Annotated in this window: 48 protein-coding genes, 2 pseudogenes and 1 other annotated feature; of the genes and pseudogenes, 38 read left to right on the forward strand and 12 right to left on the reverse strand. The window is 30.7% G+C overall.

The window, feature by feature from the left end:
* Positions 1-73: 73 nt before the first annotated feature.
* Positions 74-460, forward strand: a complete 387-nt coding sequence (locus tag LJD34_RS06750) for a hypothetical protein (protein WP_032090201.1) — start codon at positions 74-76, stop codon at positions 458-460.
* 23 nt (positions 461-483) lie between these two features.
* On the opposite strand, the gene gdhA is transcribed toward LJD34_RS06750, so the two are convergent.
* Complete coding sequence (gene gdhA, locus LJD34_RS06755; protein WP_032090200.1) at positions 484-1,827, reverse strand: NADP-specific glutamate dehydrogenase; 1,344 nt, start codon at positions 1,825-1,827, stop codon at positions 484-486.
* Between the two features lie 446 nt (positions 1,828-2,273).
* On the opposite strand from gdhA, the gene LJD34_RS06760 reads away from it, so the two are divergent.
* The 26 genes and pseudogenes from LJD34_RS06760 (at position 2,274) to LJD34_RS06885 (ending at position 25,885) form a co-directional block, all read left to right on the forward strand.
* Positions 2,274-3,239 (forward strand): ATP phosphoribosyltransferase regulatory subunit, encoded by a 966-nt coding sequence (locus tag LJD34_RS06760; RefSeq protein WP_175301717.1) that lies wholly within the window; start codon positions 2,274-2,276, stop codon positions 3,237-3,239.
* 1 nt (position 3,240) lies between these two features.
* The gene (gene hisG / locus LJD34_RS06765) at positions 3,241-3,870 is read left to right on the forward strand and encodes an ATP phosphoribosyltransferase (RefSeq protein WP_032090198.1); all 630 of its coding nucleotides are present in this window, start codon (positions 3,241-3,243) and stop codon (positions 3,868-3,870) included.
* A 1-nt stretch (position 3,871) separates the two neighbouring features.
* The gene (gene hisD, locus LJD34_RS06770) at positions 3,872-5,170 is read left to right on the forward strand and encodes a histidinol dehydrogenase (protein WP_175301716.1); all 1,299 of its coding nucleotides are present in this window, start codon (positions 3,872-3,874) and stop codon (positions 5,168-5,170) included.
* Between the two features lie 2 nt (positions 5,171-5,172).
* Positions 5,173-5,760 carry an imidazoleglycerol-phosphate dehydratase HisB gene (gene hisB, locus LJD34_RS06775; protein ID WP_227359503.1) on the forward strand — a complete coding sequence of 196 codons (588 nt, stop codon included), beginning with the start codon at positions 5,173-5,175 and terminating at the stop codon, positions 5,758-5,760.
* Positions 5,761-6,369 carry an imidazole glycerol phosphate synthase subunit HisH gene (hisH, locus tag LJD34_RS06780; RefSeq protein WP_032090195.1) on the forward strand — a complete coding sequence of 203 codons (609 nt, stop codon included), beginning with the start codon at positions 5,761-5,763 and terminating at the stop codon, positions 6,367-6,369. It abuts the gene before it with no gap.
* Positions 6,363-7,088, forward strand: a complete 726-nt coding sequence (hisA, locus tag LJD34_RS06785; RefSeq protein WP_227359504.1) for a 1-(5-phosphoribosyl)-5-[(5-phosphoribosylamino)methylideneamino]imidazole-4-carboxamide isomerase — start codon at positions 6,363-6,365, stop codon at positions 7,086-7,088. The genes hisH and hisA overlap by 7 nt, the downstream gene beginning before the upstream one ends.
* Positions 7,070-7,837: an imidazole glycerol phosphate synthase subunit HisF gene (gene hisF / locus LJD34_RS06790; protein ID WP_032090193.1), complete on the forward strand. Its 768-nt coding sequence runs from the start codon at positions 7,070-7,072 to the stop codon at positions 7,835-7,837. The genes hisA and hisF overlap by 19 nt, the downstream gene beginning before the upstream one ends.
* On the forward strand, positions 7,837-8,475 hold the full coding sequence (gene hisIE, locus LJD34_RS06795) for a bifunctional phosphoribosyl-AMP cyclohydrolase/phosphoribosyl-ATP diphosphatase HisIE (protein ID WP_032090192.1): 639 nt from the start codon (positions 7,837-7,839) through the stop codon (positions 8,473-8,475). The genes hisF and hisIE overlap by 1 nt, the downstream gene beginning before the upstream one ends.
* Before the next feature lie 92 nt (positions 8,476-8,567).
* The gene (locus LJD34_RS06800; RefSeq protein WP_227359505.1) at positions 8,568-10,052 is read left to right on the forward strand and encodes a family 1 glycosylhydrolase; all 1,485 of its coding nucleotides are present in this window, start codon (positions 8,568-8,570) and stop codon (positions 10,050-10,052) included.
* An 81-nt stretch (positions 10,053-10,133) separates the two neighbouring features.
* Positions 10,134-10,919: a histidinol-phosphatase HisJ family protein gene (locus LJD34_RS06805; protein WP_227359506.1), complete on the forward strand. Its 786-nt coding sequence runs from the start codon at positions 10,134-10,136 to the stop codon at positions 10,917-10,919.
* Positions 10,920-10,977: 58 nt separating this feature from the next.
* The gene (locus tag LJD34_RS06810; RefSeq protein WP_032090190.1) at positions 10,978-11,319 is read left to right on the forward strand and encodes a hypothetical protein; all 342 of its coding nucleotides are present in this window, start codon (positions 10,978-10,980) and stop codon (positions 11,317-11,319) included.
* Positions 11,316-12,482: a cation diffusion facilitator family transporter gene (locus tag LJD34_RS06815; protein WP_032090189.1), complete on the forward strand. Its 1,167-nt coding sequence runs from the start codon at positions 11,316-11,318 to the stop codon at positions 12,480-12,482. The genes LJD34_RS06810 and LJD34_RS06815 overlap by 4 nt, the downstream gene beginning before the upstream one ends.
* A 76-nt stretch (positions 12,483-12,558) precedes the next feature.
* Positions 12,559-13,728 carry a MupG family TIM beta-alpha barrel fold protein gene (locus tag LJD34_RS06820; RefSeq protein WP_227359507.1) on the forward strand — a complete coding sequence of 390 codons (1,170 nt, stop codon included), beginning with the start codon at positions 12,559-12,561 and terminating at the stop codon, positions 13,726-13,728.
* Positions 13,729-14,172: 444 nt separating this feature from the next.
* Positions 14,173-14,928 (forward strand): hypothetical protein, encoded by a 756-nt coding sequence (locus tag LJD34_RS06825; protein WP_040015611.1) that lies wholly within the window; start codon positions 14,173-14,175, stop codon positions 14,926-14,928.
* Between the two features lie 357 nt (positions 14,929-15,285).
* A complete protein-coding gene (locus tag LJD34_RS06830) occupies positions 15,286-15,510 on the forward strand; it encodes a hypothetical protein (RefSeq protein WP_040015610.1) in 225 nt (74 codons plus the stop codon).
* A gap of 60 nt (positions 15,511-15,570) precedes the next feature.
* Positions 15,571-16,539, forward strand: a complete 969-nt coding sequence (locus LJD34_RS06835; protein WP_055065838.1) for a hypothetical protein — start codon at positions 15,571-15,573, stop codon at positions 16,537-16,539.
* A gap of 140 nt (positions 16,540-16,679) precedes the next feature.
* Entirely contained in the window at positions 16,680-16,730 is a 51-nt protein-coding gene (locus tag LJD34_RS16765) for an AgrD family cyclic lactone autoinducer peptide (protein ID WP_205505360.1), read from the forward strand.
* A pseudogene (locus tag LJD34_RS16770) lies at positions 16,708-17,037 on the forward strand (Cro/Cl family transcriptional regulator); the annotation flags it as partial. The gene LJD34_RS16765 and the pseudogene LJD34_RS16770, both read left to right, overlap by 23 nt.
* On the forward strand, positions 17,020-17,856 hold the full coding sequence (locus LJD34_RS16415) for a replication initiation factor domain-containing protein (RefSeq protein ID WP_369123548.1): 837 nt from the start codon (positions 17,020-17,022) through the stop codon (positions 17,854-17,856). The pseudogene LJD34_RS16770 and the gene LJD34_RS16415, both read left to right, overlap by 18 nt.
* A gap of 107 nt (positions 17,857-17,963) precedes the next feature.
* The gene (locus tag LJD34_RS06855) at positions 17,964-18,488 is read left to right on the forward strand and encodes a DUF5104 domain-containing protein (protein WP_055065934.1); all 525 of its coding nucleotides are present in this window, start codon (positions 17,964-17,966) and stop codon (positions 18,486-18,488) included.
* Positions 18,489-19,754: 1,266 nt separating this feature from the next.
* Positions 19,755-19,955, forward strand: a complete 201-nt coding sequence (locus LJD34_RS06860) for an excisionase (RefSeq protein ID WP_055065933.1) — start codon at positions 19,755-19,757, stop codon at positions 19,953-19,955.
* A gap of 78 nt (positions 19,956-20,033) precedes the next feature.
* Positions 20,034-21,221, forward strand: a complete 1,188-nt coding sequence (locus tag LJD34_RS06865) for a site-specific integrase (RefSeq protein WP_117865373.1) — start codon at positions 20,034-20,036, stop codon at positions 21,219-21,221.
* Positions 21,222-21,432: 211 nt separating this feature from the next.
* Positions 21,433-22,599 (forward strand): transcription termination factor Rho, encoded by a 1,167-nt coding sequence (rho, locus tag LJD34_RS06870; protein WP_119363481.1) that lies wholly within the window; start codon positions 21,433-21,435, stop codon positions 22,597-22,599.
* Positions 22,600-22,633: 34 nt separating this feature from the next.
* On the forward strand, positions 22,634-23,743 hold the full coding sequence (locus LJD34_RS06875) for a metallophosphoesterase (protein ID WP_147580420.1): 1,110 nt from the start codon (positions 22,634-22,636) through the stop codon (positions 23,741-23,743).
* Between the two features lie 74 nt (positions 23,744-23,817).
* Positions 23,818-24,720: a LysR family transcriptional regulator gene (locus LJD34_RS06880; protein ID WP_227359508.1), complete on the forward strand. Its 903-nt coding sequence runs from the start codon at positions 23,818-23,820 to the stop codon at positions 24,718-24,720.
* Positions 24,710-25,885, forward strand: a complete 1,176-nt coding sequence (locus LJD34_RS06885; RefSeq protein ID WP_227359509.1) for a polysaccharide deacetylase family protein — start codon at positions 24,710-24,712, stop codon at positions 25,883-25,885. The genes LJD34_RS06880 and LJD34_RS06885 overlap by 11 nt, the downstream gene beginning before the upstream one ends.
* Positions 25,886-25,897: 12 nt before the next feature.
* Here LJD34_RS06885 and LJD34_RS06890 read toward each other — a convergent pair whose 3' ends face one another.
* Complete coding sequence (locus tag LJD34_RS06890; protein WP_032090184.1) at positions 25,898-26,176, reverse strand: hypothetical protein; 279 nt, start codon at positions 26,174-26,176, stop codon at positions 25,898-25,900.
* A gap of 137 nt (positions 26,177-26,313) precedes the next feature.
* Positions 26,314-26,546, forward strand: a binding site (T-box leader).
* Positions 26,547-26,606: 60 nt separating this feature from the next.
* Here LJD34_RS06890 and LJD34_RS06895 point away from each other — a divergent pair.
* Complete coding sequence (locus LJD34_RS06895) at positions 26,607-28,307, forward strand: carbon starvation protein A (protein WP_227359510.1); 1,701 nt, start codon at positions 26,607-26,609, stop codon at positions 28,305-28,307.
* A 39-nt stretch (positions 28,308-28,346) separates the two neighbouring features.
* Here LJD34_RS06895 and LJD34_RS06900 read toward each other — a convergent pair whose 3' ends face one another.
* Positions 28,347-29,090 (reverse strand): SDR family NAD(P)-dependent oxidoreductase, encoded by a 744-nt coding sequence (locus tag LJD34_RS06900; protein WP_032090182.1) that lies wholly within the window; start codon positions 29,088-29,090, stop codon positions 28,347-28,349.
* Positions 29,091-29,264: 174 nt separating this feature from the next.
* Between LJD34_RS06900 and LJD34_RS06905 the strand changes: the two genes are divergently transcribed.
* On the forward strand, positions 29,265-30,461 hold the full coding sequence (locus tag LJD34_RS06905) for a pyridoxal phosphate-dependent aminotransferase (RefSeq protein ID WP_032090181.1): 1,197 nt from the start codon (positions 29,265-29,267) through the stop codon (positions 30,459-30,461).
* Here the strand turns inward: LJD34_RS06905 and LJD34_RS16775 are convergent.
* Positions 30,458-30,586, reverse strand: a pseudogene (locus LJD34_RS16775) (hypothetical protein); the annotation flags it as partial. The gene LJD34_RS06905 and the pseudogene LJD34_RS16775 overlap by 4 nt on opposite strands.
* Positions 30,587-30,846: 260 nt before the next feature.
* On the opposite strand from LJD34_RS16775, the gene LJD34_RS16780 reads away from it, so the two are divergent.
* Together LJD34_RS16780 and LJD34_RS06920 are read left to right on the forward strand one after the other, a co-directional pair.
* On the forward strand, positions 30,847-31,152 hold the full coding sequence (locus tag LJD34_RS16780; protein ID WP_412113425.1) for a transposase: 306 nt from the start codon (positions 30,847-30,849) through the stop codon (positions 31,150-31,152).
* Positions 31,143-31,721 carry a transposase gene (locus LJD34_RS06920; protein ID WP_175301702.1) on the forward strand — a complete coding sequence of 193 codons (579 nt, stop codon included), beginning with the start codon at positions 31,143-31,145 and terminating at the stop codon, positions 31,719-31,721. Before LJD34_RS16780 ends, LJD34_RS06920 begins: the two co-directional genes overlap by 10 nt.
* Before the next feature lie 43 nt (positions 31,722-31,764).
* Here the strand turns inward: LJD34_RS06920 and LJD34_RS06925 are convergent, their stop codons facing one another.
* From LJD34_RS06925 to LJD34_RS06935, 3 genes are all read right to left on the reverse strand, one after another.
* Positions 31,765-32,253: a hypothetical protein gene (locus LJD34_RS06925; protein WP_032090178.1), complete on the reverse strand. Its 489-nt coding sequence runs from the start codon at positions 32,251-32,253 to the stop codon at positions 31,765-31,767.
* Positions 32,254-32,377: 124 nt separating this feature from the next.
* Positions 32,378-32,731, reverse strand: a complete 354-nt coding sequence (locus LJD34_RS06930; protein ID WP_227359516.1) for a GGDEF domain-containing protein — start codon at positions 32,729-32,731, stop codon at positions 32,378-32,380.
* Complete coding sequence (locus LJD34_RS06935) at positions 32,724-33,848, reverse strand: LacI family transcriptional regulator (RefSeq protein WP_032090176.1); 1,125 nt, start codon at positions 33,846-33,848, stop codon at positions 32,724-32,726. The genes LJD34_RS06930 and LJD34_RS06935 overlap by 8 nt, the downstream gene beginning before the upstream one ends.
* 112 nt (positions 33,849-33,960) lie before the next feature.
* Here LJD34_RS06935 and LJD34_RS06940 point away from each other — a divergent pair, with 112 nt between their 5' ends.
* The 3 genes from LJD34_RS06940 (at position 33,961) to LJD34_RS06950 (ending at position 38,155) form a co-directional block, all read left to right on the forward strand.
* A complete protein-coding gene (locus LJD34_RS06940) occupies positions 33,961-34,566 on the forward strand; it encodes a TetR/AcrR family transcriptional regulator (protein ID WP_032090175.1) in 606 nt (201 codons plus the stop codon).
* A 68-nt stretch (positions 34,567-34,634) separates the two neighbouring features.
* The gene (locus tag LJD34_RS06945; protein WP_227359512.1) at positions 34,635-36,422 is read left to right on the forward strand and encodes an ABC transporter ATP-binding protein; all 1,788 of its coding nucleotides are present in this window, start codon (positions 34,635-34,637) and stop codon (positions 36,420-36,422) included.
* Positions 36,422-38,155 carry an ABC transporter ATP-binding protein gene (locus LJD34_RS06950; RefSeq protein WP_032090173.1) on the forward strand — a complete coding sequence of 578 codons (1,734 nt, stop codon included), beginning with the start codon at positions 36,422-36,424 and terminating at the stop codon, positions 38,153-38,155. The genes LJD34_RS06945 and LJD34_RS06950 overlap by 1 nt, the downstream gene beginning before the upstream one ends.
* A gap of 298 nt (positions 38,156-38,453) precedes the next feature.
* On the opposite strand, the gene LJD34_RS16420 is transcribed toward LJD34_RS06950, so the two are convergent.
* Positions 38,454-38,582, reverse strand: a complete 129-nt coding sequence (locus tag LJD34_RS16420; RefSeq protein WP_264474800.1) for a hypothetical protein — start codon at positions 38,580-38,582, stop codon at positions 38,454-38,456.
* A 125-nt stretch (positions 38,583-38,707) separates the two neighbouring features.
* Between LJD34_RS16420 and LJD34_RS06955 the strand changes: the two genes are divergently transcribed.
* The 3 genes from LJD34_RS06955 (at position 38,708) to LJD34_RS06965 (ending at position 42,128) form a co-directional block, all read left to right on the forward strand.
* Positions 38,708-39,514, forward strand: coding sequence for a hypothetical protein (locus LJD34_RS06955; RefSeq protein WP_052010872.1), 807 nt, complete (start codon positions 38,708-38,710; stop codon positions 39,512-39,514).
* 15 nt (positions 39,515-39,529) lie between these two features.
* Entirely contained in the window at positions 39,530-40,093 is a 564-nt protein-coding gene (locus tag LJD34_RS06960) for a TetR/AcrR family transcriptional regulator (RefSeq protein ID WP_032090171.1), read from the forward strand.
* 91 nt (positions 40,094-40,184) lie between these two features.
* Positions 40,185-42,128, forward strand: coding sequence for an oleate hydratase (locus LJD34_RS06965; RefSeq protein WP_227359513.1), 1,944 nt, complete (start codon positions 40,185-40,187; stop codon positions 42,126-42,128).
* Positions 42,129-42,136: 8 nt separating this feature from the next.
* Here LJD34_RS06965 and LJD34_RS06970 read toward each other — a convergent pair whose 3' ends face one another.
* The 4 genes from LJD34_RS06970 to LJD34_RS06985 form a co-directional block, all read right to left on the reverse strand.
* On the reverse strand, positions 42,137-42,655 hold the full coding sequence (locus LJD34_RS06970) for a TetR/AcrR family transcriptional regulator (RefSeq protein ID WP_227359514.1): 519 nt from the start codon (positions 42,653-42,655) through the stop codon (positions 42,137-42,139).
* Positions 42,656-42,909: 254 nt separating this feature from the next.
* Entirely contained in the window at positions 42,910-43,830 is a 921-nt protein-coding gene (locus tag LJD34_RS06975; protein WP_032090168.1) for an alpha/beta fold hydrolase, read from the reverse strand.
* A gap of 120 nt (positions 43,831-43,950) precedes the next feature.
* Entirely contained in the window at positions 43,951-44,949 is a 999-nt protein-coding gene (locus LJD34_RS06980; protein WP_022001700.1) for a GGGtGRT protein, read from the reverse strand.
* 17 nt (positions 44,950-44,966) lie between these two features.
* On the reverse strand, positions 44,967-45,659 hold the full coding sequence (locus LJD34_RS06985; RefSeq protein WP_022001699.1) for an iron-sulfur cluster assembly scaffold protein: 693 nt from the start codon (positions 45,657-45,659) through the stop codon (positions 44,967-44,969).
* A 396-nt stretch (positions 45,660-46,055) separates the two neighbouring features.
* On the opposite strand from LJD34_RS06985, the gene eno reads away from it, so the two are divergent.
* Entirely contained in the window at positions 46,056-47,345 is a 1,290-nt protein-coding gene (gene eno / locus LJD34_RS06990) for a phosphopyruvate hydratase (RefSeq protein WP_227359515.1), read from the forward strand.
* Positions 47,346-47,910 lie beyond the last annotated feature (565 nt).

Here is a 47,910-nt window from a genome sequence, read left to right on the forward strand (position 1 = left end):
ACTGAAAATCCTCGTGTCGGTGGTTCGATTCCGCCCGGAACCACCATTTTTTTATCTTTAAAGGAGAAAAGTTATGTTTAAATATAAAGATTTAAGAATGGTCGTTATTTCAATTATTTTGGTTATTTTATGTGCGTTTAGTGGAATTTATTTTCGTTATGATCGAATGAAATTAGTGGTTGTTTTATTACTAGCGTTAGGGGTACTTCCTACTTTATTAATACGTTTTAACGCTTCTGTTTTTGAAGATGGTTTATTAGTATATTTCTTTAAGGGAATCGGTTTTATGCCTCAAATGATTGAATTTAAGGATTTAACAGCATATTCACTTAATTCAAAACATCGAATTGAATTACAATTTAATAATCATACAAAAAATATTTATTTAGTAAACGCTACATCATTTTATGAAGAATTAGATAAAAAATTTAATCAATATAAAAATGGACAAGAGATTTAATCTCCTGTCCATTTTTTTGTTTATTAATAGATTCCTTGAGAAATCATAGCTTCTACTACTTTTTCAAAACCAGCAATATTAGCACCTTTGATTAAGTCAAATCCTAATCCATATTTTTCGGCAGCAGCAACAGAGTTGTTGAAAATTGATTTCATGATATTATGCAATTTTTCATCAACTTCTTCACTTGTCCAGTTATATCTCATAGAGTTTTGAGACATTTCTAATGCTGAAACAGCAACACCACCAGCGTTAGCAGCTTTTGCAGGTCCTAAAGTACCACCATTTGCTGTAAAGTAAGCAATTGCTTCAGGTGTACTTGGCATGTTAGCACCTTCGATGATGTATTTACATCCATTAGCGATCAATTGTTTAGCTTCTTCTTCACCAATTTCATTTTGAGTAGCGCAAGGGAAAGCCATATCTACTTTTAATCCCCATGGTTTTTCACCAGGATGGAATTCACATCCGAATTTTTCAGCATAGTCTTTTAATTTAACATCATTTGATGAACGAATTTTTAATAAGAAATCAATTTTTTCATCAGTATTGATTCCATCAGGATCATAAACGTATCCATCTCTACCAGAAATAGAAACAACTTTTGCTCCATATTCTTTAGCTTTGATACATACACCCCAAGCAACGTTACCATATCCAGAAACAGCAATTGTTTTTCCTTCATAAGTATCGTTGAAATGAGCTAATACTTCTTTACCATAGTATACAGCACCAAACCCAGTAGCTTCTGGTCTAATTAATGAACCACCGTAAGTCATACCTTTACCAGTTAAAACACCGTTTTCATAAGCATCTTTAATACGTTTGTATTGTCCAAATAAATATCCGATTTCTCTACCACCAACGCCGATATCTCCAGCAGGTACGTCAACGCTAGGTCCAATGTGACGATATAATTCAGTCATGAATGATTGACAGAATCTCATAACTTCAGCATCTGATTTACCTTGTGGGTCGAAATCAGAGCCACCTTTACCACCACCGATAGGAAGTGTTGTTAATGAGTTTTTGAAAATTTGTTCGAATCCTAAGAATTTAATAATTCCAAGGTTAACAGAAGGGTGGAATCTTAGACCACCTTTATAAGGTCCAATTGCACTAGAGAATTGAATACGATATCCTCTGTTTACTTGAACTTTACCTTGATCATCCATCCAAGGTACTTTAAACATTAAAGTTCTTTCTGGTTCAGTTAATCTTTCTAAAATAGCCATATCTTCATACTCAGGATGAGCTTTGATTACTGGTTCTAAGCTTTCTAATACTTCTTCAACAGCTTGGATAAATTCAGGTTGATCAGTATTTTTAGCTTTTAAGTTTGTTAATACTCTTTCAATATATTCCATTGTTATATCCTCCTAGGGCTATCATACATCTTTAATAATAATAAATGAATAAATTAAGAAAAAATTATCATATAAATAAGTTATCGTGATAATAAAAATACTACACAGCGTGTTTTATCACGATAAAAATTGTATACAATCAATTATCAAAAAATAAAAAATTACAACTTATGATTTGTATACAATAAAGTATTTAAAGTATAAAATATTTCATAAAAATACATAATTATCTTTTCTTTGTATACAATCTATGCTAGAATAAAGCACAACAAGAGGTGATTACTATGAAAATACTAAATAACACACAATTACATCACCATCATTGGAAAAAGTAGGGTTATATCATTTATGATACAGCCCATTTTGTCTATCACAATTAAGCTGTATCTAATGATGTTGAAACGAGTCATTAGATGACTCGTTTTTTTTAATAAAGGGGGATTTTTATGGAAGAGTTTAAATATTTGATACCTGAAGAAAGCATAGATGCAATTATTACAAATGTAGAAAAATTAAGGGAAATTGAAAATCATTTACGACATGTTTTTTCAAATCATGGGTACAATGAAGTATTGATGCCATCATTTGAATATGTTGATTTATATACAAAATTGGATTGTGGTTTTACGGTTGATAAGATGTTTCAATATATCAATCACGAAGGTAAAAACGTTGCCATGCGTTTAGATTTTACAATACCACTAGCTAGATTATATGCCAATAGTGCCAATACAGGTGAAGCACGCTATAGTTATTTTGGAAAAGTTTATCGTAAAGAAACAATGCATAAGGGAAGAAGTAGTGAGTTTTTTCAAGGTGGTGTAGAATTAATGAATAAGCCAGGACTTCAAGGAGATAAGGAAGTTATGACAATGATTCAAGAATCTTTACCAGGAATTTCATTAAAAAATATTCTTTTAGAATTGGGCTCTGCTAAATTCTATAATCGTTTATTAGAATTGGTGGGAAATCAAAGAAATGAATTAGAAGATATTTTAAGATTAAGAGATATTAGTGAAATGAAACGTTTTGTTTCTAAAAATGATTTTGAAGAAAGCTTGAATCAATTGCTGTTATCTTTACCAACATGTTTTGGAAATATTGATTTACTTCATCAAATGATGGATAAATGTCAAGATTCTGTTTTGTTAGGGGCATTACAAGAATTAAAAGATCTTTATGAATCATTAGATAGTAAAGAAGGAATTATTTTTGATTTAGGAATGGTTCCAACCATGAAATATTATACAGGCTTTATGATTAAAGGGTATAGTGATCAAAGTGCAAATCCAATTTTATCAGGAGGACGTTATGATGATTTGCTTCCTAGATTTAATGTTGATAAAACAGCTGTTGGGTTCTGCTTTCATATGAATCATATTTTAAAAGCCATTGAAAAAGAGGGAGAGTAACATGATTAAAATAGCTATTACTAAAGGAAGAATCGAAAAACAAGTATGTAAACTGCTTGCAGAAGCAGGTTTTGATATGGATCCTATTTTTAATAAAGATCGAGAATTATTAATTGAAACAAAAGATGGAATTTCAATGATTTTTGGTAAACCCAATGATGTTGTTACATTTTTGGAACATGGGATTGTTGATATTGGTTTTGTAGGAAAGGATACGTTGGATGATGTAGATTTTGAAGATTACTATGAACTTCTTGATCTGGAAATAGGAAAATGTTATTTCGCAGTAGCTGCTTATCCAGAATATCGAAATAAGGTATTTAATCGTCGTAAAAAGATTGCCAGCAAATATACAAATGTTGCGAAGAAATATTTTGCTTCTAAACAAGAAGATGTGGAAATTATTAAATTAGAAGGTTCTGTTGAACTAGGACCAGTGACAGGAATTTCTGATGCAATCGTTGATATTGTTGAAACAGGTTCAACTCTTAAAGCAAATGGTCTAGAAGTAATTGAAAAAGTAAGTGATATTTCAACAAGAATGATTGTTAATAAGGTAGCTTTTAAATTTAAGAAGGATGAAATTATGAATATTGTAAATCAATTAGAAAAAGTAATAGGGGGAAATTAAGATGCTTAAAGTAATTGAATATGATGGGAATTTAAAAGAAATTGCACAAAAATTAAATAATCGAAAAGAAGAAATTTCGATAGAAGTTAATAATGCTGTAAATGATATTATTAATGATATTAGAAAAAATGGAAATCAAGCCTTGATCAACTATTGTCGAAAATTTGATGGTTATCAAATTAAAGATGAAAATGATTTCGTTGTTTCAAATCAAGAAAAAGAAGAAGCTTTAAAACAAGTGGATCAAGATTACATAAGAATCCTCGAAAGAACAAAACAACAAATTACAGAATTCCATAAAAATCAAATTGATAAATCATGGTCATTATATAAAGATAACGGAGTGATCATGGGACAAATGGTAAGACCAATTGAAAGAGTTGCTTTATATGTTCCAGGTGGAACAGCTGCCTATCCTTCAACAGTTTTAATGAATGCCATTCCTGCAAAACTTGCTGGAGTTAAAGATTTAGTCATTATTACACCGGTTAAAGCAGATGGCAAAGTTAATCCTGTTATTGTTGCAGCTGCAAAAGTATCAGGTGTTGATACTATTTATAAATTTGGTGGAGCACAAGGAGTTGCTGCTATCGCTAATGGAACAGAAACAATTGAAAAAGTAGATAAAATCGTAGGACCAGGAAATATCTTTGTTGCGACAGCTAAAAAATTAAGCTATGGGGTTGTCGATATTGATATGGTGGCAGGTCCAAGCGAAGTTTTAGTTATTGCTGATGAAAATGCGAATCCTAAATATATTGCTGCTGATTTAATGTCACAAGCAGAACATGATAAACTTGCTAGTGCAATGCTTGTAACAACAAGTAAAGAACTTGTTGAAAAAGTCAATGTTGAACTCAAAAGACAAATGGCTTATTTATCACGTAAAGAAATTATTGAAGAATCTCTTCAAAATTATGGAGGAGCAATTCTTGTAAAAGACTTAAAAGAAGCTTTTGAAGTATCTAATTATTTAGCGCCAGAACATTTAGAAGTTTTAGTTGAAAACCCAGTCAATACACTTCCTTATATTAAAAATGCAGGTTCTATTTTCCTTGGAGAATACTCACCAGAACCTCTAGGTGATTATATGTCAGGAACAAACCATGTTTTACCAACAGGAGGAACAGCTAAATTCTATTCAGCGTTAGGTGTTTATGATTTCGTTAAATATTCATCTTATAGTTATTATCCAAAAGATGTTTTAGAAACATTTAAAGATGATGTTCAAACTTTCGCAAAAAGTGAAGGTTTAGATGCTCATGCAAATAGTATTGCTGTACGTTTTGAGGAGGAATAATCATGAGAGAAGCCAAACTAGAAAGAAATACAAATGAAACACAAATTAGTTTAGAAATTAATTTAGATGGTACAGGGAAAGCAGAGATTCAAACAGGGATTGGTTTTTTTGATCATATGTTGACCTTGCTTGCTTTCCATAGTGAAATGGATATCAAAATGATTTGTCATGGTGATTTAGAAGTAGATAGTCATCATAGCGTTGAAGATATGGGAATTGCTTTAGGTAAAACTATTTTAGAAGCTTTAGGTGATAAAAAGGGTATTACACGTTATGGGCATTTTACAATTCCTATGGATGAAGCACTAGTAACATGCAATTTAGACATTTCAGGAAGAAGTTTCCTTGTTTTTAATGTAGATATTCCTAAAGCTAATTTAGGAAATTATGAAAGTGAAATGACAGAAGAATTTTTTAGAGCGGTTGCTTACAATATGAATGCAACATTGCATTTAAATGAGGCTTATGGAAATAATGTTCATCATGTAATCGAAGCATGTTTTAAAGCTTTTGGAAGAGCTTTAAAAGAGGCGGTACGCATTGATGAAAAAAATAAAGATAAGATCGTTTCTTCAAAAGGAGTTTTATAAATGATTGTTATTATTGATTACAATGTAGGAAATTTAAAAAGTGTTGTCGGTGCTTTTAAAAGAATTGGACTTGAAGCTGTTGTTTCTAGAGATGAAAAAGTTATTAAAGAAGCTAAGGGAATTGTTTTACCTGGAGTAGGAACTTTTCCTACTGCGATGAAAAGTTTAGAAAAGTATCATTTAGTTGATATTTTAACAGAGCGAAAAGAGGCAGGAATTCCTATTCTTGGGATTTGTTTAGGAATGCAAATTTTATTTGAAAAAGGGTGTGAAGTAAAAGAAACAAAAGGACTAGGATTTATTCCAGGTTCAGTACGTTATATGGATATTGACGAAAAGATTCCTCATATGGGATGGAATCAATTACATATAACAAATCATCAACCAATTTTGAAATATGTACATGAAAATGATGATGTTTATTTTGTACATTCATATATGGCACATTGTAAAGATGAAAATCTTGTAGCGTATACAGATTATGGAACTACTAAAGTTACAGCTTTAGTGCAAAATAAAAATGTCATTGGGTGCCAATTCCATCCTGAAAAATCAGGAATGGTTGGACATAAAATATTACTTGCGTTTAAGGAGATGGTCGAATGTTAGTTATTCCAGCAATAGATTTAAAAGATGGACAAGCAGTACGTTTATTTAAAGGAGATTATAATCAAAAAACGGTTTATAGTGATCATCCAGAAGAACTTGCTCAAACTTTTGAAAAAGCAGGAGCTATTTATTTACATGTTGTAGATTTAGATGGCGCTAAAGATGGTTTTGCTAAAAATTTAGAAACGATTAAAAAAATTAGAAATAGCACAAAAATGAAAATAGAACTTGGTGGAGGAATCCGTGATTTAAAAACAGTTCAACTCTATTTAGATGAAGTAGGAATTGATCGTGTTATTTTAGGAACGGCAGCTTTAAAAGACCCCAAATTTTTAAAAGAAGTATTAAGACAATATGGTAGTGAGAAAATAGTTGTCGGTGTAGATGTTAAAAATGGTTTTGTTTCTACAGCAGGATGGTTAGAAACAAGTCAAATGCCTTATATTGAATTTATTCAATATTTGGAAGCTATTGGTGTTGGTTATATTGTAGCAACAGATATTTCTAAAGATGGAACTTTGACAGGACCTAATTTTGAAATGTATGATGAAATCGCTAAAAACAGTCAAATTCAATTTGTTGTTTCTGGAGGAATTAAAGATTTTGATAATATTCAAAAAGTTGCTCAAAAAGATTATTATGCATGTATCGTTGGAAAAGCTTATTATGAAAAGAAAATTGATTTAAAGGAGACAATCAAATGCTTACAAAACGTATAATTCCTTGTTTGGATATCAAAGATGGGAAAGTGGTTAAAGGAGTCAATTTTGTTGGATTAAAAGATGTTGGAGACCCTATTGAACTTGCTAAAAAATATGACGTACAATGTGCAGATGAAGTTGTCTTTTTGGATATTACAGCTTCTTATGAAGATAGAGGCATTATGAAAGATATTATTGAACGTGGGGCTTCAGAACTAACAATTCCTCTAGCAGTAGGAGGTGGAATTAGAACATTAGATGATTTTAGAATGATTCTTGCCTCAGGTGCTGATAAAGTTTCTATTAATTCTGCAGCAATTGCTAATCCTCAACTAATTAAAGAAGCAGCTGATGAATTTGGGGTTCAATGTGTAGTAATTGCTATTGATGCCAAAAAAAGAGAAGACCAAAGTGGATGGGATGTCTACGTTAAAGGTGGAAGAGAAAATACAGGTTTAGATTTAATTGAATGGGTAAAAAAATGCGAAAGTTTAGGTGCTGGAGAAGTATTGCTTACTTCGATGGATGCTGACGGAACTAAAGCGGGTTATGATATTGAAATGCTTAATGTTGTTTGTAAGGCTGTTGATATTCCAGTTATTGCTTCAGGTGGTTGTGGAAGTATTCAAGATATTGTTGATGTTTTTGAAAAAACAAATGTTGATGCAGCATTAGTGGCTTCACTTTTCCACTTTAATGAAGCAACTGTTGAAGATGTAAGAAATGAATGTAAAAAACATGGTATAAATGTAAGGAGAACAAGATAATGAGACCAGATTTTAATAAAATGGAATTAATTCCAGCAATTGTCCAAGATTATCAAACAAAAGAAGTATTAATGTTAGCTTATGTCAATGAAGAAGCTTATGATAAAATGTTAGAACTTAAACAAACTGTTTTTTATTCAAGAAGCAGACAAAAGTTATGGCATAAAGGAGAAGAATCAGGACATTTTCAAGATATTAAAGGAATGTATTTAGATTGTGATTTAGATACTTTATTGATTTATGTCAAACAAACAGGAGCGGCTTGTCATACTGGGGCTTATTCATGCTTCTTTAATGAAGTACAAGCTTATGATGCAAGAGATATTTTTAGAGAATTGGAAAAAACAATTGCTGATCGTAAGATTCATCCAGTTGAAAAATCTTATACAAATTACTTATTGAATGAAGGGGTTGATAAGATTTGTAAAAAAGTAGGTGAAGAGGCAAGCGAAACAATTATTGCAGCAAAAAATGATAATAAAGAAGAATTGGTTGGAGAAATATCTGATTTATTATTCCACACTTTTGTTTTAATGAATGATCGAGGTGTCAGTTTAGAAGATATTCAAAATAAACTTAAAGAAAGACATCAAGTAACTGGAAACAAAAAAGAATTTCATACAAGAGGAGATTATTAAATCTTCTCTTTTTATGTTTCATATTATGAAAAAATGTAAACGAATACATGAAAATGAATATAATAATAATCAATGATAAAGGAGGAATTCAAATGGGATTTAAAGAAGGATTTTTCTGGGGAGGAGCAACAGCTGCAAACCAATATGAAGGTGGATGGAATGAAGGTGGACGTGGTCCAGCCTTAACAGACTTTACAACAGGTGGAAGTGTTAAAGAGTCAAGAAAAGTAACTTGGATCGATAAAGATGGAAATGCACATGCAACACCACAAGTTCATTTTGATGATGCTTTACCAGAAGGTGGAGATCATTATGCTTGTTTAGATGGATACTTATATCCAAATCATGAAGGTACTGATTTCTATCATCATTATAAAGAAGATATTAAATTATTTGCGGATATGGGATTCAAGATGTTTAGAATGTCTATTTCTTGGTCAAGAATTTATCCTCGTGGAGATGAAGAAACACCTAATCAAGAAGGTATTGAATTTTATAGAGATGTTTTCAAAGAATTAAGAAAATATAATATTGAACCATTAGTTACGATTCATCATTTTGATACACCAATTTATTTAGTAGAAAAATATGGAGATTGGCAAGATCGTCAATACATTGAATTCTTTGTAAAATACTGTAAAACAGTCTTTACTGAATACAAAGGACTTGTTAAATACTGGCTAACATTTAATGAAATCAATAATACTTTAAATGTTATCAATATGTTTGGTGATGGGACAACTGATGAAGATTACAAAAAACGTTTAACACATTTACATTATCAATTTGTGGCAAGTGCAAAAGCCGTTAAATTAGGACATGAAATTGATCCTGAAAACAAAATTGGATGTATGCTTGCAGGAGCAATCACATATCCACATACATGTGATCCAAAAGACATGTTATTAAATCAACAAACAATGGAAGAAAACTTCTGGTATTGTGGAGATGTTCAATGCTTTGGTGCTTATCCTCCATTTGCAAAGAGAATTTGGAAAGAACATAACATTACAGATCTAGATATCACTGAAGAAGATTTAAAAGTCTTAAAAGAAGGTGTTGTTGATATGTTTACATATAGTTACTATATGACAAACAATGTGACAACTCATGAAACAGAAGATACAGTACAAGGTAACTTTGCGGCAGGTATTCGTAACCCATATTTAACTTATTCAGATTGGGGATGGGCTTTAGATCCATTAGGACTTCAATATTCATTAGAAAAAATCTATGACCGTTATAGAATTCCACTAATGGTCGTAGAAAATGGACTAGGTGCTTATGATACAGTAGAAGAAGATGGATCAATCCATGATGATTATCGTATTGATTACTATAGACCACATATTGAAGCAATGTCAGCTGCTTGTGATAATGGGGTTGATTTAATTGCTTATACAACATGGGGATGTATTGATTTAGTTTCTGCTGGAACTGGAGAAATGAGAAAACGTTATGGTTTCATTTATGTAGATAAACATGATGATGGAACTGGAGATTTATCAAGAAGACCAAAAGATTCATTCTATTGGTATAAAAAAGTAATAGAATCAAACGGAACTGATTTAGATTAATTTAACAGATAATTTATGAATAAGAGAAAATAGCAATATTTTCTCTTATTTGTTATAATAAGGAAAAATGGAGGATAAAATATGAGAGTTATAGATTATCATATACATACACATTTTTCAGGGGATAGTGAGGCAAATCCTAGAGAACATGTTTTAAAAGCAATAGAAATGAATTTAGATGAAATCTGTTTTACAGATCATCGTGATTTTGATTATCCAATAGATTCTTTTGAATTAGATGTTGAAAACTATTATCAAGAGATTCAAAGTTTAAAAGAGGAATTCAAAGATCAAATAAAAATTAAATGGGGTATTGAAATGGGATTGGATTTAGATCATCAAGAAGAAATTGAAAATTTAATTCAACAATATCCTTTTGATTTTGTTATTGGATCTATTCATGTGATTCATCATACAGAATTTTATTATGGTGAATTTTTTAAAGGAAAAACAAAGGAACAAGCACATCGTGAATTTTTTGAAGAAACATTAAAATGTGTAAAAGCTTTCGATTGTTTTAATGTTTTAGGCCATTTAGATTATATTGTAAGATATGGACCTTATGAGGATAAAACTGTTGATCATCAAAAATATCAAGATATTATAGATGAAATCTTTAAAACACTTATTCAAAAAGGAAAAGGTATTGAAGTCAATACATCGGGATATCGAGATTTAAAAACATGTGGATTTCCTAATTTCGAACAGGTACAACGTTACTATGATTTAGGAGGACGTATTATTACCATTGGTACTGATAGTCATACAAGTGAACGTGTTGGTGAAAATTGTTTAAATGTAGCAAAAAAATATCAGGAAATTGGTTTTGACGATGTCAGTACATTTACGCAAAGAAAAAGAGATTAACACAATGTTCTTTTTTTCTAGATATGGTATAATATAGAAACAAAAGGAGTGAAGAAGTATGGAATTATATACTAAAGAAAGTTTAAAAGAAGTTATTGAAAAATCAAAGGATGAATTTTATATGCCAAAGGTATTATTTGATCATTATAAAAGTTTAAGATTAGAAACAAAACTTGCTTATGTTTCAATTCTAGAAACAATGAAAAATAAAGCAGGTTATACAACTGAAAATACAGCTTATATTAAAGTGGATAATCCCCAAATTCAAGTAAATCTTGCAATACTTGCTAATAAAGAAGTTGATCAAGAAAAAGTAAATAAATATTTAAAAGAATTAGAAGAAGTTGAATTAATAAAGGTAGATAAACAAAATATTTTTGTTTATGATGTTTTATCATGATTCGTTTTTTAACACAAAGATTTATTGAAAATTATGATGATTATAAAAATCAAAAAGTAAGACAAGCTTATGGAACGTTATGTTCCATTTTGTCCATTATATGCAATATTGTTTTAGTTATTTTTAAAATAACAATTGGTTTAATTGTTCATTCAGTTGCTATTCAAGCAGATGGTTTAAATAACTTATCGGATGTAGGAAGTAATTTAGCCTCTTTATTTGGCTTTAAACTTGCTAATAAACATCCTGATAAAGATCATCCATATGGTCATGGACGTTATGAATATATTGCAGGAATGGTGATTGCTTTTTTAATTTTAGTAGTAGGTATTCAATCTTTAAAAGAATCAGTTGTTAAGATTTTTAATCCTGAAAAAGTTATGTTTTCATTTGTTGCAGTAGTGATTTTAATATTTTCTATTTTAGTGAAGCTATGGATGTATTATTTTAATAATCAAATTGGTAAAAAAATTGATTCATCATCTTTAAAAGCTGCAGGACAAGATAGTTTAAATGATGTTGTGACAACATTTGCAACACTTGTTTCTTTAATACTTACATTGATAACTGATTTACCAGTTGATGGAATTATTGGGACAATTGTTTCTTTAATTGTTATTTTTGCAGGAATTAATGTATTTAAAGATACAATCAATCCTTTATTAGGATTGGCACCTGATAAAGCCTTGATAGATGACATTGAAAATTTTATTATGTCATATGATAAACCTTTAGGTATTCATGATTTAATGATGCATGATTATGGACCAGGAAGAATGTTTATGACACTTCATGTGGAAGTAGATTGTCAAGAAGATGTTATGAAAATTCATGAAGAAATCGATGATATTGAAAGAGCAATTCAAGAAAAATATCATATTCATACGACCATTCATTATGATCCAGTGGATGTGCATAATCCAAGGTTATTAGCTTTAAAACAACAAGTTTTAGAAATTGTAAAAGGAATAGATGAACATTATTCGATTCATGATTTTAGAATGGTTCCAGGAAAGAATCATACAAATTTAATATTTGATGTTTTAATACCGGCTAATGATCAAATTAGTCATCAAATTTTAAAGAATAAAATAAGTGCAGAAGTCAAACAAATCAGTGACGAATATCATTGTGTCATTGAAATTGATCATGCTTTTGTTTAAAGAGGAGAAATCCTCTTTTTATTTATTGTGATACTTGTATATACATGATAAAATAATATTTATGAGGAGGATGTTTATGAAAAAAGTAATGTTAGGTGTTTCTTTATATCCAGAACAAGAAACATTAGAAGAAATTGATGCCTATTTAAAAAAAGCATCGACTTATGGTTTTAAAAAAGTATTTACAAGCATGTTTTCAGTACCAGGGACAAAAGAAGAAATTATTGCTTATTTTAAAGATTTTATAAAAATCGTTCATAAATATGGCATGATTGTTTCTGGTGACTGTAATAGTGAATTATTTCATAGATTAGAAGCAACAGAAACAGACCTTTCGGTTTTTAAAGATATTGGGGTAGATATTTTAAGAATGGATTTTAGTTTTAACGATGAAAGGGATGCCACTCTTATTAATAATAAAGAAGGCATTAAAATTGAAATGTCTACAAGTTTTATTGATATCATTGAAACAGCTATTAAAAATGGAGCTAAACCAGAAAATATTTCTACATGTCATAATTTCTATCCAGAAAGATATACGGCTCCAAGTTTAGAAACTATTAATGATATTAATAATTATTGGAAAGCTAAAAATATTCCGGTAGCTATCTTTATTTCAAGTTTAGTTAAAGGAAGTCATGGACCATGGCCAGTGAGTGATGGTCTTCCAACCATTGAAGAACATCGAGATATGCCGATAGAAATTCAATTAAAACACTGTTTAGCTTTAGACAATGTAGATGAAATAATCATTGGAAATGCCTATGCTAGTGATGAAGAATTTAAAGCAATCGATCAAGTAATGAAACAAGTGTATGTAGATATTCCTAAAAATGAATCTTTAGGTTTTTTAGCAGATTTTGTGCCCCATGGTTTAACTAAAAGAATACCTTTTAAGATTCATTTAGATAAGGGTATTACTGCTTTGGAAAAAGAAATTTTATTTAATTATCCAAGTCATAGTGATTTAGGTGATTGTATGAATTATATGTTACGTTCACGTTGGACAAGAATGATTTATAAAGGAAAAGAAATTCCATGTCGTCCTTGTGATAAAGCGTACTATACAAGGGGTGATGTTGTAATTGTCAATGACAATCTTGTACATTATCGAGGAGAAATTCAAATCGTTTTAAAAGAAATGAAGGTAGATGGTCAAAGAAATTTATTAGGACATATTGATGAAAATGAAATCTTTATTTTAGAACATATTAAAGCAAAAGATGTTTTTACCTTTGTTGAATAAAGTAGATAGGAATCTACTTTTTCTTTTGTTTTTGAAAAAAAAAAGAGTAAAAATCGAATTATCCGCATAAACACAGGGATTTTAAGCAATATGAAACAAAAAATAAAAGAATTTTACCACTAATTTACTACGAATGAAAGAACCTTGATACGACAGAGAAAACAGCATAAATAAAGGCAAAATTGGCATTTCATACAGAATATGAGATGTCTTTTTTGTTGCTGTAATACAGTATAACTATTCTTTTTCTGCTTGATTATTAATCATTTTTTAGGACATGAATTGTCAAGAGCTTGTTGCGTAGCAATGTTTACACTCTTGATAATTTATGGAATAAAAAATATTCTGACAGATACTAGAAAAGTGATGACTACTCAATTTTCTAATGATATAATATGATAAATAATAATAGATAAACTTGAAGTGATTAAGGAAGTGTATGCCATGAAAAAATTTTTGAAAATAATGTTAATCATAATTGGAGCGATTTCTTTGATTTTTGTAGCTCTGATAGGGATTGGGTTATTTGTTGATGTTGAATATGATGACCATATTGAAAATGGTCGTTATACTTATGTTCCGGAAGAAGAAAATAAAGATAATGAATACGTGGAATTTACGATAAATGATTATGATAAAAATAATGCCAAGCTTGTATATTATGACACGATTGAAGAAGCTATTCAACTTTCCACTTTGAATGCTGAAAATGAGGAACTTTCGGTTCCTGCTGATTTTCTTAATCATGTTGATGAAACCTTGCATATATGGCAAGGCAAAAAATATGATACGATTTTCTATCGGGCTGGAAATGATAACGATGATATTCAAGGCTTAGTAATGGCTCGTTGTAAAAAGCAGATACAGAATGGGCATACACAATACGCATTTATAAATGCTACACCGGTTACAACGAAACGAGATAGAATTTTGTTAGATGATATTACAGAGCTTATTCACTCTTCTTTGAAATTAAGTGATTTCCAACAAGACTTAAACCCCGATTATCCAAGCAAGCGTTTTGTTTACGGCTATGCACATGATAAAGAAATCTATTCATTGGAAGTAGAAGGACAAAAACCGGACGGTGTAATTGAAATCAATGTATATGACAGAGTCATGTATCTATGGTATTACAATGACTTACAAAGTAACAAAAGAGGTGACTGTTTAAGCTATTCGGTAGATGTACCTAAATAAAATGACATTTTTACATAATACTATATTATTAGTTAGGCAGACGGAGTGATCCAGACACGGTGGCAGGAAAATCTTTCAGATTTTTCTGCCATGTCTTGCAAGTGGCTGGTTTACTTCGTCTGTGAGCGAGCCTGTGGCGAGCGAAGATTAAGCCCCCGTTATCTAACAAGGGGGGCACAAAAAACAAAAGACACTATACACTAACAGGCGGAAAACGCTGTATTTACAAGGCAAAACCGCATTTTATAAGATGTGATATAAAAAGTATCTATTTCACAAAAGAAAAACAATAAATTTAAACATTATAATATTTTAATTTTTGTGGTAATGATATGCAAACTTTTTAGGAGGGAAGATATGGATTGTAAAATGACTGATATTATTGCTATTATTTCAAGTATCATTGCTATTGGTTATTCAATTTATTCCATAATTACTAAAAGTTATATTCGTCAATACAACCTTGAAAAATTTGAACATTTTTCTTTAAATCAGAAGAAAGTTTGTATTGTTTTCAATTTTATTATGACACTTATAATTGGGATAAGTGGGGTGTATATATTGCTATTATACTTATTCTAATGGGATTGAAAGCATTTATGTAGCAAATAGCAAAATTTTATAAGTGAAACGAGGTACTCTATGGAAAAAAAGGAACTTATCAAACTATATTTACAAAATGTGGATAAAATGTTTGGATATGCCAACATGAACGCATATATTGATGAGCGATTAAAGAAGTATACGAAATACTGTCAAAGTAAAAAGCCAGAAGAACAGATTATTATATGGCTGAAATTATTGCATGAAAATTTCGGAAAAAAGATTGTTTATTTAGGAAGTTACTTAGCATTACAAGAAAAGGATATGAGCTATTTAAATAATGCGTTCAATTCGGCAGTAACATGGGGACAACTCACAATAACAAACAGCGGTTGCGACCATTCCATTCACGCTTGGAATATTTTACCACATATATTCTGTGCAAACCGCTTTCGTGACATTGAAAAAATATTTCCAAAAGAAAACGGACTTAGTAAGAATGGGTTAAAGTCTGCATGCAGTATCACAAATTTAGTGATGTATCTGTATTATCAAGAACCTATGTGGAAACAATATGTGATTGATGAAAGTAAAGAATTTCTTCAAAATAAACATACAGCAGAAGAAAAAGCTGTGATAAACGGTTTCCTTGCACTAATAGAAAAAAATTGGGAAAAATTCTCATTGGAATTGGCTAATCTCTGTAAAGCACATAGAAAATCAAAAGATTATGGAGAAAATCCATTTACAAGAAAAATTTCCTTTTTTGCATTTGGATTGTATAACTTTGCAAGATACTTGTATAGAGAAGAAGTTAAAAATATTACACTTCCTCAAAATGAATTTTTATTTGAGGATTTTAGAATTTATCAAGAAAGCACTAGTTGTCAAATAGGACAACCGTTTTGCATTTTTGAAGAACCGTTATTATTGTTGAATGATTTTGAAAAAATTGATTTACCGATTATGTATTTAACAGCAGGTAAAAAAAGAGTTTTGGATATTGAAAATTATAGGCAAGAAGTGGTAAAGAAAATACAAGCACTTCATAGCAATCAGAGCAGTTAGTCTTAGGATTGACTGCTTTTTCTATACGGATTTTTAATGATAGGCAATTATCAGTAAATGGTAGTTGCCTTTTTTGATTGGAGGAATTAAAGAATGAATGATAAAAACTTTATTGAAGAATTAAGACAAAAGCGTGAGGAATACGGAGTAACACAAACAAGGCTTGCTGTTGCTTGTGGTATCAGCCGTGAATATTACAACCGCATTGAAAAAGGGAAACAGCCATTGAATGACGAATTAAAAGGAGTCATAGAAAAACAGATTGAGCGTTTCAATCCACAAGAACCACTATTCCTGTTGATTGATTACTTCCGTGTTCGCTTTCCTACTACGGACGCATTGGCGATTATCCGTGATGTATTACAACTAAAACCCGATTATATGCTTTATGAAGATTATGGAAAATACGGATATGAAAGCAAATATGTTTTAGGCGACATCAATGTCATGTGTTCCATGCAAGAGCATTTAGGTGTTTTATTGGAACTGAAAGGCAGAGGCTGTCGTCAAATGGAAAGTTATCTATTGGCACAGGAACGCTCATGGTATGACTTCATGCTTGATTGTTTAACGGCAGGTGGTAAGATGAAACGGCTTGACTTGGCAATCAATGATAAAGCAGGAATATTGGATATTCCAAAGTTAAAGGAAAAATACAAGGCTGGCGAATGTATCTCCTACTTTCGTATGCAGAAAGATTACAGCGGTACGGAAAAATGTGGTAGCGATTTACCAAAGAATACAGGAGAAACCTTATATCTCGGTTCAACAAGCAGTGAATTATATATGTGTGCTTATCAGAAAAATTATGAGCAGTATGTCAAGAATAGCATAGAAGTTGAAGATACGGAGATTAAGAACCGCTTTGAAATACGCATGAAGAATGAACGAGCCTATTATGCGGTTGTAGATTTACTGACTTATCGGGACGCTGAACGCACTGCTTTTTCTATCATCAATCATTATGTCCGCTTTGTTGACAGAGAGGACGACAAGCCAAAAAATCAATGGAAAACAAATGATGATTGGGCATGGTTTGTAGGGGAAAACAGAGAACCGATACGCTTAACTACAAAGCCAGAACCTTATACTTTACAAAAAGCGTTGCATTGGTTGCAAAGACAGGTTGCACCAACCATAAAAATGGTACAGGCATTAGACAGAGAAAATCATACAACGATACTAAAAGATATGATTGAACAGGCAGAACTTAAAGACAAGCATAAACACTTATTACAATTAGAAAAATCAACCATAGAAGAACGAATAGATACCGCTATTCCACAAGAGAATGACGATGTTTTAGAAAAGCAATAATTTATTTTATGGAGAAAGTTAAAGACAAGTTTAAAGCTAAATGCTACAATGTAAATATAGGTTATATAGATATAAAATATTTAAGTATTAAATGAGGTATAAATAATATGAAACAAATAATATTTATTTTTTGTATGATATTGATGTTAAGTTTCTGTGGGTGTACGAATGTTGGCTCAAATAGAAATGAGTATATGTCTAATTGGTTTAAATCGGAACAAGAAATATCAGATAATATGATGAAACAAATTATAGATTTATACAATGAAGGCAATGTAAAAGAATTTGAAAAATTGTTTTCACAAAACAGTAAAAAAGACATAGAGGATATAAATAAACAAATTTCTTCTTTCTTCGAATTTATTGATGGAGATATACAAGAATATTCTGGTGATTGTGCATCATCTAGTGAAAATAATAATGGAAATAAACGAATTGAATTAGACGGAATGTATCATATATCAACTTCTAAAAATGAATATTATTTGAATTTTTATATGGTCTATAAAGCTGATGATGTTCCCTCAGATATAGGACTATCCAAAATTGAAATTGCGACTGAACAAACTGTAAACAGGGAAAACTTTATGTGGGATACATCAGAAAACGGAATATTTGTCGTGCGGGAATAAACATAGAATGATATGTTTGAAAGATAAACCAAAACAAAGTTGTGACACATACTTCCTCCTACTTTTTGTTTTTTAGCCATTTAGTTTAATCTGTTTTAATGAGTTATAAATAGAGATACCGTTATTTAAAAGAAAGAATAACGGTATTTTTTAATGCAATGGAAATTTTCAGATTTAGTCAACAAAGAGCTTTTTTCATTCCCTATGTTTATTAAAAGAAGAAAAACAAATTTTTTACAGAAATCTGCAACAAAACAGCTACTTGCGTACAGATATGGTGCGAGAAAAGGAAATCTAACTATTTTTGAAATGGGGTCATAAAATTTTTACTCGGTGTACAGACACGAAGATTAAAAAGAAATTGAAATTATTTTGAAAAATCTGCAACAAAACAAGGTTTCTATTCCTTATATGGAGTGAAGTTGAGGAAATCTAAACTTTTTTTGAAAATAGGTCATTAAATTTTGGCTTGCTGTCCCTATATGAAGTGAAAGACGAAAAAAGTTTTGAAAAAAATGTCGGAAAATCGAGTTAAGCGGACAGTATTATGCAGAAAGAGGAAATCACACTTTATTTCTTGATTTGTATTCAAACAGGCATTAGCTGTTGAGTGTTGATGCGGAAAGAGAAAATTATTTTATCCTCAACTTAACAATTTAAGGTTTCCGTTCCCTATATGGCGTAGAAAGAAAAAAGTTTAAGAAATGTGATACAAATAACGCTATTCTGTCCTGATATGGAGTGAAGAAAATATTTCATTCTATTGTTGGCAGTAACAGTATGGTTTGGGTAGTTAGGGTGTGAAAAGAAAAATAATCTTTTTTCATCACCAGCTTAACAAATGGACGTTTGCTATACAGATAGTAGTGAAAAAAGAAAAAATGTTTGAATTTTGGTTACATTTCCTCTCTTTTCCAACGCGGTATATAGGAGAGATGATTTTCTTCTTTCGTGTTCTTTGACAACTGAATAAAGCAGTCTGATACATTAGACAGACAGCGAGCCGTTGGAGCTGATACGCCATGACCTTTTCCCTTTAAAGCGAGCGGAAACTGTCAGCGTCCATGTAAAAGATTTATCCTCTTTTATCGCCATGACCTGTCCTGTCTGATAATGATACTCCCGTACAGCCACAGCTTGAGCGTTCAGAGCGTCGCACGCAATGGGTACGGCTACATAAGAACTATGCAGAGGTGGAACTCCTGTGGGCTATGATAAAAGCCGTCAGACTGTTTAAAAATCAAAAAAGAAAGGAGGTGCAGTTTTATGTATGATTTAAATACACCATTATGGGAACGCTACCTTATGACGATTGAGGAAGCGTCCAGTTATTTCCGTATCGGAGAGAACAAACTCCGCCGTATTGCAAGTGAATATAAAGACGAGTGTGTTGTGATGAACGGAAACCGTATGCTGATTAAGAAAAAGAAATTTGAACATATGATTGATAAATTGGAAGAAATCTAATGCAAAAGAGCTTTGTGCATGATATGATACTTATATGTCGTAACAAGGCTCTTTCAGTTTTGAAAGGAGTTTTGAAAGATGTCAGAAAAAAGACGGGATAACAAAGGTCGCATTTTAAGGACTGGAGAGAGCCAAAGGGCAGACGGCAGATATATGTATAAATATGTTAATCGTGCAGGCGAAACAAAGGTTGTGTATTCATGGAAACTGGTGGCTACGGACAGAGTACCGAAAGGAAAGCGTGATGATTTATCTCTTAGGGAAAAGGAACGGGAGATACAGCGTGATTTAGAGGACGGAATAGACACCAAAGGAAAGAAAATGACATTGTGTGAACTATATGCCAAAAAGACGGCACAGAGAATCAATGTCAAGAAGAATACACTAGCAGGGCGAAAATATCTCATGGACGCATTGAAACAGGACAAGCTGGGTTCACGAAGCATAGACAGCATTAAACCGTCAGACGCAAAAGAATGGGCGGTCAGAATGAAAGAAAAGGGCTACGGCTTCAAAACCATTAGTAACTATAAGCGTTCCTTAAAGGCTTCTTTCTATATGGCAATCGAGGACGATTATGTAAGGAAGAACCCTTTTGATTTTCAGTTAAGCGAGGTTATTGATGATGACAGCGAAAGCAGACAGGCATTGAGTGAGGAACAGGAAGAAAAACTGCTGTCCTTTCTCCAGTATGATACGGTGTATCAGAAATATTATGATGATGTGCTGATACTGTTAAAAACAGGCTTACGAATATCTGAATTGTGTGGACTTACTGTACAGGACTTAGATTTTGAAAATCATACACTCAATATCAACCACCAGTTATTACGCAATCAAGAGGGATATTATATAGAAACGCCAAAAACAAAGTGTGGCATACGAAAAGTTCCTATGAGCGAAGAAGCAGGAAAAGCATTTCAAAGAGTGTTGAAACGCAAAAAAACTGGAAAAGGGATTGTAATTGACGGTTACCGCAATTTCCTGTTTCTTAATCAGAAAGGTATGCCTATGACAGCTTGTTACTATACTTCTACATTGAGAAATATAGTAAAGAAATACAATAAGTACCATGATGAACCCTTACCGAAGATAACCCCGCATATATTAAGACATACGTTTTGTACACGATTAGCACAGAAAAACATGAACCCAAAGAACCTGCAATACATTATGGGACATTCCAGCATAATGATAACGCTGAACCTGTACGCCCATGCTTCACAGACAGGAGCAAACATGGAAATGCGAAGTCTGATAGCCTAGTAATTTACTACGAAATTTACTACGATAAAAAGACAAGATATGCAGATTTATGAGTGGTTATAAGAAGTATCTGCCAAAAAGAAAACACCGATAAAGCCTGTAAAATAGGGATATATCGGTGTTATAAGAACTTATGAAAAGATAATTAGAAATTTATTTTATGTTTATAGCTAAAAAGAAGAAAATATGACATAATGGTTGAGGTGATATTATGGAAAATACAAAAAAAGAAAAGAAAGAATATACAAAAGATTCATTAGATGATGGAATCATTACAACAGGTTTTTTAGAAGTATTGCCTGATGGATTTGGTTTTATTAGAAATGCAAACTATTTATCAGATCCTCATGATGTCTATGTCTCTCAATCACAAATTTATAAATTTAAATTAAAAACAGGTGATTTTATTACAGGTGTTGTTAGGGAACCAAAAGCATCTGAAAAGTTTAGATCTCTTTTACATATTCAAAAAATCAATCATTATGATTTAGAAACAGCAATGAAAAGAAAATCCTTTGAAAGCTTAACACCAATTTTTCCAAATGAAAAAATTAGTGTTGGCAAAAGTGGAAAAATAGCAATGAGAATGATAGATTTACTTGCTCCTATTGGTAAAGGTCAAAGAGGAATTATTGTTTCTCCTCCAAAAGCAGGAAAAACAACGCTTTTAAAAGATATAGCTTTAGCTGTTAAAGAAAATAATAAAGATATACATATTTTAATTTTATTAATTGATGAAAGACCAGAAGAAGTAACGGATATTAAAGAAGCTGTTGAAGGAGATAATGTGGAAGTTCTTTATTCAACGTTTGATGAAACACCAGATCGACATAAAAAAGTATCAGAAATGGTCATTGAAAGAGCAAAACGTCTTGTTGAACATGGTCAAGATGTAATGATTTTATTAGATAGTATAACACGTTTAACACGTTCTTATAATTTGATTTGTTCGCCATCAGGAAGAACACTTTCAGGGGGATTAGATCCAAACTGTCTTTATATGCCAAAGAGATTTTTTGGTGCGGCCAGAAATATGAGAGAAGGGGGAAGTTTGACGATTCTTGCAACTGCTCTTGTAGATACAGGAAGTCGTATGGATGATGTTATTTATGAAGAGTTTAAAGGAACAGGAAACATGGAACTTGTATTATCTCGTGCAATGCAAGAAAAACGCATTTTTCCAGCAATCGACATAGCTAAATCTGGAACAAGAAGAGAAGATTTATTATTAAGTGAAAAAGAACTACAAGTGAACCATATGATTCATTATTCATTAAATGGGACACGTGCGAGTCAAAATTTAGATGATGCGCTTTTATTATTTAGAAATACTAAAAATAATGATGAACTTATTGAAACAATGTTAAAAAGAAAGTAGGATAGAATTTCTATCCTTTTTAAATAGGTGATATATGATAGAAATAAGACATGAAAAACTAAATATAGAAAAACCTTATAGATGTATTGTTGTTTCTGATATTCATAGTCATTTAGATCGTTTCAAACAGCTTTTAAAAGAAGCACGATATACTACACAAGACTATTTGATCATTGATGGAGATTTTGTAGAAAAGGGAACACAAGCCATAGAAACAGTACACTATCTTCAATATTTACAACAAAAAAGCCAAAGGGTATATGTTTTACTAGGTAATTGTGAATATGCTTTAGATGCATTGATTAATGATGATGATCTTTGTCAAGAAATGTTACATTACTTACGTAAAATTGGTAAAAGTGGAATGATTGATCAAATTGTTTCTCGAAAACATTTAGATTTGAAGAAAGAAAAACCACAAATCTTACAAAAAATTGTAAGAGAGTCTTTACAAGAAGAACTTAATTATATAGCGAGTTTGCCTACTTCAATAGAAACCGATGATTTTTTATGTATTCATGCTGGGATTGAAAACAAAAATGATTGGCAAAATGCACCGCTTTCTTCATTTATCGAAAAAAGAGATTTTCAAAAAGTAGGTCATTGTTTAAAAAAATATGTCATAGTAGGTCATTTGCCAACGTCAAATTTTTATCAAAATCAAATTAAAAATGATGTTTTGATGGATTTTGATAAAAAAATAATTAGTATTGATGGCGGAACAGGGGTTAAATTTATCAGTCAATTGAATGCACTTATTATTGAAAATGATGGTAAGAATTTAACTTTTAAGAATCATTTTGTACAACCTTTACCAATCTATAGAATAAAACAAGACAAATTTGTAGAAAATAAGGAAAATCATAAGGTTTCCTGGCCAAATTTTGAAATAGAAATTTTAGAAAAAAGAGAAGAATTTTCATTTTGTAAAGTTATTCATACAAACCAAATGTTATGGATCAAAAATGAATTTATTTATTTGAAAAATAAACACTTTTATTGTTTAGATGATTATATTGATCATTTTATAACGGTTCATGAAAATGAAGATGTTAAAGTAATAGGATTATATGGAAAATTTGCCTATATTATCAAAAATAAAGAAATAGGCTGGATAGAAAGCGGATATTTAGAAAAAATATAATCTTTAGAAATCTTTAGAATAATTTAGATTTTTTTTAAGAAATATGGGTTAAAATAAAAAGGAAGGTAAAAATCATGGAACTTAGAATACTTTGGTATTTTTTAATGGTTGCGCGTGAGAAAAATATTACGCGTGCAGCTAAGCAACTACATATGACACAACCTACATTATCAAGACAATTAATGCAGTTGGAAGATGAATTAGGGAAGCCTTTATTTATTCGAGGAAAAAGAAAAATAGAACTCACAGATGAGGGTGTTTTACTTAGAAGAAGAGCAGAAGAAATTTTATCACTTGTTAATAAAACAGAACAAGAGATTACTCAAAGTGAAGAAGAAATGGTTGGTCAAATTATGATTGGAACGGGTATTTTTTCATCTTCACAAACGGTTCTTTCGCAAGTGATTGAAGAGTTTCATGATGAATACCCTCTTGTAAAATTTGATATCTATGTAGGAAATGCGGATTTGATTAAAGAAAGAGTTGATCAAGGATTAGTAGATATTGGGATTTTGTTAGAGCCAGTAGATATTTCAAAATATAATCATTTACGTATACCGCTTCAAGAAAAATGGGGAATCATTGTTTCAAAAACTAATTCTTTGGCTAATAAGCCCTATGTTAAAAAAGAGGATTTAAAAGAATTACCATTGTTTTTAACAAATAGAGAAATTGTTCAAAGTGAAATTTCTAATTGGTTAAAAGGGGATGTTTCGTTGCACAGCATGTTTTCTTATAATTTTGCTTCAGCAATTCTTCCTTTTATTCAAGATGATCAAGGAGCAGCGATCACAGTAGAAGGAGCCTATCAGGTGTTAAATCAAAAGAATATTTGTTTCATTCCTTTTTATCCAGAACTATCAACAAATACTGTTTTTATATGGAAGAAATATACACGTCTTTCACCAGTTATTGATAGGTTTATTAAAAAAGTACAAGAATATTTAGAAAAGAGTAGGAGTCTATATGAAAAATAGAAAAAAATTAGTGATTACTTTGATTGGAGTAATCGTCTTAGGAATAGGTTTATTTGTTTATCAAACATTTATAAAAAAACAACTGCATTTTAAAGAAAATCTGACAGTAGAAATTAATGGGAAGTTTAATCCCAATAGCTATATTAGTGAAGTTGAACATGGAAGTGTTAAAGATGTAGCATGTCAAAGCAAAAATTTAAATATTAAAAAGCTAGGAAAATATGAAGTGACATATACATATAAAAATAGAGAATATACAACAACGATTCAAGTTGTAGATACACAAAAACCTGTATTTAAGGGATTGGATGATTTGACAGTTTCTTTAAATACAACACCTGATTTAAAAGCTGGTGTGGAAGTAAGTGATAATAGTTTAGAAGATATCCAATATAAAATTGATGATAAAAATTTAGATACTTCTAAAGAAGGAACGTATGAAGTTACTTATGTGGCAAAAGATAGTTCTGGAAACAAAATAACTGTTAAAAGAAAAGTAAATGTAATTAAAAAAATTGGTAGTGATAAACAATCTAATGAAAAAGTTGTTTATTTAACATTTGATGATGGTCCATCAGAAAATACTAAAAAAATCATGGATATACTTGCAAAATATGATGCTAAAGCAACATTTTTTGTAACAGGAAGAAATCAAGATTATAATTATTTGATTAAAGATGCTTATAATGCAGGACATACGATTGCTCTTCATACGTATAGTCATGAATATTCAACTGTCTATGCTTCAGTTGATGCTTATTTTGATGATTTAAATAAAGTAGGGCAAATGGTAAAAAAAGAAATCGGTTTTGTACCACATTATATTCGTTTCCCAGGTGGAAGTTCAAATACAGTGTCAAGAACATATTGTCAAGGAATTATGTCAACTCTTACAAAAGAAGTTGTTGAAAAAGGATATCAATATTATGATTGGAATGGAGATTCAACAGATGCTTCAGGAAATCATGTAGCTGTAGATAAGTTGATTAGAAACGGGACATCATGTCATGATAATAATGTCATGATTTTATGCCACGATACACAAGCTAAGGATACCACTGTTCAAGCCTTACCTGCTATTATTGAACACTATAAAAATTTAGGCTATACTTTTAAAGGAATTGATGATGCGACATATGCCCCACATCAAAGTGTTAATAATTAATAAAAGTAATGTTCATTTTTGGACATTACTTTTCATTTTATTAAGTTCTACTTTTATTTTTTCAATACTTTTTTCTAATAAATCATAATCATTTTGATTTTGTTTAGAAAGGGAATTTTGATCTTGTAAATAAGAGATATAAGCACTATTTAAAGAGAGCATATCTCCTAGAGTTGTTAAAAAAGCGCCAATAATGGCCTGTTCATCATTTGAAAAACATTCATTAAATGATTGTGAAATGATAACAATCATCTGATTAAGTAAAACAGTATTCATGTAAGGTAGAGACATATAATCACCAATATATTATATGTATCAAAAGATGAGTTGACTGAACGAAATAAATATTTATTGATAAAAAATATAATTATTAAAATAAAAAACTATTGACAAACAAAAAAAGAGGTATAATATATAGACATACATATAAATGAGCGATGAACAAGATACGATTTTACATCCGCTTCCTATAGAGAACATTCGGTTGGTGGAAAGAATGTAGGTAATGATATAAGACCATCACTTGTGAGCTATTATCTTGAAATAAAAGTAGGGAAATCGTAATTTCTGCGTTAAAGAAATAGCATTATAAAAAGATGTGAAGGGGCGATTAAATATCGCAATCTAAGTGGTACCGCGGAACAAGGTTTTCGTCTTAGCGTAAAGTTAAGCGAAAACCTTTTTATATGTGATGATTGATTTAAAAGAGGGGGATTCATTTATGAATGGTTTACTATTACTTGGATTAAGTGCTTTAATTTTAGTAGTGGCTTATTTATTCTATGGTCGTTACTTAGTTAAAATATGGGGAATTGATCCAAAAGCAACAACACCTGCTGTTGCAAAAGAAGATGGGACAGACTTTGTACCTACAAACAAATGGTCAGTCTTTGCTCATCAATTCTCATCAATTGCAGGAGCTGGACCTGTAACTGGACCAGTTATGGCAATGATGTTTGGTTGGCTACCAGCCTTTTTATGGGTTATCGTTGGTGGTGTATTCTTTGGTGCTGTACAAGATTTTGGAGCACTTTATGCTTCTGTTAAAACAGAAGGAAAATCAATGGGACAAATCATTGAAAAATATATTGGACGTAAAGGTAAAAAATTATTTTTCTTATTTTGTTGGATTTTTACATTAATTGTTATTGCAGCTTTCGCTGATATGGTTGCTGGAACATTTAATGGAATTAGTGCTGATGGAGCTAAACTTGCACCAAATGCGAGTGCTGCTTCAATTTCAATTTTATATGTTTTCGTAGCAATGGCCTTTGGTTTATTCTTGAAAAAAGTTAAACTAGAAGGTTTACCAAAAGTGATTCTTGGTATTGCTTTAATTATTGCTATGTTAGCACTTGGAATTATGTTCCCAGTATATGCTACTAAAACAACTTGGATTTATGTTGTCTTTGTATATATTTTCTTTGCTTCAGTTACACCTATGTGGTTACTTAAAACACCACGTGATTATTTAACAACATTCTTATTCATTGGAATGATCGTTGCTGCTGTTATTGGTGTATTTGTAAGCAATCCAACAATTACAACACCTGCTTTTGTAGGATTTAAATCTGCTTCAGGAAGTTATATCTTCCCAACATTATTTGTTACAATTGCTTGTGGTGCCGTTTCTGGTTTCCATTCACTTGTCTCATCTGAAACAAGTTCAAAATTAGTAGAAAACGAAAAAGATATGTTACAAGTTGGTTATGGTTCTATGTTACTTGAATCATTACTTGCTATCTTAGTTATCGTTATTGTTGGTGCTTTACCAAACTTAAAAGCATCTGGTGTCTTAGATAGTACACTTGCTAATATGGCTTTAGCTGATACAGCAACACCATTTACTAAATTCTCAGCTGGTGTTACTGGTTTAGTTGCTCAACTTGGTTTACCTCAGTCATGGGGATTATGCATTATGACAATGTTTGTTTCAGCTCTTGCTTTAACTTCATTAGATGCTGTTGCAAGAATTTCAAGAATGTCTTTCCAAGAATTCTTTGAAGTAGAAGAAGAACAAGAACCAAGTGGTTTAGTTAAAGTTTTAACTAATAAATACGTTTCAACAATTATTTCTTTAGTTTGTGGATATTTATTAAGTTTAGGTGGATATGTTAATATTTGGCCATTATTCGGATCAGCTAACCAATTATTAGCTGCAATGGTTTTAATTTCATTAGCTGTTTTCTTAAAAGTTACTGGAAGAAAAGGATTTATGTTATATATCCCAATGGTATTAATGTTTATCGTTACAATGACAGCATTAGTACAAGCTATCTATGGAATCGTTATGAAATTATTTGTAACAGGTGGATTTGTTTTAATGGTTGATGGTTTACAATTAGTAGTCGCAATCTTACTTGTTGCATTAGGATTAATGATTGGTTTCAACTCAGGAAGTAAACTTGTTAAAGAAAAATAAAGATAATAAAAAAGCTTCATGATGAAGCTTTTTTGTGTTTTAGTTCATATAAGAACCACCATTTATATCTATACCTTGACCAGTAATATATTTAGAGGCATCACTTGCTAGAAAGGCAATAACTTCTGCAACATCCTCTGTTTCACCTAAACGTCCAAGTGGGATACCAGCAGCACTGTAATTTGTATTAGCTGTCATATTTGTGTTGATGACACTAGGACAAACAGCGTTAACATTAATATTATAAGTTCCTAAAACTTTTGCATAACTTTTTGTAGCAGATAAAAGACCACCTTTACTTGCAGCATAACTTACAGAAGAAGCGATACCTCCAATTCGTGCAGCCACAGAAGAAATGTTTACGATTTTTCCATATTTTTGTTTTTTCATAGTTTTGATGGCTTCTCTCATACATAAATGAGCACCTCTTAAATTAATATTCATGCACCAATCCCATTTATCAGCATCCAAATCTTCAATAGGGGTTGTTGGACAAACACCAGCTCCATTAACTAAAATATGAAATGTTGGCATTTTTTCTAATGCAAATTCAAATAGATGTTCAATATCTTCAGGATTAGAAACATCTACTTTGCATGGATAACAGTGACATCCTGTTCCTTCTTCTAGTTTTTTAGCACTTTCTGTTGCTTGCTCAATATTTAAATCAGCTAAAACAACACCAGATAATCCTTTTTTTGCAAGTGCTTTTGCAGCTTCGTAACTGATTCCGCCAGCTCCTCCAGTAACAACAGCATATTTTCCTTCAAATTCTTTATTCATAAATATAATCCTCCTTATCTTTATTATAAAAACAAAAAATAGATAAATCTAATAGATATTAAGAAGAAAATTTATAGATATATTTTATAGAAATTAGGTATTTTTATTTAAGATGTTTTGTTGTGTATTTGACGATAATTAGTATATAATAGTTATCAAAAAGGAAGTGTCAAAATGGAAAAAGAAAATATATACGCTAAAAGAATAGATCAAGTACAAATGTCATCTATTCGTGTTGTTATGGAAAAGGTTGAAAAATTAAAAAGTCAAGGGAAAAGTGTTGTATCTTTATGTGCAGGAGAACCTGATTTTAATACACCAGAAGGCATCAAAAAAGCAACAATTGAGGCTTTAAATGATAACCAAACACATTATAGTTCTAATCGAGGATATTTAGGTTTAAGACAAAAAGTATCACAACTTTTAAAACAACAAACAACCATTGATTATGATAGCGACCAAGAAATTATTATGACATGTGGTTGTAGTGAAGCCATCAATAATACGTGTCAGGCTTTTATTGATGAAGGGGACGAAGTTATTATTTTTACACCAGCCTTTGTTTCTTATCAAAATACAGTTTTATTATGTAAAGGAATTCCTGTAGAAATTCCTTTAAAGCCAAGCAATGGATTTCAAATAGATCTAGATGAAGTTAAAAATAAAATAACAGACAAAACAAAAATGATTATTATTAATAATCCAAATAATCCAACTGGAGCTGTTTATCAAAAGGAAACATTAGAAAAGGTATGCCAACTAGCTCGAGAAAACAATATTTTAATATTAGCTGATGAAATTTATAATCAACTCGATTATGAAAAGCAATATGTTTCTATTGCCTCATTTGAAAACATGAAAGATTATACAATTATTGTTAATGGTTTTTCTAAAGCGTATGCTATGACAGGGTGGCGAATGGGATATATTGCTTCTAGTCAAGAAAATATAGAGCCTATTTTAAAAGTACATCAATATACAACAACATCACAAATGACATTTGCGCAAATAGGAATGGCAAAAGCAATTGATCAAGAAGATGTAAAAGAAGAAGTTCAACATATGGTAGATACTTTCCATGAAAGAAGAACATTTATTATGGAACAATTAGATCAATGTGAAAGTCTTTCATACATTAAACCTCATGGGGCTTTCTATATTATGGTTGATGTTTCTAAAACGGGGCTTAATGGGCAAGAATTTGCGGATAAGTTACTTGATTATGGCGTAGCTGTTGTACCAGCAAGTGGTTTTGGTAAGGACTTTATTGATTTTGTTAGAATTTCTTTTGCTTCATCTAAAGAAAATATTGAAGAAGCATTTGTTAGAATTAAAAAACTTTTATCAGATGTAAAAAAAGCTCAAGATTAATTTCTTTGAGCTTTTTTGTCTTTCTTTATCTGATACATTAAAGCATCCGCTTGATTAATAGCTGTTTCAAAATCATCATTTTGATGTGCTAAATAATATCCAATACTTGTTGAAAGTGAAAAAGGATATTTTTTTGTTTTATTAAAAGAAAATTTGAATACCTACAGGTTAGTGAAAATTAAATTCTATAAGCACCGATTGGACGGCGTTCATGAAGCTGAATTGAATACATGGATTTTCCATCCGTTCTATAATTAGATTAGAAATCAGATGGAGGTATAACCACATGTCAAATAAAGTATTAAAGCCAAAGAAAGCTTCTCTTTATCAGTTCACTCAAAATTATTCAAACAATATTGGTAACTGTATTGAATTCTTCAAATCCATGAAATGGCCTGGGGGATTTTCATGTGACCGTTGCGGATGTCATAAGTATTACCTAGTCAAGCGTGTAGGAAAGACCAAGACTTCATATGTTCTTGAATGTAGCTCATGCCATAAGCAACATTCTCTGCTTTCAGGCACTATTTTTCAGAGCTGCAAACTTGATCTATACAAACTTCTGTTAGGTGTTTTCCTTTTCCTTAATGAAAATAAAGGAATCAGTGCAATAAATTTATGTTCAATACTAGATGTTAACCACAAGACTGCACTTCTTCTAGAGAACAAGTGTAGAATCTTATGTCACTAAGCAATTCAGAGAAGCTGCTCAACAGCCTTTTCTATGAGGCGGATGTCTTTAATATTGGTGCAAAATCCAAGAATAATGCGGGTCGTGCAAGTGAGCAACAGCCTATTCTTGGTATTCTATCTACAGATAAAGGGAATAACTATCCCCGATTTATTAAGTTAAGACGCATCAATGATTATACTGGTCTGTCACTTAAGAAAAATATAGAACAATGTTGTATATTAACACATGCTGCATTGCTTAATACAGATGGCGAGAAAGGCTTTAATACATTAAATGAAGAGATTCAGGTAAAGAACGAGAAGATCAGCTACGAAGAAAAGAATCATAGACTACTCTGGTTAAATATAATAATCGGTAATATTAAAAATAATATTACTGGTATATATCATGGAATAACTAAAAGAGAGATGCCTTTATTCCTGAATGAACAGGAGTATAGATTTAACCACAGAAATATGCGAAAGACTGTTATGGATAAAATCAAGAAATACCTACAGAAATCATTTCCTATCAGTCATAGACAGATAGTATATATCCTGAATATTTCTGCTCCACATTTCTCTTAAATCGTCACCTGTTGATTATGGGGATTCAAAAAACATTATCATTTTATAATTTATAACTGTCAATCCGCCTTACAAAAAATGCGTTTTCGATTTGATACACATCTACATGGTGACTATCCTCTAACCAAACTACATTTTCAACATATATTTTATCACTTCTAAAATCTATACTTACACTATCAATGTTAAATGATGATTTATTAAAGAAAGAGTAAACAAAAATAACCGTAAAAGATAACAGTCCTATACCAATTCCTGATAAAATAATTTGAAAAAATTTTATAATAGAATTTTTTTGTGCTTTTAATATATCAATTGCTATAAAAGTAATAGGTATAAAAAATAAATCTATTAAGAGAACTATATTTATTACTATACTAATGAACGGATGAAAGTAGACAAATTTGTCTAGTCTAGAGTTAATAAGATATTCTATCAAAACAATACTCAATGATATAATATACCACACTAAAGTTCTTCTTTTATTATTCATATGACTAAAATAAGCAATTATTTCTTTAAAAACTTTCATCAAAAATTTCCTCCATATATATCATATTCAAAATTAGATCTTTTTAAGAAAAACGTAATTAATATAATTAATTTTGATTAAATTACCCATAATCAACAGGTCAATCCAATTATTGAAACCATTTTTACACATAAAAGCCAAAAAAATTTAAACTATCATTTCTTATTTTGATAATCACCTGTGGAATGTGGGTATTCAAAAAAGAAAACACTTCATCAGTTATTTTTGTAGAAAGATCTTTCGATGAATAATTGGTAATGATAACAAATTCATCACCACCATAACGAATCGCAATATCTTCTTTAGAAATGACTTTTAAAATAATAGAAGCAATTTCTTTAATAGCACTATCACCCGTATCATGTCCATAAAGATCGTTTGTTTTTTTCATAAAATCTATATCAATAAAATAAATCAATGCTTGTTGATCTTTTTCAATGAGTTGATAATAAAGTTTTTTTCTAGTTGATTCATAAATTAAATCCTTTCGTTTGCCATAGGCGGAAACCCACTACCTTCAGATGGGTTAATGAATCTTTAACATAAAGATTTTCTAATTCCTTGTTTAATAAACTTAAAACATGTTTTTTTCGTATACTTTTAATAGTAAGACCTAATAGCTTTAAGATAATTGTCATATAATTAATAGAAATATTTTTTGAGTAATTATCAAAAGCTAAATAACCAATAGCGACACCATTATTACTTAAAGAAGTATAAATCATATAACGTGATTTATATTCTTGAGGAAGAACTTCTTTTTTAGAAAATTCTTGATAGATATGTTTTTCATCAGGTGAATTTTTGTGATAAGTCATACCCATTAAATACATTTTATCAGAAAAATGAATAATATTTTCAGACATTTCATCAATATATTTTGAATTCATAACCAGATAAATTTGTTTATATCCAAAATTTTGTGATTCTTTTTCAAAAACATCAAATAAATCATAAAAATGAGATGTCTGAGATAAGAGTGTTTCTAAACGTTCTGTTGATTCAAAAAAACAATTACTATGATAAGTATAAGATAAATATTCTTTTTTTAATTCAGAATCATCTTTTTCATTTGTTGGATAACCACAACTCGCACCTTCAATGATTTGAATATCTTCTAAATCTTTAGTTGCTTGTAAAAAGTCTGCTTTTCTAAGTCGTGCTTCTCTTGAAGACATAGGTCCAGAAACATAAGCTACTTTTTGACAATTTCTTTCAGCTGAAATTGTTTGAGTAAGTTTATAAATGGCTTGTTGATTGTCTGTTCCTATATAAACGCAATCTTTAATAGGATCGTTAATAGAAACAACAGGAATATGATATTTATGAGCTTCATCAATCATTTGTTGGCGATAATCTTTATAAAAATTGGAGTTTGTTTGAAAAATCAAAACGTCATAATCTTTAATATCGGGAAGCTTATAGAGTTCTAATAAGCTATCCATAGGGTGAACAAGACCGTAATTTCCAAAGATTTCAAACATATCAATGGATATATCTTGATAATCATTTAAAAATTGATTGATCGCATTTTGTTTTTCTTGGGCAATTTCAAAAAGCCAATCAGATGAAAAAAAAGCAATTTTATAAGTCATAGAAATGCCTCCTTATCTATAATTATATCATCTTTTTGGTAGCGAAAGAATATTGACGGTTTTAAAATAATAGTGTTATAATAACAGTGTTATTTAATGATGGGGGCAATCTATGAGGCAAGAAACCGTAGGTGTTACAGAAAACCTATTAAAAAGTGCAACAGAAGAATTTTTAGAAAAAGGATTTATGAAAGCAAGTCTAAGAAATATATCTGCCAAAAGCGGAGTTAGTACAAATTCTATTTATACTCGTTTTAAAGATAAAGAAGGTTTGTTTTCAGCAATCGTCAAAGAAACAGCGGATGGGTTGATGGATATTTATCTCGAGAGTATTCAAAAAGCAACTTATAGTCCTGATCTTAATCAAGCTAATTATGAAGGAGAGGAAGGCACAGATTTTGTTTTAGATTATATTTATCAACATTTTACAGAGTTTAAATTGATTTTTTGTTGTTCTACCGGTTCTCAATATGAACATTTTTTAGATGAACTTGGAAAAATCGAAGAATCCTATTACCAAGAGCTTGTTGATAAATATGGTAAAGAAGGTTTTACAGTAGATCCATTCTTTATTCATGTATTTTGCCGGGCAGGATGGCAAACGATGTATGAACTTGTTGCACATGATTGTTCCTATAAAGAAGCTCAATCATTTATGAATAGCACAAAGTTATTTAATGTTGCTGGCTGGAAAGCAGTTATGGGAATTGATGAGTAAATAGACAGGGAAACCTGTCTAAAGTTAACATCGATAGTTAGCAAAAACTAACCAATAGGAGGGATTTTATGAAAGAAAAGAAAGAGAGTACATTATCGAAGTTAATGCACTTTGCAGGAAATCATAAGTATTATGTTTATGCTTCATGTATTTTAGCTGCAATCAGTGCCTTTATTGCTTTGGTTCCTTTTTATGATATGTGGCGTATCATCAAAGAGGTATTAGAAGTAAGACCAAACTTTAATGAAGCAATCCATATCAAAAGTTATGGATGGCATGCAGTTTTATTTGCGTTATTAGCTATGTTTTTTTATATCGCAGCCTTAATGTGTTCGCATAAAGCAGCCTTTAGAGTACAAGCGACAATGAGAACGAAAATGATGGAACACATTATGAAACTTCCTCTTGGCTATGTTGAAAGTCAAGGAAGTGGAAAAATTAGAAAAATCGTAATGGAATCAAGTGCCACAACAGAAACCTTTTTAGCACATAATGTGCCAGATAAAGTTGTTTCTAAAGCAACACCAATTGGTTTACTTATTATGATGGCAATCTTTGATTGGCGACTAGGTTTAATGAGTCTTATTCCAGCAATTATTGCTTTTGTCTTAATGTTTACAGCGATGATGGGACCAAAGATGGCAGAAGATATGAAACAATATCAAAATGCTTTGGAAACGATGTCATCAGAAGCTGTTGAATATGTAAGAGGGGTACCTGTTGTTAAAACATTTGGACAAACAATTTTCTCTTTTAAAAGATTTAAAGAAGCAATTGATGAATATGAAAAATGGACGTTAGATTATACAAAGAGTATGATGAAACCAATGGTATGTTTTACAACTTTTGCTAATGGAATCTTTGCGGCATTAATTATTGCTGCTTATTTATTTGCAGGAAATACTATTACAGATCAATTTATTTTGAATCTCTTTTTCTATATTTTAATTACATCTATTTTAACAACGACTTTAATGAAAGTAGCTTATGCCGGTGAATCGCAAATGCTTGTAGAAGATGCTTTAAATCGTATGAATTCAATTATGAATGTACAACCTTTACCTGAAAGTAAACAAATACAAGTACCAAGTGATGCTTCTATTGATTTAGAAAATGTCAGCTTTACGTATCAAGATGCTTCTACTAAAGCCATTGACAACTTAAGTATGCATATTAAAGCAGGAGAACATATTGCTTTAGTTGGACTAAGTGGTGGTGGTAAAACAACTGTAGCTTCTCTTATTTCTCGTTTTTGGGATGTAAATGAAGGAAGTATTAAAATAGGACATGTTGATGTTAAAGATATTGAACAAAAAGAATTAATGAATCAAGTATCTTATGTTTTCCAAGATAGTCGTTTACTTAAAATGAGTATTTTAGAAAATATTCGTATGTCAAGACCAGAGGCAAGTGATGAAGAAGTTATCCAAGCTTTAAAAGATGCCCAATGTCAAGATATTATTGATAAATTCCCTGATGGAGTTCATACCGTTATAGGTTCAAAAGGAGTTTATGTTTCCGGTGGGGAAAGTCAAAGATTATCGATTGCTAGAGCCTTTTTAAAGAATGCGCCAATTCTTATTTTAGATGAAGCATCAGCCTTTGCTGATCCTGATAATGAAGTGCTTGTTCAAAAAGCTTTTGAAAAACTTGCAAAAGATAAAACGGTTGTTATGATTGCTCATCGTTTATCAACGATTACAAATGCAGATTGTATTTATGTATTAGAAAATGGACATATTGTTGAAAGTGGTAAACATGAAGAATTATTAGAAACAAAAGGTGTTTATGAACATATGTGGCATCAATATAATCAATCTGTAAAATGGAAAGTACAAAAGGGGGATGAAGAATAATGATTGAAAAATTAAAACATAAATATGCTTTATCTTCTAAAGGAGCCAATGACATGGCAAGAGCTTTTGTGGCAGTGACACTTTCTAACCTTGTTTTAATGCTTCCTGTGGGATTACTTTATATATTATCATCTTATTTATTAAATCAACAATTACCTAAAGAAAAATTAACGTTCTTTATTGTAGCAATTATTGTAATCTTGATTTGTATTGCTTTAACTACAATTTTTCAATATCGTGCTACTTTTTTATCAACATATATTGAAAGTGGTGTTAGACGTCGTACACTTGCAGAAAAGTTAAGAAAACTTCCTTTATCTTATTTTGGTAAAAAAGATTTAGCGGATCTTACAAATACGATTATGTCTGACTGTGCTCTTTTAGAAACAGCAAGTTCTCATTGGATTCCTGAATTAATAGGAGCCATGATTTCAACGACAATTATTGTCATTAGTTTATTTTTCTTTGATTTTCGTATGGCACTTGCTGCTGTTTGGGTGATGCCTATTGCTTTTGCGATTGTTCTTTATTCAAGAAAAGCATTACGAAAAACACATGAAAAAACCAATGAATATCGTATTAATTGTTTAGATAGTATTCAAGAAGGTTTAGAAACATTAAGAGATTTAAGATCGAATAATATGTGTGATACGTATATGGAATCTCTTAATAAAAAAATCAAAGCTGTAGAAAATCATGATATCTTTGCGGAATTTACCAATGCGGCTTTTGTTTGCAGTGCTCAAATGATTTTAAAACTTGGCATGGGAACAGTTGCACTCGTAGGAAGTTATTTATTAGTCAAAGGTGAAATCACAGTTCTTACATTCTTTATGTTTTTACTTGTTGTAACACGTATGTATGAACCTTTACAAATTTCTTTACAAAACTTATCTGCAATGATTAGTCTTGATACTAATTGTAAACGTATGGATGAGATTTTATCCCATGAAGAACAAACAGGAGTTGATACACTTACAAATGAAGGTTATGATATTGTATTTGATCATGTGGCTTTCTCTTATAATCAAAAAGAAAAAGTATTATCAGATGTATCATTTGTCGCAAAACAAGGAGAAGTCACAGCATTAATTGGGCCAAGTGGTGGTGGTAAAACAACCATTTCACGACTTGCTGCACGTTTTTATGATATTAACCAAGGAAAGATTACCGTTGGGGGAATGGATGTTTCAAAGGTTGAACCTGAAAAATTATTAGAACTTTATTCAATTGTTTTTCAAGATGTCACATTATTTAATAACACAGTTATGGAAAATATTCGTATTGGTAAAAAGGATGCAACCGATGAAGAAGTGATTGCTGCAGCAAAATTAGCGCATTGTGATGAATTTGTTGAAAAAATGCCTGATCAATGGAATACAATGATTGGTGAAAATGGTTCTGAATTATCAGGAGGACAACGACAAAGAATTTCTATTGCTAGAGCCTTCTTAAAAGATGCTCCAATTATCTTAATGGATGAAGCAACAGCTTCATTAGATGTAGATAATGAATCATTGATTCAAGAATCTATTTCTAAATTAATTGAAAATAAAACAGTTTTAGTTATTGCACATCGAATGAGAACAGTAGATGGTGTTGATAAAATTGTTGTTTTAAAAGAGGGTGTTGTTGCTGAACAAGGGAAGCCACAAGAATTAAAACAACAAAAGGGGATTTATAAACATATGGTTGATATGCAAATGCAATCAAATGCATGGAAATATCAATAAATTTAAAAGGAAAACTTGAGTATTTTTGCTCAAGTTTTTTCTTTATAAGAATATATTTCAGTAATAAAATACTTGCACGATAATAAATAATCATTTATACTGTATAACAAATTCATGAAATAGGGGGAATTGACATGATTGATACAGGGAATACAGGGAAAGAGGCAATAAATTAAAATAGAGTTCAAAATGGACTCTATTTTAATTTACTATTTACTATCGTAATTTACAAATGAATGATTTGCTAAAAATTCATCAGCTTCTTTTATAAGTTGATTTAATTTTTCATCTTCTACTTCTAAGCTTGAACCATACAACTATTATAAGTTTCTAAAAGAGAAGCTAAAGAAATACCATGAGGTTTAATATCTTTATATTGATCAAAATCAATATTTGTTGGATCTTCAGAGAGTTGAGATAATCTCATCCAGCCAAACCTAAATTCTTTTTCATTGTGTTCTATGACTTTTAAAATAAATTATTCTCTATTGATTGGAATAACCGTATAAGATACAATTTATTTACTAAAAGTAAAAACTGAGGAGAATTATTATGAAAAGTACTAAGACACAAAAAATGTATATTACACTAATCAGTTTGATGAAACAAATAAATGCTTTAGAAGAACATCTCTACATAAAATTAGTCAATCGTACCTATCGTGGCATTAAACTGACAGTACAGGGACAAAAAATTTATGATGAAGCTAAAATACTTATCGAAAATTCAGATAATTATTTGAATAAAATCCAAGAGAAAACATCTTCTATGATTCATATTGGTTCTTCGTTTTTAAATTCGGCAAAAGAATTTATTGATTTATGGCATAGTATACAAACCTTAATACAACGTTATAAATTACGTGGTGTTCCTTATGAAGGCGATCATGATAAAATCATGGAAGTTTATCAATCGTTAGGAATAAAATTTGATTTTTTAATTGGTGCGTTTAATTCAAATCCAATTCTTTCTTTTGCTTCTTGCAAACAATTAGGAACTTATAATGTTTGTGTAGCTCTGCCTAGAAGTCATCCACTAGCAAAAAAGAAAAAACTTTCAATTACGGATTTATATAATGAAAAACTTTTATGTGTCAGTAGTGGGGATTGTTTAAATATTGATGATTTTAGAAAGAATATGCAAATGTTTTATCCTCAAATTATTTTAGAGGATGTCGGTTACTTTTATGATTTAGATACATTCAATCGTTGTGAAGAAGAAGGTTGTCTTTTATTAACACTTGATGCTTGGGATCTTATTCATCCTTCATTAATTACTTTACCAGTTGATTGGTCTTATCAAATGCCATATGGCTTGCTTTGTCAAAAAATTCCTCAAAACAAGTTGAGGAATGCTTAAAGGAAATTAATAAATATGTCAAATAGAACAAAATTACAATTAGAAGATGCATTTAAAGAACTTTTATTAGAGAAAACATTTCATAAAATAACGATTAAAGATCTTACGGATAAATGCCATATAAGTCGCATGGCTTTTTACTATCATTTTCAAGATTTGTATGATTTAACAGAATGGATTTTAATAGAAGATGCTCGAAAAGCTTTGAATGAAAAGAAAAATTATGCGCATTGGAAAGAAGGACTTTCTAATATTTTTGAAGCGGTTTATATTAATAAACCATTTATTCTAAATGTCTATCATGATATTTCTCGAGATAAAATTGAAAAGATATTATTCAAACTTGTTCATGAATTGATAGAATCTGTTGTTGAAGAAAGAAGTAAAGATATTTTTATTTTAAATCAACAAAAGGATTTTATTGCTCATTTTTATAAATATGGGTTTGTTGGTGTAATGTTGGATTGGATTGATTCGGGAATGGATGAAGATTATCAAATGATTCTAGATGATTTAGAAATGACGGTATTAGGAACAATCGATTTATCGATACAAAACTTTACAAATAGGAAGAAATGATAAAAAAATTATCATTTCTTTTTTATTGTAAATTTTATCTAAAATAAGGGAATGCTATGATTGAAGTGTAAAAAGAAAGGTGGAGTTGTTTATGAATCGTAAAAGTTTAACGATTGCTGCAACAACAGCGACGGCCGTTTCATCAGCAATCCTTGTTGCTAAAAAAGTAAAGAATAATAAAAAGGATGAAAAGATAAATACGTATCGAAATACAGAATTAGGAAAGTATGATAAAAATGATAAAGGAATTTATTATACAAATGGAAATTATGAAGCTTTTGCCAGACCTAAAAAACCAGAAGGTGTTGAAAATAAAAATGCGTATTTAATAGGAAGTGGTCTAGCAAGTTTAGCGGCAGCTTGTTTCTTGGTAAGAGATGGACAAATGCCTGGAAAAAATATTCATATTTTAGAAGCAATGGATCTTGCTGGTGGTGCCTGTGATGGTATTTTTGATCCTTCTAGAGGTTATATCATGCGTGGTGGTCGTGAAATGGAAAATCATTTTGAATGTTTATGGGATCTATTTAGAAGTATTCCTTCACTAGAAATCAAAGATGCCAGTGTATTAGATGAATTTTATTGGTTAAATAAAGAAGATCCTAACTATTCTTTATGTCGAGCAACTATTAATAGAGGACAAGACGCTAAAACCAATGGACAATTTAATTTAAGTCAAAAAGGTTGCATGGAAATCATGAAACTGTTTATGACAAAAGATGAAGATCTTTATGATAAAACGATTGAAGATGTTTTTGATGAAGAAGTTTTTAATTCAACATTTTGGATGTATTGGCGTACCATGTTTGCCTTTGAAAATTGGCATAGTGCTTTAGAAATGAAACTTTATTTTCAACGTTTTATTCACCATATTTCGGGCTTACCTGATTTTAGCGCTTTAAAATTTACGCGTTATAATCAATATGAATCACTTATTTTACCAATGCAAAAGTATCTTGAAAAACATGGGGTTGATTTTCAATTTAACACAGAGGTAACGAATGTTTTATTTGATATTAAACCTGATAAAAAAGTTGCTAAAACGATTGAATGTAACGTAAAAGGAAAAGAAAAAAGAATTTCCCTTAGCGAAAATGATTTGGTTTTAATTACCAATGGAAGCTGTACAGAGGGTACAATTTATGGAGATCAAAATCATGCTCCTAATGGAAATGCAGAAATGCGAACAAGTGGATGTTGGAATTTATGGAAAAATATTGCTAAACAAGATAAATCTTTTGGCCATCCTGAAAAATTCTGTAGTGATATTCAAAAAACAAATTGGGAATCGGCAACAGTTACAACATTAGATGATAAGATTATTCCCTATATTACGAATATTTGTAAAAGAGATCCTAAAACAGGACATGTTGTTACAGGAGGTATTGTCAGTTGTCAAGATTCATCATGGCTTTTAAGTTGGACCATTAATCGTCAAGGTCAATTTAAACAACAAGATAAAGATAAAGTCTGTGTGTGGGTTTATGGATTGTTTACTGATACAATAGGAGATTATGTTAAAAAGCCAATAAAAGATTGTACAGGAAAAGAAATTACCATGGAATGGTTGTATCACCTTGGTGTTCCAGAAGAATTAATAGAAGACTATGCAACCAACAGTGCTATCTGTATACCAACTATGATGCCTTATATTACAGCTTTCTTTATGCCAAGAAGAAAAGAAGATCGTCCGGATGTTATTGTTAAAGATGCAACTAATTTTGCCTTTTTAGGACAATTTGCACATACACCAAGAGATACTGTATTTACTACAGAATATTCGGTAAGAACAGCGATGGAAGCTGTTTATGGTTTATTAGGTGTTGATCGAGGTGTTCCAGAAGTATGGGGCAGTGTTTACGATATTCGAGAACTTTTAGATAGTTCTGTAAAATTAATGGATGGGAAATCACCCTTAGAGATGAATTTAGGTCCTTTAAATATAATCAAAAAGCCTTTAATAAGAAGTATTAAAGGAACGGTTATTGAAAAATTATTAAAAGAGCATCAAATTTTAAAAGAAAATGAAAAGTAATTGATTTTTTACCATGAAATTTTAAAAACGTCAGGAAACATTTGATAAAGTATTTTACCAGCTTGTTGAGGAGACAAATCAAACTTACCAAGAATATAATGTTGGTACATGATAGAAGCGCCACCACAAAAAACATCTAATAAAAGAAGATCTTTATCTTCAAATTGGATGTTTTTTATTTTACACATCTCAATAAAGGTATTATAGGAATATTGGTAGATAAAATCTCCTAAAGAATTAATACCGGTATAATCAAAAGCATTTTTTAAATAATGAAGCTCTTTACTCATATTAAATAAATTAACGAAGACATCTTCATAATTGTGATTTTGACTACTATGCATATATTGGTCTAGGATCCTTTTATAATTATCATTCATCACGTCATATTTATCTTTATAGTGACGATAAAAAGAGGATGTTGAAACATGAGCTTCTTTATCTTCTCCTAAAACATATTTATCAATATGTTTTTTTATTTCTTCTTCAAAAGGAAGAACATCTTTAGGAAATTCTTCATCGTTCATGTTTGAATTTTTATAACGATAAATGGTAATACTTTTTGTTTGTCAATCAACTGTATAAATTTTGCTGAAGTTATTTCCCAAAGTGTTAAAGATATCAATTATATTAAGAGGGAGATTATTCTTTATTTCTTTGTTCATCTTAATCACTACTTTCAAGTCATTTTTATTTAACTTATTATATCACGGTATGATTTTAATGGATACGAAAATGAAAAATAATCTAAATGATTAATAAGTATTTCAAATTACAATTTTTATATATTTGTTTGCCATGCGTTTAAATTATCTAATATATATTGATATACAAGCTGATTTTGCTTTTCGTTTAAAATTTCATGACGCATATTTTCAAAAAGATAGGAATCTACACACATATAACCTTTAGATTTTATGTTGGAAACAGCTTTGTTGAATTTTACTTCATTTGTAATGCAAGGATCATCTTTACCAGCAATAAATAAAATAGGTAAAGAGGGATTAGACATTGTCCAGTTTTCATTATGATATGTATTTATTACAAGATTAAAGAGAGATTCAAAGCCATTTGCGGTAAAAGTAAAATAACATAAAGGATTTTTGTTATAAGAATCTACAATATTTTCATCACTACAAATCCAACTGTTAGGAATATCTGTATGAAACCTTTTATTAAAAGCTTGAAAACTTAAATTTTGAATTAATTGAGGACGATAATGATCATCTTTGACTTTTGAATAGATACGAGCTATTTTTATTCCTATAGGAGCAAGAGGATTATCACTAGGACTTCCACAAACAATTAAACCATCAATATCTTGATCATACTTTTGGCAAAAACAGCGCACGACTAAAGACCCCATACTATGTCCTAAAAGATAGAGTGGGAGATAAGGATATTGTTGTTTAATCATCAAAGTAATTTGATGGAGATCTTCAACAATTGCTAGATGACCATTATCATAAAAATACCCCAAATCATTTTTGTCTTTTATACTTTTTCCATGTCCACGATGGTCATGAATAATACATAAATAACCTTGATTTGATAAGAAATTCATAAAGTCGATGTATCTCTCTTTATGCTCACACATACCATGAGAAATTTGTACAATTCCTTTTGGGCTTTCACAAGAAATAATAATGCCATCTAATTTTAGTTGATCATAATTTGATTTTATTTGAAAACTTTTGTACATATTTATCACCTAACTATATTATAACTAAAAAACAAATATTTTGATATGATAAAGAATTAATATAACAAAAAAAGTCTTGATAAAATCAAGACTTTTTAGCTTTTTTTAGGAAAACCCTAATTATTTACAAGCTTCTTCAATTGCAACAGCAACAGCTACAGTAGCTCCAACCATTGGGTTGTTACCCATACCGATTAATCCCATCATTTCTACGTGAGCAGGAACTGATGAAGAACCAGCAAATTGAGCATCACTGTGCATACGTCCCATAGTATCAGTCATACCATAAGAAGCAGGACCAGCAGCCATGTTATCAGGATGTAAAGTACGTCCAGTTCCACCACCAGATGCAACTGAGAAGTATTTTTTACCTTGTTCAATACATTCTTTTTTGTATGTTCCAGCAACAGGATGTTGGAAACGAGTAGGGTTAGTAGAGTTACCAGTGATTGATACATCTACACCTTCTTTATGCATGATAGCAACACCTTCACGTACGTCATCTGCACCATAGCAGTTAACTTTAGCACGTGGACCATCACTATAAGCAGTTCTAGATACTTCTTTAACTTCTCCAGTAAAATAATCGAATTGAGTTTCTACATAAGTGAAACCATTGATTCTTGAGATGATTTTAGCAGCATCTTTTCCTAAACCATTTAAGATAACTCTTAATGGATTTTTTCTTACTTTGTTAGCTTTTTCAGCAATTTTGATTGCACCTTCAGCAGCAGCGAAAGATTCATGTCCAGCTAAGAAAGCGAAACATTGAGTATTTTCGTTTAATAACATTGCTCCTAAGTTACCATGACCTAAACCTACTTTACGATCATCAGCAACAGATCCTGGAATACAGAATGATTGTAATCCAACACCGATTGTTTTAGCAGCATCTTCTGCTTTAGTATCACCATTTTTAATTGCCATAGCAGCACCAACTGTATATGCCCAACAAGCGTTTTCGAAACAAATTGGTTGTGTAGATTTTACGATATCATAAACGTTGATACCTTTTTCATCACAAATAGCTTTTGCTTCTTCGATTGATTTGATATCATATTTAGCTAATGCAGCGTTAATTTGATCAATTCTTCTTTCATAACTTTCAAATAATGCCATTTTTTCGTATCCTCCTATTATTCTTTTCTTGGATCGATGTATTTAGCAGCATCGTTGAATCTACCGTAGTTACCTTTAGCAGCTTCTAAAGCTTCATTAGCATCTTTTCCATCTTTAATCATTTCCATCATTCTACCTAAGTTAACGAATTCGTAACCGATAATTTCATCATTTGTATCTAAAGCGATACGAGTAATGTAACCTTCAGTTAATTCTAAGTAACGAGGTCCTTTTAATTTAGTAGAGTATGATGTACCTACCATTGATCTTAAACCTTTACCTAAGTCTTCAAGACCAGCACCTACAGGTAATCCACCTTCAGAGAATGCTGATTGAGTACGTCCATAAACGATTTGTAAGAATAATTCTCTCATAGCTGTGTTAATAGCGTCACAAACTAAGTCAGTATTTAAACCTTCTAATAAAGTTTTACCAACTAATGCTTCACTAGCCATAGCAGCAGAGTGAGTCATACCTGAGCATCCAACAGTTTCGATTAATGCTTCTTCAATGATACCTTCTTTAACATTTAAAGTAAGTTTACATGCACCTTGTTGTGGAGCACACCAACCAATACCATGTGTTAAACCAGAAATATCTTTGATTTCTCTTGAATATACCCATTTTCCTTCTTCAGGAATAGGAGCACATCCGTGTGATGCACCACGATTTACAGTGCACATTTCTTCAACTTCATGTGAATAAATCATTTTTTATTTTCTCCTTTCATCACATTAATGATCACAAACATTAAAAAAGAAATAACGTAAAACTACATAAATTTCTTCCTTCAGGTGAAGGAATTCACCTGAACAAATTATAAAGTGTCGATTAAAGAAAGTCAATGAAACAAGAAAGATAAATAAATGAAAAAAGAAATTTTTTTGTATCTATCAAAGAATATTTTATAAAAAAAGGGACAAAATAGTATTTGAAGTTGAAAAAAAGTAGTCAAAAAGGGTTGACACACAAGGTTAGTATATGCTAACTTATAGACAGTTAGTTACAGCTAACTTCGTGTTAATAAATCATTTTTTATTGATACTAGATCACAAACAAAAATCACAAACACAAACAAAACAAAAATGAAAGAAGGAAGTATTAAAATGGATTTAATTCAAAGTATTAAAGCACGCGAAGTATTAGACTCTCGTGGAAATCCAACTGTTGAAGTTGAAGTTAGAAGTGAATGTGGAGCTTTTGGTAGAGCAATCGTACCAAGTGGAGCTTCTACAGGAATTTATGAAGCCGTTGAATTAAGAGATGGAGATAAATCACGTTATTTAGGTAAAGGTGTTTTACAGGCTGTTAAAAATGTAAACGAAGTGATTGCTCCTGAATTATTAGGGTATGACGTTTTTGCTCAAAGAGAAATCGATCAGGCAATGATTGATTTAGATGGTACAGATAATAAAGGAAAACTTGGAGCAAATGCTATCTTAGGTGTTTCTCTTGCCGTTGCTAAATGTGCTGCTGATTCATTAGGTATGCCATTATATCGTTATATTGGTGGAGCTAATGCTCATGTTATTCCTACACCAATGATGAATATTATCAATGGTGGAGCACATGCTGATAACAACATTGATTTCCAAGAATTTATGATTATGCCAGTTTCAGCTCCTACATTCAAAGAAGCGATTCGTATGGGTGCTGAAGTATTCCATAATTTAAAAGCTGTATTACATGATAAAGGATTAAATACTGCTGTAGGTGACGAAGGTGGATTTGCTCCTAACTTAAAATCAAATGAAGAAGCTATTCAAACAGTTATCGAAGCTATTGAAAAAGCAGGTTATAAACCAGGTGTAGATGTTAAACTTGCAATGGATGTTGCTAGTTCAGAATTCTATAAAGATGGTAAATATGTTTTACCGGGTGAAGGAAATAGAACATTTACTTCAAAAGAGTTAGTTGATTTCTACGGTGAACTTGTTGAAAAATACCCAATTATTTCTATCGAAGATGGTCTTGATCAAGATGACTGGGACGGATGGAAATATTTAACTGAAAAATTAGGTAAAAAAGTACAATTAGTAGGGGATGACTTCTTTGTAACAAATACAAAACGTTTACAAGAAGGTATTGCTAAGAAAACTGCAAACTCTATCTTAATTAAAGTTAACCAAATTGGTACTTTAACTGAAACACTAGAAGCTATTCAAATGGCTCAAAAAGCAAACTATACTGCTGTTGTTTCTCATAGATCCGGTGAAACAGAAGATACAACAATTGCTGATATTGCTGTAGCTACAAATGCTGGACAAATTAAAACTGGTTCTGCATCAAGAACAGACCGTATTGCTAAATACAATCAATTATTAAGAATTGAAGATGAATTAGGAAAACAAAGCTTATATGGTGGCGTTGATTCATTCTATCAATTAGATCAATAATTTTGCTATTAAAAGATAATATTGTTATATCCCTTTAACGATTAAATCGTAACTTCCCAATTTTAGACTAAATCATATAAGAAATATTATCTTTTAATAATATAGATAAAAAAGGTGATGTAAGTCATCTTTTTTGTAAATAAATTACATTCTTTATTTAATTAGGAGAAATTAATGAAAATAACTCTCTAAATATTTTAAAAAGGTATACAATTTTTATCCTATATATAAAATAAAGATTGTCATTTACTTAATAAATTAAATACCTTCCGTATTTTTTTGACTACTTGCGGAAATGACACGAAAATCATTTGCAGCTGCAAATGATTTTTTATATATAGACATGTAAATAAATTACATCATTTTAAAAAGTTAAAAAGAATGTTGTAAATAAAAAACAAAAACTAATGTAAGCCTTTAACAAAGAAAAATGTCACGTTATGATAATCATGTCAAAATTAATTAAGGGAGGAAATAATTATGGACAAAATGGCAGATGTCTTAGGTCGTGCTGGTGCATGGTGCGGTCAAAACAAATATTTATCTGCAATTAAAAATGCGTTCC

Origin of the sequence: Faecalibacillus sp. MSK20_93 (assembly GCF_020589945.1) — a bacterium.
GTDB classification, from domain to species: domain Bacteria; phylum Bacillota_I; class Bacilli_A; order Erysipelotrichales; family Coprobacillaceae; genus Faecalibacillus; species Faecalibacillus intestinalis.

Excerpts from the sequence above, each read along its gene's own strand:
- LJD34_RS06750 (WP_032090201.1), top strand. The coding sequence starts at position 74 with ATGTTTAAATATAAAGATTTAAGAATGGTCGTTATTTCAATTATTTTG.
- gdhA (WP_032090200.1), bottom strand. The coding sequence starts at position 1,827 with ATGGAATATATTGAAAGAGTATTAACAAACTTAAAAGCTAAAAATACT.
- LJD34_RS06760 (WP_175301717.1), top strand. The coding sequence starts at position 2,274 with ATGGAAGAGTTTAAATATTTGATACCTGAAGAAAGCATAGATGCAATT.
- hisG (WP_032090198.1), top strand. The coding sequence starts at position 3,241 with ATGATTAAAATAGCTATTACTAAAGGAAGAATCGAAAAACAAGTATGT.
- hisD (WP_175301716.1), top strand. The coding sequence starts at position 3,872 with ATGCTTAAAGTAATTGAATATGATGGGAATTTAAAAGAAATTGCACAA.
- hisB (WP_227359503.1), top strand. The coding sequence starts at position 5,173 with ATGAGAGAAGCCAAACTAGAAAGAAATACAAATGAAACACAAATTAGT.
- hisH (WP_032090195.1), top strand. The coding sequence starts at position 5,761 with ATGATTGTTATTATTGATTACAATGTAGGAAATTTAAAAAGTGTTGTC.
- hisA (WP_227359504.1), top strand. The coding sequence starts at position 6,363 with ATGTTAGTTATTCCAGCAATAGATTTAAAAGATGGACAAGCAGTACGT.
- hisF (WP_032090193.1), top strand. The coding sequence starts at position 7,070 with ATGCTTACAAAACGTATAATTCCTTGTTTGGATATCAAAGATGGGAAA.
- hisIE (WP_032090192.1), top strand. The coding sequence starts at position 7,837 with ATGAGACCAGATTTTAATAAAATGGAATTAATTCCAGCAATTGTCCAA.
- LJD34_RS06800 (WP_227359505.1), top strand. The coding sequence starts at position 8,568 with ATGGGATTTAAAGAAGGATTTTTCTGGGGAGGAGCAACAGCTGCAAAC.
- LJD34_RS06805 (WP_227359506.1), top strand. The coding sequence starts at position 10,134 with ATGAGAGTTATAGATTATCATATACATACACATTTTTCAGGGGATAGT.
- LJD34_RS06810 (WP_032090190.1), top strand. The coding sequence starts at position 10,978 with ATGGAATTATATACTAAAGAAAGTTTAAAAGAAGTTATTGAAAAATCA.
- LJD34_RS06815 (WP_032090189.1), top strand. The coding sequence starts at position 11,316 with ATGATTCGTTTTTTAACACAAAGATTTATTGAAAATTATGATGATTAT.
- LJD34_RS06820 (WP_227359507.1), top strand. The coding sequence starts at position 12,559 with ATGAAAAAAGTAATGTTAGGTGTTTCTTTATATCCAGAACAAGAAACA.
- LJD34_RS06825 (WP_040015611.1), top strand. The coding sequence starts at position 14,173 with ATGAAAAAATTTTTGAAAATAATGTTAATCATAATTGGAGCGATTTCT.
- LJD34_RS06830 (WP_040015610.1), top strand. The coding sequence starts at position 15,286 with ATGGATTGTAAAATGACTGATATTATTGCTATTATTTCAAGTATCATT.
- LJD34_RS06835 (WP_055065838.1), top strand. The coding sequence starts at position 15,571 with ATGGAAAAAAAGGAACTTATCAAACTATATTTACAAAATGTGGATAAA.
- LJD34_RS06855 (WP_055065934.1), top strand. The coding sequence starts at position 17,964 with ATGAAACAAATAATATTTATTTTTTGTATGATATTGATGTTAAGTTTC.
- LJD34_RS06860 (WP_055065933.1), top strand. The coding sequence starts at position 19,755 with ATGTATGATTTAAATACACCATTATGGGAACGCTACCTTATGACGATT.
- LJD34_RS06865 (WP_117865373.1), top strand. The coding sequence starts at position 20,034 with ATGTCAGAAAAAAGACGGGATAACAAAGGTCGCATTTTAAGGACTGGA.
- rho (WP_119363481.1), top strand. The coding sequence starts at position 21,433 with ATGGAAAATACAAAAAAAGAAAAGAAAGAATATACAAAAGATTCATTA.
- LJD34_RS06875 (WP_147580420.1), top strand. The coding sequence starts at position 22,634 with ATGATAGAAATAAGACATGAAAAACTAAATATAGAAAAACCTTATAGA.
- LJD34_RS06880 (WP_227359508.1), top strand. The coding sequence starts at position 23,818 with ATGGAACTTAGAATACTTTGGTATTTTTTAATGGTTGCGCGTGAGAAA.
- LJD34_RS06885 (WP_227359509.1), top strand. The coding sequence starts at position 24,710 with ATGAAAAATAGAAAAAAATTAGTGATTACTTTGATTGGAGTAATCGTC.
- LJD34_RS06890 (WP_032090184.1), bottom strand. The coding sequence starts at position 26,176 with ATGTCTCTACCTTACATGAATACTGTTTTACTTAATCAGATGATTGTT.
- LJD34_RS06895 (WP_227359510.1), top strand. The coding sequence starts at position 26,607 with ATGAATGGTTTACTATTACTTGGATTAAGTGCTTTAATTTTAGTAGTG.
- LJD34_RS06900 (WP_032090182.1), bottom strand. The coding sequence starts at position 29,090 with ATGAATAAAGAATTTGAAGGAAAATATGCTGTTGTTACTGGAGGAGCT.
- LJD34_RS06905 (WP_032090181.1), top strand. The coding sequence starts at position 29,265 with ATGGAAAAAGAAAATATATACGCTAAAAGAATAGATCAAGTACAAATG.
- LJD34_RS16780 (WP_412113425.1), top strand. The coding sequence starts at position 30,847 with ATGAAATGGCCTGGGGGATTTTCATGTGACCGTTGCGGATGTCATAAG.
- LJD34_RS06920 (WP_175301702.1), top strand. The coding sequence starts at position 31,143 with ATGTCACTAAGCAATTCAGAGAAGCTGCTCAACAGCCTTTTCTATGAG.
- LJD34_RS06925 (WP_032090178.1), bottom strand. The coding sequence starts at position 32,253 with ATGAAAGTTTTTAAAGAAATAATTGCTTATTTTAGTCATATGAATAAT.
- LJD34_RS06935 (WP_032090176.1), bottom strand. The coding sequence starts at position 33,848 with ATGACTTATAAAATTGCTTTTTTTTCATCTGATTGGCTTTTTGAAATT.
- LJD34_RS06940 (WP_032090175.1), top strand. The coding sequence starts at position 33,961 with ATGAGGCAAGAAACCGTAGGTGTTACAGAAAACCTATTAAAAAGTGCA.
- LJD34_RS06945 (WP_227359512.1), top strand. The coding sequence starts at position 34,635 with ATGAAAGAAAAGAAAGAGAGTACATTATCGAAGTTAATGCACTTTGCA.
- LJD34_RS06950 (WP_032090173.1), top strand. The coding sequence starts at position 36,422 with ATGATTGAAAAATTAAAACATAAATATGCTTTATCTTCTAAAGGAGCC.
- LJD34_RS16420 (WP_264474800.1), bottom strand. The coding sequence starts at position 38,582 with ATGAGATTATCTCAACTCTCTGAAGATCCAACAAATATTGATTTTGAT.
- LJD34_RS06955 (WP_052010872.1), top strand. The coding sequence starts at position 38,708 with ATGAAAAGTACTAAGACACAAAAAATGTATATTACACTAATCAGTTTG.
- LJD34_RS06960 (WP_032090171.1), top strand. The coding sequence starts at position 39,530 with ATGTCAAATAGAACAAAATTACAATTAGAAGATGCATTTAAAGAACTT.
- LJD34_RS06965 (WP_227359513.1), top strand. The coding sequence starts at position 40,185 with ATGAATCGTAAAAGTTTAACGATTGCTGCAACAACAGCGACGGCCGTT.
- LJD34_RS06970 (WP_227359514.1), bottom strand. The coding sequence starts at position 42,655 with ATGAACGATGAAGAATTTCCTAAAGATGTTCTTCCTTTTGAAGAAGAA.
- LJD34_RS06975 (WP_032090168.1), bottom strand. The coding sequence starts at position 43,830 with ATGTACAAAAGTTTTCAAATAAAATCAAATTATGATCAACTAAAATTA.
- LJD34_RS06980 (WP_022001700.1), bottom strand. The coding sequence starts at position 44,949 with ATGGCATTATTTGAAAGTTATGAAAGAAGAATTGATCAAATTAACGCT.
- LJD34_RS06985 (WP_022001699.1), bottom strand. The coding sequence starts at position 45,659 with ATGATTTATTCACATGAAGTTGAAGAAATGTGCACTGTAAATCGTGGT.
- eno (WP_227359515.1), top strand. The coding sequence starts at position 46,056 with ATGGATTTAATTCAAAGTATTAAAGCACGCGAAGTATTAGACTCTCGT.